Raw genomic sequence first — 56,226 nt, 5'->3', positions numbered from 1 at the left:
ACCTTGTCATGCGTTTCAGCCTCGCCGCCCTCGCGGGCATCCTCGTTTCCGTCGCCGGCCTCCAGTCTGCCCATGCGCAGGCGGCCAAGGGGCCGAGCGGCCTGCCGCTGCCGCGCTTCGTGAGCCTCAAGGCCAAGAGCGTCAACCTGCGCGTCGGCCCCAGCGTCGACTACGCCGTCGCCTGGCGCTATATGAAGTCAGGCGTGCCTGTGGAGATCATCCAGGAATACGATAACTGGCGCCGCATCCGCGATGCCGATGGCACGGAAGGCTGGGTGAACCAGGCGCTGCTGTCGGGCGAGCGCACCGCCGTCACCGCGCCGTGGATGCGCGGCAAGGGCGACGATGTGTTCGTCAACATGCGCCGCGAAGCGCTGCCCAATGCCACGATCGTCGCGAAGATCCAGCCCGGCGTCGTCGTGAAGGTCGGCGAGTGCAACGGCGACTGGTGCCGTGCCGAGGCGGAAGGCGCCGCCGGATGGGTCTCGCAGAACGAGATCTGGGGCGCCTATCCGGGCGAAGCCTTCAAGTAAGGCTGGCCTTGCGGGCTTCTTCCGCCAGCGACAGCAGCGGGCGGGGCCCGATCTGCTGGATGACGAGCCCGGCGGCAAGGCTGCCGAGCCTGCCGCAATCGGCAAGCGAGCGGCCGGCCGTGTAGCCATAGAGGAAACCCGCGGCATAGAGATCGCCCGCGCCCGTCGTGTCGACCACGCTCGGGATATCGATCGCGTCCACCTTGGTGCGCTCGCCCTTCGACAGGATGATGGAGCCGTCCTCGCTCATGGTCACCGCGGCGAGCCGGCAGTCCTCGGCTATGCGCGTCAGCGCCTCTTCGAAATCCTCGGTCTCGTAGAGCGCAAGCGCCTCGGCCTTGTTGGCGAAGACGATGTCGACGGTGCCCGAGCGCATGAGTTCGAGGAACTCGCCGCGATAGCGGTGGACGCAGAAGCTGTCGGACAGCGTCATGGAGACTTCGCGGCCATGGGCATGCGCGATGCGGGCGCATTCGCGGATCGCATCCTTGGCGCGTGGCGGATCCCAGAGATAGCCCTCGAAATAGGTGACCTTCGCCTCGGCGACGACCTGCTCTTCCACATCATCGGGCCCAAGCTCCACGCAGGCGCCGAGATAGGTGTTCATCGAGCGCTCGCCGTCCGGCGTGACGAAGATCATCGAACGCGCGGTCGGCGGCGTCTTGGCGAGCGGCTTCGTTTCGAAGTGCACGCCCTGGGCGCGAATGTCGTGAATGAAGATGTCGCCCAGCTGGTCGTTGGCGACCTTCCCGAAATAGGCGGCCCTGCCGCCGAAGCTGGCAACGCCCGAGGCCGTGTTGCCGGCGCTGCCGCCGGAGGCTTCCAGTGCCGGTCCCATGCGCGAATAGAGCAGTTCGGCCCGCTCGGCGTCGATGAGATTCATCGCGCCCTTGATGATGCCATTGTCCGTGATGAAGTTCTCGTCGCAGCGCGCGATGATGTCGACGATGGCATTGCCGACCGTCAGCACGTCGAATTTGGTCATGCGGGAATCCCGTCTTCGTTGTGAGAGCCGGAATCGGGTCTTACCGGATTTTCCGGAAGTTGAAAGCAAAAAGGCCGCCACACCGTTTCCGGCGGGCGGCCTTTTTCTGAAAGAGACCGGTCAGTCCTTCGCGCGTTCCACGTAGGAACCGTCTTCGGTGGCGATGACGACGCGGGTGCCGGCCGTGATATGCGGCGGCACGAGCGTGCGGACGCCGTTCGACAGAATCGCCGGCTTGTAGGAGGACGACGCCGTCTGGCCCTTCACGACCGGCTCGGTTTCGGTGATCTCGAGCGTGACGTGGCGCGGCAGGTCGATGGCGATGGCAACGCCTTCATGCACCGAAAGCACGACCGTCATGCCTTCCTGGAGATAGGCCTTGAGGTCGCCGATATCTTCGACCGACATGGTCAGCTGGTCGTAGGTTTCCGGGTTCATGAAGTGGTAGCCGTCGCCGTCCTCATAGAGGAAGTTGTGCTCGCGGTCCTCGACGAAGGCGCGCTCGACCTGCTCGGTCGTGCGATAGCGTTCGGAGACCTTCACGCCGTCGGAGATGCGGCGCATGTCGACCTGCGTGACCGGCGTGCCCTTGCCCGGGTGGAAATTCTGCGCCGTCAGCACGACATAGAGCTTGCCGTCGACGTCGAGCACATTGCCCTTACGGACGGAAGAAGCGATGATCTTTACCATAAGTCTTCCTTGTAACTGAATGGACCGCGTCGTAGAGGACCGTCGCACGACGTCTTCCCCGAACGCCGGAAAAAGCGTTTTCGGGGCCGCAACTATCCTATATTCCGGCAAAACACCAGTCTCCGCCGCCGTCTGGTCCGAAGAAACCTGTCATGGAAACGCCATGAACCTGAAGCCATCGCCCTGGTGGACGCCCGATGTCCATGCCGATCGCCGGCCGTTCCTGCTGGCGCGAAACCGTATCCAGGCGGCGTTGCGCGGCTGGTTTGCGACGCGCGACTTCATCGAGGTCGATACGGCGACATTGCAGGTCTCGCCGGGAAACGAGGCGCATCTGCACGCCTTTGCGACAGCCGCGATCGGTCATTCCGGCGAGAAAACGCCGCTTTACCTGCACACCTCCCCGGAATTCGCCTGCAAGAAGCTGCTGGCAGCAGGTGAACGGCGCATTGCCTGCTTTGCCCACGTCTATCGCAACCGGGAGCGGGGACCGTTGCATCACCCGGAATTCACCATGCTGGAATGGTATCGCGCCGGCGAGACCTATGACGTGCTGATGGAGGATTGCGGCGCGCTTCTGAAGCTTGCGGCAGAGGTGGCAGGTGTGCCGCAACTCACCTATCGCGGCGCGACCTGCGACCCCGGTCTCGCGCCCGAGCGGCTGACGGTGGCCGATGCCTTCCGGCGCCATGCCGGTATCGATCTCCTCGCCACCATCGACCCTGATGGCGCGACCGGCCGGCAAAAGCTTGCCGCGGCCATGCGGGCCGCCGGGCTGCGCGTTGCCGAAGACGATACCTGGGCGGACCTGTTCAGCCGTGTGCTGGTGGAGAAGGTGGAACCAGGGCTCGGTTTCGGCCGCGCCACGATCCTTTGCGAGTATCCCGTCGCCGAAGCGGCGCTCGCCCGTCCCGCCCCGCATGACCGGCGCGTGGCCGAGCGGTTCGAACTCTATGCCTGCGGCGTGGAACTGGCCAATGCCTTCGGGGAATTGACGGACGCCGCGGAGCAGCGCCGCCGCTTCGAACTGGAAATGGCGGAAAAGGCCCGCGTCTACGGCGAGACCTACCCGCTCGACGAGGATTTCCTCGCCGCGCTCGCCATCATGCCGGAGGCGAGCGGCATCGCGCTCGGCTTCGACCGTCTCGTCATGCTGGCCACGGGTGCCCAGCGCATCGACCAGGTGATCTGGGCCCCGGTTGCGGAGACGGTACAGTGACGGCGGCACGCAGCCTGACGACGATCGCCGAGCTCGCCGACGCCGGCCTCGTGCCCGAAGCGAAACGAGCCGATGCGGCGGCCGTCGCCGAACGGTATGCGGTCGCGGTCACGCCCGCGCTCGTCGGCCTGATCGATGCCGACGATCCCTCGGATCCGATCGCGCGCCAGTTCGTGCCTGATGCCGCCGAGCTCGTCACTCTGCCGGAGGAACGCGCCGATCCCATCGGCGATCTCGCGCACAGCCCCGTCGAGGGCATCGTGCATCGGTACCCGGATCGCGTTCTGCTCAAGGCGGTGCATGTCTGCCCGGTCTATTGCCGCTTCTGCTTCCGTCGCGAGATGGTCGGGCCGGAAGGCCTCGGCACGCTCTCGGCCAAGGCGCTGGACGCGGCCATCGCCTATATCGCCGAACGGCCGGAGATATGGGAAGTGATCCTGACGGGCGGGGATCCGCTCGTGCTCTCCCCGCGGCGCCTCCAGGCCATCATGGAGCGGTTGGGGGCGATCGCGCATGTGAAAATCGTGCGCTTCCACACCCGCGTGCCGGTCGTCGATCCCGCCCGTATCGATGCCGCGCTCATCGATGCGCTGAAGGCCTCGGGCAAGACGACCTATGTCGCGCTTCACGCCAATCATCCGCGCGAATTCACGGCGGATGCCTGCGCCGCCATCGCCCGCATCGTCGATGCCGGCATGGTCATGATCAGCCAGACGGTGCTGCTGAAAGGCGTCAACGACGATGCCGATGTGCTGGCGGCGCTGATGCGCACCTTCGTCGAGAACCGGGTCAAACCCTATTATCTGCATCACCCGGACCTTGCGCCGGGCACCGCGCATTTCCGCCTGACGCTTGCCGAGGGCAGGGCGCTGGTCGAGAGCCTGCGCGGCCGTGTTTCCGGTCTCTGCCAGCCGGCCTACATCCTCGATATACCCGGCGGGCACGGCAAGGTGCGTGCGGATTCCATGGCGGTGGAGGCGGCGGACGACGGCTGCTTCCGCCTGCGGGATTTCCGCGGCGACGTGCACGCCTATCCGCCGAAGGCGGACTGAGGCGCGCAGGTCGGGGACGCGCAGGCCGGGTCGATCAGCGGGCGATCGCCGTCAGGATGGCGTTGCGCAGATCGTCGAGCCCGCGGCTCTTCTCCGACGATGTCGCCAGCACGTCCGGATAGGCGGCCGGGTGCTTCAGGATCTTCTGCCGGGTCTCCTCGATGAGTCGTGGCACGCCGGCATCCTTGATCTTGTCCGTCTTGGTCAGCACGATCTGGTAGGAGACGGCGGCCTTGTCGAGCAGGGCGAAGACTTCCTCGTCATTCTTCTTGACGCCGTGGCGGCTGTCGATCAGCACATAGACGCGCTTGAGCGTGGAGCGGCCGCGCAGATAGTCGAAGACGAGCTTGGTCCAGGCGTCCACCTGTTCCTTGGGCGCCTGCGCATAGCCGTAGCCGGGCATGTCGACGAGCGCCATCGGCGGCAGGTCGTCGTCCGCACCGGAAAAGCCGTCGGGCACGAAATAGTTGAGTTCCTGCGTGCGGCCGGGCGTGTTCGAGGTGCGCGCGAGCCCCTTGTGGCCGACGAGCGCATTGATCAGCGACGACTTGCCGACATTCGAGCGGCCGGCAAACGCGATCTCCGGCGGCCCCTCCGGCGGCAGGAATTTCATGGCCGGCACGCCGCGGATGAAGATCCACGGACGTCCGAAGAGGGGCTTTTCGCCGGGCGTCGTCGTCTCGGTCATTGCGTCCTGCCTTTGTCTCAGGCCCTCCGCTTCCCGGTTTTGGCAGCGAATGTCAAGCGCGGCGCTGTCGGCTCAACGCGATGCCGAGCGATGGCAGCGGTGCCGTGGCAAAAGAAAACCCGGCGCGAGGCCGGGTTTTTTAATCGTCGGCTGACCTGTCGTCAGGATGGTTTCGGTTTCTTCCCGAACAGGCTCTTGAGATTGTCGAACAGCTCGATCTTCACACCCTGGCGCTTCATGATGATCGCCTGCTGGATGATCGAAAGCGTGTTGTTCCAGGCCCAGTAGATCACGAGGCCGGCCGGGAAGGTCGCCAGCATGAAGGTGAAGACCAGCGGCATCCAGGTGAAGATCATTGCCTGGGTCGGATCCGGCGGCGTCGGGTTCATGCGCATCTGCAGGAACATGGTGATGCCCATGATGATCGGCCACACGCCGATCATCAGCATGTGCGGCACCGCGAACGGCAGCAGGCCGAACAGGTTGAAGATCGAGGTCGGATCGGGCGCGGACAGGTCCTGGATCCAGCCGAAGAACGGTGCGTGCCGCATCTCGATGGTCACGTAGATGACCTTGTAGAGCGCGAAGAACACCGGGATCTGCAAGAGGATCGGCCAGCAGCCGGCCAGCGGGTTGATCTTCTCTTCCTTGTAGAGCTGCATCATGGCCTGTTGCAGCGCCATGCGGTCGTCGCCGTGCTTGGCCTTCAGCTCCTCCATCTTCGGCTGCATCTTCTTCATGTTCGCCATGGAAGCGTACTGCTTGTTGGCGAGCGGGAAGAACAGGCCCTTCACGACGATCGTGGTGATGAGGATCGCGATGCCGAAATTGCCGAAGTAGCGGAAGAAGAAGTCCATCAGCTGGAACATCGGCTTGGTGAAGAACCAGAACCAGCCCCAGTCGATCATCAGGTCGAACTGCGGGATCGCATAGGTCTTCTCGTACTGGTCGATGATCGGCACTTCCTTGGCGCCGCCGAAGAACAGGTTCTTGACTTCGACCGTCTGGCCCGGCGCGACGGTGATGTCGTCCTGGCGATAATCCGCCTGGTAGCGCGAACGGCCGTCGGTGAAGTGCGAGAAGCGCGTCTCATAGGGCGTGGCCTGCGGCGGAACGAGCGCCGTCGCCCAGTACTTGTCGGTGATGCCGAGCCAGCCGCCGGTCGCCTTGCCGGGCGTGACGGTCGTGTTGTCCTCGGTCTTGCTGTACTTCACTTCCTGCAGGCCGAGCTCGCCGAGCACGCCGATGAAGCCTTCGTGCAGCACGTAGACCGACGGGTCGGTCGGCTTGAAGAAGCGCGTCGAGCGGCCGTAGGGCGACAGCGCGATGGGCGCATCCGTGCGGTTCTCGATGCTGTCGGTGATGGTGAACATGTAATGTTCGTCGACCGAGACGGTGCGGGCGAAGGTAACGCCCTTGTCGTTGGTGAAGGTCAGCTTCACCGGGGTCGTCTGCGTCAGCTTGCCGGTGCCGTCCTGCGTCCACACCGTCTGGGGACCCGGAACCGTGCCGGTCGCATCGCTGCCGACATAGCCGATTTCGGCAAAGTAGCCGTGTTCGGTTTCGGCCGGGCTGAGCAGGGTGATGATCGGGCTCGACTTGTCGACCGTCTCGTGGAATTCCTTGAGCTTCAGGTCGTCGAAGCGTGCGCCCGTCAGGTTGATGGAGCCGGCAAGCGCGGGCGTGTCGATCTCGATGCGCGCGGATTTCGCAAGCGCCGTGTCACGCGCCTCGGTGGCCGTGCCCGTCGCGGTCGCACCGGGCAGCGTCCCGCTCGTGCTCACCGCAGGCGTCGTGCCGTCGGCCGTCGTCGTTGTCTGCTGCTGGGTCTGGGCAGCCTGCTGGGCTTCCAGCGCGGCGCGATCCTTTTCCAGCTTCGGGTTCACATACAGGAACTGCCAGGCGACGAGGATCAGCACGGACAGTGCGATCGCCACGAAATAATTGCGGTTCTTTTCCATCACTCTTTCCCGGGAGCAGCTGAGGATTGCTGCCGCTTCTGTTTCTTACCTGTTGCGATCCGGTCTTTCAGGCTCGCTTCGAGGGTTTTGAAGGGCGCGTGCAACACGTCCCGTCTGGCGACAACCACATAGTCGTGTCCGGGCTCCATTGCAAACCCGGCGGATAGCCGCACCGCCTCCTTGAGGCGGCGGCGCATGCGATTGCGCTCGACGGCATTGCCATGCTTCTTCGTAACGGTGAAGCCGACGCGGGGCGCTTCCTCCGGCATCTGCCGGTCGCGTACTTCCAGAAGGAACAGCGGTCCCTTGCGGCGCTCGCCCTCGCGCACAAAAAGAAACTGCGGACGGCTTTTCAGCCGTCCGACAGTGGATTTTCCAACAGTTTTCGTCATATGCCCGTCGCCTCTGTTCGGGCAGGCACGGCTTAAGCCGAGAGACGAGCGCGACCGCGTGCGCGGCGAGCGGAGAGGACCTTGCGGCCGCCCTTCGTTGCCATGCGGGCACGGAAGCCATGACGACGCTTGCGGACAAGCTTGGAGGGTTGGTAGGTACGCTTGGACATTTATTTAATACCGCGGTGTGCGGCCCTTCTTGGGTTTGCGTTTTAGCAAGCAGCGTTTCTGTCCGGCAACGGTTATCCCCTCACGGGAAGCCGAGCTTTCCGAACGTGGGCGGCTTATAAGGGCAAAAACGGTCGAAAGTCAATTGTGGCCCTGCGGGAGAGCGGCGGATCACAATCGTTAATGTCCTTTCCCTCAAGGGTTGTGCAATTCCGGCGCGTTAACGCTTTCGCCGGCGTGAAACGAGCGGCATGAGATGAAATCAGCGGCCATTCTTCTTCGATATTCGCTCCGTGAAGGCGCGTATGCCCAACATCCGGGGGATTTTCATAAAAATCTAATTAACCTTTGAAATTTACATTTTGCCCCGAGGGGGTGAGCTGGATCGTGCCATCTTGCCGTACCGCTTACCTAGTGGAGCATGACGTGAAAATTCGGGGAAAAATCTATCTCATCGTGGGCGTGATGGGGCTCATTTCTGTACTCGTCGGCGGCATCGCCGTTCATGTCGTGTCAGAGTACAGCGCAAAGCTCGAGCGCTACCAGAACGCCTCGGACCGGGCCTTTCTCGGCGAGCATCTGAACCGCCAGGTCACCGCCGTGGTGATGGAAGCCCGTGGCATCTACGCCTCCAAGGACAGCGAGAATGCGAAGAAGTTCGCCGACGGCATCAGCAAGGAGCTCGATGGCATCGACAAGACGCTGAACGACTGGCGCCCGCTGGTGCCGGAATCGCAGAAGGCGGCCTTCGACGCGGTCGTGGCCCGTGCCGCCGAATTCCGCACCTTCCGCTCGGAAACGGCACGCCTTGGTACGCAGGTTTCACCCGTTGCTGCCAACGAGCAGGGCAACAACGAGAGCAACCGCGCAAACCGCAAGGCGTTCCAGCAGGAAATCGACGCCGTCGTCGAAACCGATAACGCCAATCTGAGCGCGATCAAAAGCGACGTCGCCGCATTCGAAACGCTCATGCTCACCCTGGTTCTGGGAACGATCGGCGTCGGCCTGGCCGTGGGTGGCGGCGCAGCCTTCTACATTGCGACCAACGAATTGAGCCGGCCGATCCAGAAGGTCACGGACACGATGAACCGCCTTGCGGGCGGCGACCTCGCGACGGAAGTGCCCTATGCGGGCCGTCAGGACGAGATCGGCGAAATGGCCGCAGCAGTCGCCGTCTTCCGCCAGAACGCGATTACCGTGCGCGATCTCAATGCGCAGGAGCAGGTTCTGCGCGAGAAGAGCGCCGACCTCCAGTCCTCCATCGCCACCGTCGTCCATGCCGCCGCGGCCGGTGACTTTTCCTCGCGCATCGGCAAGGATTACGACAACGACGACCTCAACCGCTTCGCAGGCAGCGTCAACGAACTGGTCGCCAGCGTCGAGGAAGGCATTGCCGAAACCCGCCGCGTCATCGGCGCGCTGGCCGAGGGCGATCTCACGCAGACCATGAGCGGCAGTTTCCGCGGCGCCTTCGCCGAACTGCAGCAAAACGTCAACACGACACTCGCCACGCTCCAGCGCACGATGCGCGAGGTGCGGTCGTCCACCGATGCGATCAACGCCAATTCCGGCGAGTTGCGCACCGCATCCGACGATCTGTCCAAGCGCACCGAGCAGCAGGCCGCAGCCCTTGAGGAAACCTCCGCCGCGCTCGACGAGATCACCGTCGCCGTGAAGAACTCGACGGACCAGGCGGGCGAGGCGAGCCGCATGGTCGCCGAGGCGACCCAGAGCGCCAAGCAGTCCGGCACCATCGTGCGCAACGCCATCGATGCCATGGGGCGTATCGAGCAGGCTTCGTCCGAGATCAGCCAGATCATCTCCGTGATCGACGAGATCGCCTTCCAGACCAACCTGCTGGCGCTCAATGCCGGCGTCGAGGCTGCCCGCGCGGGCGAGGCCGGCAAGGGCTTCGCTGTGGTCGCGCAGGAAGTGCGCGAACTCGCACAGCGTGCCGCCAGCGCCGCGAAGGACATCAAGGGGCTGATCACCAAGTCCTCCGACGAGGTGTCGGTCGGCGTCAAATACGTGCAGGAGACGGGTGCCGCGCTGACCGACATCGAGGGCCGCGTCGTGACCATCAACGATCGCATCCACTCCATCGCCACCGCCGCCCGCGAGCAGGCGACCGGCCTTCAGGAAGTCAGCACCGCCATCAACCAGATGGACCAGGTCACCCAGCACAACGCCGCCATGGTCGAGGAGACCTCGGCTGCGACCCACAAGCTCAAGGCGGAAGCCGATGGCCTCGCCGACCTGGTCGCCCGCTTCCGCACGGGCGACGCGATGCCGCGCATTGCCATTGCCCGCACGGAGACGCGCCCGGTCGAATCACCGGCCCGCCGCATGATGGGCAATGTTGCCCGCGCCTTCGGCGGCGGCGCCGCGGCCACGTCGGCCGCCGCGGTCCAGGAGAACTGGGAAGAGTTCTGATCAACGGCGCGCGCGCCTGAAAATAGAGCGCGGCGGTCGCGAGATCGCCGCGTTTTCCGTTGCCCTGCGCTCCGTTGGAAAAATTGCCGCAATCTCCTATAATTGGCTGGTGGTCGTTATCGAGAACGCACCGCCGAGCGGTGCGTGTTTTGGGCGCATCATGTGGCCGGGCCCGGGAGTTGAGACATGGTGGACAGAGACGGGACGCCGTCCTTGGCCGAGATGCCGGTGCCGAAAGTCGGTTTCCTGTCGGGGCTTTCCGGCAGGCTTCTCCTCGTCACGGCGATTTTCGTGCTGATCGCGGAAATCCTGATCTTCGTGCCGTCGGTCGCCAATATGCGGCTGATGTGGCTGCGTGACCGCCTGAACACTGCGGCGGCCGCCAGCGTCGTCATCGAAGGGTTGCCCGATCAGGAACTGCCGCGCTCCGTGCAGCAGGAGACGCTGATGGCGACGGGTGCCAAGGCGATCGTGCTGAAGAAGGCCGATGCCTCGCGCATGGTCGCTGCGGTCGAGATGCCGCCGACGGTCGATGAGCAATATGACCTCTCGGATGTCTCGACGCCGGCCGCTGTCTACGATGCCTTCGATACGCTGCTTTTCGGCGGCGACCGCGTCATCCGCGTCTACGGCCCGGTTGGCGAGACGACCACGCGCATCGAGCTGCTGCTCGAAGATGGCGCCCTGCGCCGCGCCATGCTGCGCTATGCGCGCAACGTCTTCTTCCTCTCTCTGTTCATTTCGCTCGTCACGGCCGCCCCGATCTTCTTCGCGCTCAACCGCCTGCTGATCCGCCCGGTGCGCGGCATGACGGCCAATATCCGCGAATTCGCCGCCGATCCGTCCAATCCCGCCCGCGTCCTGCGCCCATCGGGCGGGCGCGACGAGATCGCCGTCGCAGGCATCCATCTGGCGGCCATGCAGCAGACCCTGCAGCGCACGCTGAAAGAACAGAAGAACCTCGCGGATCTCGGCCTCGCGGTCTCGAAGATCAACCACGATATGCGCAACATCCTCTCCTCCGCGCAGCTGATGTCCGACCGCCTGTCGGATGTCGACGATCCCGTGGTCAAGCGCGTCGCGCCAAAACTTCTGCGCAGCATCGACCGCGCCGTCGGCTACACGAACGAGGTCATGTCCTATGGCCGCATGCGCGAGCCGGAGCCGCGCCGCCGATTCGTTTCGCTGCGGCCGCTGGTGCAGGAGGTCTCCGAAGTGCTGGCTCTGGACACGCGCGGAGATATCGATTTCGTCGTAGAGGTCGAGCCCGCCCTTCAGGTGGATGCGGATGGTGAGCAGCTCTTCCGCGTCATCCACAATCTCTGCCGCAACGCGGTGGAAGCGCTGTCGCAGGAGATCGCTGCGGAGCGACGGACCGTCATCGTGACGGGCATCCGCACCGGCAGCGTCGTGTCCATCGCCATCGAGGACAACGGGCCCGGCATGCCGCAGAAGGCGCGGGAGAACCTGTTCACGGCCTTCCGCGGCTCCGCCCGCTCCGGCGGGACGGGGCTGGGGCTGGCGATCGCGCGTGAGCTCGTGCTGGCGCATGGCGGCACCATCGCGCTTGTGGAAAAGGTCACGCCGGGCACGCTTTTCCGCATCGAGCTTCCCGATCGCCCCGTCCCGCTGGATGCCTTCCGCCACCGCGCCTGACCGCGTCGGCACAGGGCGCCGCAATGAAAAAAATACATTTTTCTCCGAAAGGCGCTTGCAATAACCCGAAGCACCCTTTAGAGAACCGCCTCGCAGCCGGGCAATACGCCCGCCACTGCCAGCGCACCCGTAGCTCAGCTGGATAGAGCACCAGACTACGAATCTGGGGGTCAGGAGTTCGAATCTCTTCGGGTGCGCCATTCTTCAATCCACATTCTGCAATTCGCTGATAGTCACGCGCCCCTGCCGCGGTCGTGAGCCATTTTTGCCGTGACCGATATGTCACGGGGGCGGTTCCTCGCGCGGCTGTGATCGTGCCCCGGCGCGGCTTCTCTTCAAAAGCGCCTGCCGCTCGGCTAAGCAGGATCGGACGGAGCTTTCAGGCGCCGGCGAAACGGGAAAGTGAAGGAAGCGGGACATGACGAACCGCGAGGTGCCGCGCATGGTGCGAAAGGTGATGTTCGCCGGGCTCATCGTGCTGGCCGGTTGCGCCGGCCGGCCGGAGGGCGTTCTGGTGCCGAGCGGCAAGGTCGTTCCTGGTGTCTCCACCGTCGACCTGCTGGTCGCCACCACGCGCGCGCCGTCCAGCCAACCCGGCGTTCTCTTTTCCGGCGAGCGCGGCTCGGAACTCGCGGTCAGCGACATCGTCGTTTCGATACCGCCTGACGACAAGCGCAAGGTCGGCCAGGTGCAATGGCCCAAGAAGCTGCCTGCCGATCCGATGAAGGATTTCTCCACGGTCAGCGTGAAGCCGATCGATGGTGCGAAGGCCGCCAATGGCTGGCTCGGCCGCAACCTGCCGAAGAGCCGCCGGGTGCTGATCTTCGTGCACGGCTTCAACAATCGCTACGAGGATGCCGTCTATCGCTTCGCGCAGATCGTGCACGATTCCAAGACCGACGCAGCGCCTGTCATCTTCACCTGGCCGTCGCGCGCCAGCATCTTCGATTATTCCTACGACAAGGAAAGCACCAACTATTCGCGCGATGCGCTGGAGGAATTGCTGCGGGCTGCCGTCAATACGCCTCAGGTCGGTGAAATCACCATCATGGCGCATTCCATGGGCACCTGGCTTGCCGTTGAGACCTTGCGGCAGATGGCGATCCGCGACGGTCGCGTGCCGAAGAAGATCCAGCAGGTCATTCTCGCGTCGCCCGATCTCGACGTCGATGTGTTCGGCCAGCAGATGCGGGCCATCGGCAAGGACAAGAAGGATCGCCCGAACTTCACGCTCTTCGTGTCCCGCGATGACCGCGCGCTGACGCTGTCGCGCCGCATCTCCGGCAATATCGACCGGCTCGGCCAGATCAACCCGGCCGAAGAGCCCTACCGCACCATGCTGGAAAAGCAGGGCATTACCGTGCTCGACCTGACGGCACTGAAATCCGGCGACCGCCTTAACCACGGAAAATTCGCCGAAAGCCCGGAAGTGGTTCGCCTCATCGGCAATCGCCTGATCGACGGTCAGTCGGTGACCGATTCCGAAGTCGGTCTCGGCGAGCGCATCGGCGCGGTCGCGCTCGGCACGGCGCAGACCGTCGGCAGCGCCGCGAGCATCGCGGTCTCGACACCCATCGCCGTCTTCGATCCGGTGACGCGCCGCAACTACAACGACCAGTGGCGGCGCCTCGGCAACTCCGTCGAAGACACCACGACGACCGCTGTGGGACAGTGATGCGGCGGCCCGTCCGGGCCGGATCCACCGCTGCCGTAACGGTCGTCAGGCGATGTCCACGTCGCGCCCGGCGATCTCGTAATCCTCGTTGTGCACCTGCAACCCGTCCTGCGTCACCACGACGATGCCGTAGGCGGCCGGCTCGTCCACCGAGAGCGAGGTGTCCGGCGTGTCGAAAGGCATCGGCTGCTGATGCACCGGGCTCTTGAAGATGGAGAAGGGAATGCCGCGATGCGATCCGCCGATCGTGCGGTGCACGTGGCCGGCGAAGATGTGGCGCACATTGCCGTGTTTCAGCACGCGCTCGTAAAAGGCATCCTCATTGCCCAGGCGAATGGCGTCCATGCCGGTAAATCCGGTCTTGTGCGGCGGGTGGTGCATGAAGATGAGTACGGGCCGGCCGCCTGCGCCGGCCAGAGCCCGGTCGAACCAGGCGAGGCGCATTTCGCACAGATAGCCCGCATGGCTCATCGGATAGTCGTAGGGCGGGGCAAACAGGGTGTCGAGCAGCACGGCGCGGCAGTCGTCGAAATCGATCACCTGCTGGATGAAGCCATCTTCGTCCGGCTGCACATGGGAAAAGGTTTCCAAGAATCGCGTGCGATGATCGTGGTTGCCGATGGTGATGGCGGCCGGCGGCGTCAGCAGCGAGAGAAGGTCCCGCAGGCGCTCGTAGGAGGGCGTATCGGCCCGATGCGTCAGGTCGCCCATGAAGATCACCCGGTCGGCATCCGCATGATGACGGTTGACGTGCTCGATGCCCGCAAGCAGCCTGGCATAAGGGTCGAGGCCGATGATCCTGGCGCCCTCGGGCACCATGTGCAGGTCGGTGAAGACGATGAGTTTTGTCATGGAGGGTCCCGTGCTGTGCAGACCCTTTCGTATCGTGCAAACCGGCAGCGTGAAAAGCGGTTGGAACGGGCGGCAATCTGATATATCAGAATAGGAAAGCCGGCCGGCCGGTGAAAGCGGAGAGAACGACATGAAATGGAAGCGCACGATCCAGCTGCTGGACGTTCACTGCGAGGGCGAGATCGGCAAGGTGGCGATCGGCGGCGTGCCGAAGATCCCCGGCAACACGATCGCCGAGCAGCTCCATCACATCAACACGGTCGATGACAGCCTGCGCCGCTTTCTGTGCCTGGAACCGCGCGCGGCGGCGACGGGTTCGGTCAACCTGCTGCTGCCCGCCAAGCGCCCGGAGGCCGATGCGGGGTTCATCATCCTCCAGGCCGATCAGGCGCATGCTTCCTCGGGCTCGAATTCGATCTGCGTCACCACGGCGCTTCTGGAATCCGGTATCGTCGAGATGAAGGAGCCGGAGACGGTCGTCGTGCTCGACACCGCCGCCGGCCTCGTCAAGGCGACGGCTACCTGCCGCGACGGGCGCTGCGAGAAGGTCCGGCTCACCATGGTGCCGTCCTTCGTCGAGGCGCTGGACGTGGAGATCGACACGCCCCATTGGGGCCGCGTGCGCTTCGACATTTCCTATGGCGGCATCTTCTATGCGCTTGTGGATGTCGAACAGATCGGCACCAGGATCGACAAGGCCAATGCACGCACGCTGGTGGATGCCGGCATGGTGCTGAAGGATCTCATCAACCGCGCCATGAAGGTCGTTCATCCCGAGATCCCCGAGATCAGCGGCATCGCCTATGTCATGTTCCGCGATCGCGACCCTGATGGTCTCGTGCGCACCGCCACCACCATGTGGCCGGGCCGCGTGGACCGCTCGCCCTGCGGCACCGGCAATTCCGCCAACCTCGCCACGCTTCATGCCCGCGGCCTTGCCAAGGTCGGCGACACGTTCCGCTCGCGTTCGATCATCGGCACGGAATTCGAGGTCGGACTGGAGGCGGAGGCCGTGGTTGCCGGCCGCCCGGCGATCATTCCCAGCATCACAGGCCGCGGCTGGACGTTCGGCCTGCACCAGATCGCGCTCGATCCGACCGACCCGCTGGCAAACGGTTTCGCCATGACCGACACCTGGGGCCCCCAGGCCGGCGAGATCGTCTGACCGGGGATCGGCCTGCGCGCGGCAGGACGGAGATGTCTCCTCGGAAACAGAGGGCGCGGCCGGATCGGCGCATAACGGGGATGATCCATCAAGGGGAGCAGTTGACGCCGCGCCCGCCATCGGTTCAAGTCCGCGCCACATATATCGAAGCGAAAGACATGTCATGCGACCGCTCCATGCATTGAACCCAGGTCTTTTCGGGCGACGGCTTTTCCTGGCCGGGGGCGCGCTTGCGCTCATGGGGGCCGGCGTTTGCGCGGCGCGGGCCAGCACCGTCATCGGCAAGGCCGTGAAGATCACGGGCGACGTCACGCGCCGGCAGGCCGGCCATCTGGAAGGCCTCAGCGCCGGCGCGAGCCTCATGGACCGCGACTTCGTGACAACGGGCAAGGAGAGCTTCGCGGCCCTGGCGCTCGGCGAGGAGACGAGCCTGCTTTTGGGCAGCGAGACCGAACTGCTGATCGACAGCTTCATCGCGGGGCAGGGCGGAACCATCGAACTTGGCACCGGCCAGATGATGTTCGACCGCGCGGAGGGTCTCGCCAAGATCGACTTCACCATGCGCACGGCCTTCGGCATGATCGGCGTGCGCGGCACCAAGTTCTTCGCCGGCCCGAGCCGCGGTGCCGCCTTCGCCGTCTTCGTGGAACATGGGCTGGTCGAGGTCACGGGCGGTGGCGTGACACGACGGGTCGGCCGCGGCGAGGGCGTGGATTTTGCCGCACCCGGTGCTGCGCCCACGGCGGTGGCGCGATGGAGCGAGGCGCGCATCCGCGAAGCCTATGCGAGTGTGGGCGCCGGATAAGGCGGTAAAAACAGGAATCTGGAGCATTTCCGGTGAACCGGAGTTCACCGGAAATGCTCTAGTCGAGCGTGAACAGCTCCATCGTCCCGAAGCCCCGGATCTCGTGGCTGCCGATGGCCCGGAGTGTCCGGCTGGCTTCGCTGGCCGCGCGTGGACCGACGCAGATATGCGTCCCCAGGAACTTGTTGGCGTCCTGCAGCCGCGCGGCGAGGTTTACCGCGTCGCCATGGGCGGTGTAGTCGAGCTTGCCGCCGGCACCGACTTCCCCGAGCACGGCGTCGCCCGTCTCGATGCCGATCCGGGTCCGGCCGAAGGCCTGTTCGAGGAAGAGCGGCCGGCGGCGCATCTCCTCGGTTAGCGCGCGGATGCCGTCGGCGCAGGCCAGCGCCTTGTCGACATGGCCTTCCAGATCATCCGGCGCGTTGAAGAGCGCATGCACCGCATCGCCCACCACCTTGTCCACCATGCCGCCGTGGCGGGCAACGAGCGCGTTGACCTCGGCGAAATAGATGTCGAGCAATTTGACGAGATCGTGCGGGCCGATCTTCTGCGCCAGCGCGGAGAAGCCCTCGATATCGGTGAAGAGCGCCGTGACCTGCCGCGCCTCGCCCGCCACGCGCCCCATGTCGGGATTGTCGATGTAGCGCGAAACCACGGATTGCGGCAGATATTGCGCGAAGCGCTGCCGCGCCGTCGCCTCCGCCCGCCGCACATGGGCATATTGCATGAGACCGGTGACGAGGGCGGCCGTGGCGACGATGAGCGACACGCCAATCGCATCGGAAAGCAGCGCGGTGCGGGCATAGAGCAGCACCGACGCGCCGAAGACGAGACCGACCAGGGCGAGCCCGGCAACCGCGGCACCGAGCGGCCGCAGACGCGCCGCCGCAAGCGCCGCCGCAGCGCCTGCCAGCAGCGCAAAGCCGGCTTCGACGGGTGGCAGAAGCGGATCGCGCGTGGGAATGGTATCGGTCAGGATGGCATCCGCCAGATCGGCGTGGATTTGAACGGACGGCTCGAGGGGCATGGACGCGCTGGTGCGCAGCCCACCCAGATTGGGCAGGCTGCTGCCGATCAGCACGACCTTGCCGGTGAGCGTCTCCGCCGGGACAGTGCCGGCCACCACATCGGCCGCCGAGAAGGTGCGTGCGGCGATGGTCGCGCCGCCGCTTGCGACGAAGCGCAGGCTGCCGTCCTCGTCGAGCCGCAGGACGCGGCCGTCGTGGCGCAGCCATGTGGGGTCGCCGCCCAGCACGGGCGTGCGGGCGCCCGCCGCAAGCCGCGCCACCTCCACGCCGAGCGCCGGATAGGCCGCGTTGCCCATGATCGCATAGGCCTGCACGCGGCGCACCACCGCATCCTCGTCTCCGACCAGGAAGGCGGCCGCGGCTGCCGTCGAGCGATCCTGCAGGAAGGTGCACGAGCTTTCCGTGCCCTCGATGAACCAGAGATCCGGCACGTTGACAGGCCGGTGCAGCGCAAGCTTCGGCACGGGATGCGGCGCACCGTCAAGCGTTTCGCCGATCAGGAAACCGAGGACGGTCGGCACCTTGCCGATGGCGTCCGCGAGCGCGGCATTGGCCGGCACGTCGGGCGCGCAATCCGTGCTGAAGATGAAGTCGAAGGCGATGGCGGTGGGCTTGGCGGTCGCAAGCCGTTCGACGAGCGTCGCCGTCTCGGCGCGCGTCCAGTCGCGGTTCGGCACGCTCTGGAAAGCCTTGCGGTCGATATCGACGACGACGATGCGGTCGCTCCGCGCGGCCGGAACGGCCTGGGTGAGCGCGTCGAAATAGAACTCGCGCTGCCGCTCCAGCGCCGTCTCGCCCAGGGCGAGAAGCGCCAGTGCGCCGGCAAGGCTGGCAATGAGGCCGGCGGCGAGGGGCCTGTATTTCTTTGCGATCATTGCTTTCGGCAGCCTAGTCGTCGTCCGGCTCGGCGATGCCGTAAAGCCGGCCGACATGGCACTGGATGATCCCGTCCTTGCGCCGGATGGCGCCGGCTTCCTCCAGCGCGAGGATCGAGCGGTTGATCTTCGGCCGGCTCGCGCCGAGGATGCCGGCGATTTCCGTCTGGCTCAGCGCGATCTGGAGATTGGCGCTGTCGGGCAGCTCCTCGCCGTGGATGTTGCGCAGCGTGGCGAGGAAGAAGCGGGCAACCCGCGCATCGAGATCGTAGAGCGCGATGGTTTCGAGCTGCTCCGTCGTTTCGCGCAGCTTGGTGCAGAGATAGTGGATGACCGCCTGTGCGGCCGCCGGGTTGCGGGCGAGCAGGTCGAGGAAATCGCGCTTGGCGATGACGTAGCCCTCCGTCGCCACTGCCGCCGTGGCATCCGCCGACCGCGGCTGGCCGTCGAGGATCGCCATCTCGCCGAGCACGGCGCCGGGTTCGAGCTGGCGCAGCGACAGTTCCTTGCCCTGTGGCGTGATGAGGGAAAGCTTGATGCGGCCGGTGACCAGCACGATGAGATAGGTGCCCTCGTCGCCGCGCTGGAAGATCACCGTTCCCGCCGGCCATTTGCGATAGGTCGCGATCCCAGCGATATCGCCGATCGTCTCCTTGCTGAAACCTTCGAAAATCGGAAAGGAGCGCCAGAATGCGGCGCTCTTGTTGATCTCGTTCATGTCCGCTGTCCCCGGCCGGCCGAAATACGCCAGCCGGCGGAAATCTTCGCCCAGCGGCCGGGCGCATGCAACAGAAAAGAACGTGCCCTGGCGGTTGTCAGCCGCAGATACGCACGCGCTTCGTAACAGTCCTTCCATGGGCGTCCGCCATGCGAAAGCGCTTGGTGACGCAGTTCTGCGGGTCGTGCGCGCGATAGCCTTCGCCGTAGGACGCGCCCGCAGCCGTGAAGGTGAAGGAAACGGCGGCAAGAGCGAGGGCGAGCAGGGTCAGGCGCATGATCTCTCCGGCAGGCAGGCGACAGGCGCCGTTCTCCCACGGTCCCATGCCCCGGGCTGTTCCTGCGGAAACAGGAAGTCGTTCTCAAAAAGTGAACAATCTGTCTTCCGAACGACCGGCTAGCTTGACGAATGAAAGCTGTTATCTCTGTCGTCAACGCAAACAACGAAGCCTCAGGAGCTTTCCATGCCGCAGAACGCCGTCGTCCTCGTCGGACGCATCCTCCTCGCCCTCATGTTCATCACCTCGGGCTTTGGCAAGCTGACCGATCCCGCCGGCACCGCCGGCATGATCACCGGTGCCGGCCTGCCGGCCGCAACCGCGCTCGCCTATATCGCCGGTATCTTCGAACTCGTCGGCGGCCTCTTCATCCTCGTCGGCTTCCAGACGAGGATCGCGGCGTACCTGCTCGCCGCCTTCTGCGTGTTCACCGCGCTGACCTTCCACAGCGGCGCGATCAACATTCCGGACTTCCCGGCAGGCGCAAATGGCCTGCTCACGGTCTTCAACGGCCTGATGATGTGGAAGAACATCACGATTGCCGGCGGTTTCCTCGTGCTTGCCGCCTTCGGCCCCGGCTCGATCTCCGTCGACGCCCGCCGCGCAGCCTGAACCCGACTATCCTTCTGATCCTCCAGAAACCCTTCCCGCTCCCCGGGAAGGGTTTTTCGTTGTCTGAACGCTGGAAAGCCGCCACTCTTGCTGCTATGCGCACGGGGATAGAACCCTGCGGGAGATGCCGATGTTTTCCAATTCCTTTCCGGACCGAGATGTGATGGCGGAGCTGATGGCCCGCATGCTTTGGGAGATCAAGGCGGTGCATTTCCGCCCGGAAGAGCCCTACAAGCTCGCCTCCGGCATGGCCTCCCCGGTCTACATGGATTGCCGCAAGCTCCTGTCCTATCCGCGCATCCGCTCGGCCATCATGGATTTCGCCGCCGCGACCCTCACCCGCAATGTCGGCTTCGAGCGTATCGACGTGATCGCCGGCGGCGAGACGGCCGGCATTCCCTTCGCCGCCCTCCTTGCCGACCGTCTCAGCCTGCCGATGATCTATGTGCGCAAGAAGCCCAAGGGCCATGGCCGCAATGCGCAGATCGAGGGCGTGATGGCGGAAGGCGCGCGCGTGCTCGTCATCGAGGATCTCGTCACGGTCGGCGGCTCGATGTTCACCTTCATCGACGCGATCCGCGCGGCCGGCGGCGTGGTCGATCACGGCATGTCGCTGTTCTACTACGGCATCTTCAAGGAGGCCGAGGCGCGCTATGCCAATGGCGGCGTGAAGCTGCATCACGTCGCGACCTGGCGCGACGTTCTGGCCGTCGCCCGACAGGAAAAGCTCTTCGACGATGCGACGCTCGCCTCCGTCTCCGCCTTCTTCGATGCGCCCTTGGCCTGGTCGGCCGCCCATGGCGGCGTCTCGGAACTGCCGACATCCTAAAAAGCGCTGGCGCTTTCCGCCGTGATTGTTTAAATCGATTGAAATTCGGTTGGAGGACTTTCGATGATCCTGTGTTGTGGTGAAGCGCTGATCGACATGCTGCCGCGGACGACGACGCTCGGCGAGGATGCCTATGCGCCCTATGCCGGCGGCGCGATCTTCAACACGGCCATCGCGCTCGGCCGCCTCGGCGTGCCCACAGGCTTCTTCACGGGCCTGTCGGATGACATGATGGGTGACATCCTGCGCAAGACGCTGCGCGAAAGCGGTGTCGATTACAGCTACTGCGCAACGCTGTCGCGGCCGACCACGGTCGCCTTCGTCAAGCTGGTCGACGGCCACGCGACTTATGCCTTCTACGACGAGGGCACGGCCGGCCGCATGATCACCGAGGCCGAGCTTCCGGCGCTGGGCGATACGTGCGAGGCGCTGCATTTCGGCGCGATCAGCCTCATCCCGGAACCCTGCGGCACCACCTATGAGGCGCTCCTCGAGCGCGAGCACGAGAAGCGCGTCATCTCGCTCGATCCCAACATCCGCCCCGGCTTCATCAAGGACAAGGACGCCCATATGGCCCGCATCCGCCGGATGGCGGCGATGGCCGATATCGTCAAGTTCTCCGATGAGGACCTCGCCTGGTTCGGTCTCGATGGCGACGAGGATGCGCTCGCCCGCTACTGGCTGCACCACGGCGCCAGGCTCGTCGTCGTGACCCGCGGCGCCGACGGGGCGATCGGCTACACGGCTGAGCACAAGGTCACGGTGCCGAGCGAACGCGTCAGCGTCGTCGATACGGTCGGTGCCGGCGACACCTTCGATGCCGGCGTGCTGGCCTCGCTCAAGATGCAGAACCTGCTCACCAAGCAACAGGTGGCGAAACTCGACGAAGAGCAGATCGCAAAGGCGCTGGCGCTCGGCGCCAAGGCCGCGGCGGTCACGGTCTCCCGCGCCGGCGCCAATCCCCCCTGGGCGAACGAGATCGGCCTCGCCTGATCGGCAGCCACCTTCACGCGGCTGTCATCGCAACGTGATCAAAGGGGGCATGCGAGAACAGCACGTCCCCGACCAGCATGCCTCCGTCAGCCCTGATGCACCGGCACCCACCGTGCTCGTCGTCACCGATGCGTGGCGGCCGCAACTGAACGGCGTCGTGCACACGCTGGAGGAACTGGCGCGCTCGATGGCGGAGGAGGGGGTCGAGGTCGTCTTCCTCACGCCGGAAAAATTCGCGACCGTGCCGCTGCCGTCCTATCCGGAAATCCGGCTGGCGCTAGCCTCCGCGCGTCGCGTGCTCGCCGAGATCGAGGCGATCGCGCCCGACTATATCCATATCGCCACCGAGGGCCCGCTCGGCATGGCGGCGCGCCGTGCCTGCCTCAGCCGCCGGCTGCCCTTCACGACGGCCTATCACACACGGTTTCCGGAATTCATCCGCGCCCGCCTGCCCATTCCCGAAAGCTGGAGCTATTGGTGGCTGCGCCGCTTCCACAATGCCGGCGAAGGCATGATGGTGGCGACGAAATCGCTGGGCGCGGAAATGGCCGCGCGCGGTTTCGTGCGCATCAAGCGCTGGTCGCGCGGCGTGGATACCAAGCTGTTCGATCCCGCCAGGCGCCGGGATCTCGGCCTGCCGCGGCCGATCTTCCTCAATGTCGGGCGCGTTGCGGTGGAGAAGAACCTGCCGGCCTTCCTCGGTCTCGACCTGCCAGGCAGCAAGGTCGTCGTCGGCGACGGGCCTGATCTCGCCACGCTGCGCCAGCGTTATCCCGATGTGCATTTCCTCGGCCGCAAGACCGGCGAGGAGTTGGCGAGCATCTATGCCTCCGCCGACGTCTTCGTCTTCCCGAGCCGCACGGATACGTTCGGCAATGTCATGCTCGAGGCGCTTGCCAGCGGCGTTCCCGTCGCCGCCTTCCCGGTAACGGCCCCGCGCGACGTGCTGGGCGATGCCGGCGCCTTGTCGGAGGACCTGCGGGCGGCGGCACTCGCCGCGCTCGATATCCCCAAGGACGTCGCACTCAACAGGGCCGCGACCTATAGCTGGCGTGCCTGCGCGCTGGAATTTCTGGGCAATCTCGCCCGCGTGCCGCGCGGTTCTTTTGCGGCACGCCGCCTCAGCCTTCGTTAGAGCATGTCCAGCCGAAGCGGGATCGCTTCGGCGTCGGACAATGCGGCAAAGATAAAGTTGACTACTTCGCCGCCTTCAGCAGTGCGGCGACGAGGCCGGCCGTGGAGGAGTCGTGTCCGGCCGCGCTTTCCTTGCCCTCGACGACAGGCAGCAGGCCCGTCGCCAGCTCCTTGCCGAGCTCCACGCCCCACTGGTCGAAGGAGTTGATGTTGAAGAGCGCGCCTTCGACGAACACGCGATGCTCGTAGAGCGCGATGAGCCGGCCGAGCGCGAAGGGCGTCAGGCTGTCGTGGACCATGGTGATGGAGGGGCGGTTGCCGGAGAAGACGCGGTGCGGCGCGATCCGGTCGGCCTTCGCCTCGCCCATGCCCTTGGCGGTGAGCTGTGCCTTCGCCTCCGCGAAGCTGCGGCCCTTCATCAGCGCCTCGGACTGCGCAAGGCAATTGGCGATCAGCAGCTGGTGCTGGTGGCGCAGGCTCTTCTCGTGGCCGTTGGCCGCGATCATGAATTCGGCCGGAATGATGGCCGTGCCCTGGTGGATCAGCTGGTAGAAGGCATGCTGGCCGTTCGTGCCGGGTTCCCCCCACACGACCGGGCCGGTCTGGCCTTCGACGGGCGTGGAATCCATCGTCACCGACTTGCCGTTCGATTCCATGTCGAGCTGCTGGAGATAGGCGGGAAAGCGCGACAGCCGCTGGTCATAGGGCAGGATCGCGCGCGAGGGATAGTCCAGCACGTTGCGGTGATAATAGCCGATCAGGCCGAGCAGCATGGGAATGTTTTCGCGGATCGGCGCGGTGCGGAAATGGGTGTCGATGGCATGGCCGCCGGCCAGGAAATCGGCGAAGTTCTCCTTGCCGATGGCAATCATCAGCGGCAGGCCGATGGCCGACCAGATCGAATAGCGGCCGCCGACCCAGTCCCAGAAGCCGAAGACGCGTTCGGCGCTAATACCGAAGGCCGCGACCTTGTCGAGCGCCGTCGAGACCGCGCAGAAATGGCTGCCGACCGCGGCCTCGCCCAGCGCGTCGGCGATGAACCTGCGCGCGGTCGCGGCATTGGTCATCGTCTCGATGGTGGTGAAGGTCTTGGACGCGACGATGAACAGCGTCGTTTCCGCGTCCAGCAGCTTCAGCGTGTCGGCGATATGCGCGCCGTCGATGTTGGAGACGAAGTGCAGGCGCGGCCCGTCGTGATAGGGCGCCAGCGCCAGCGTCGCCATGACGGGGCCAAGATCCGAGCCGCCGATGCCGATATTGACGACGTCGGTGATCTTCTTGCCCGTTGCGCCTTTCAGGGCGCCGGAGCGCACGCCATCGGAAAACGCGCCCATCGCATCGAGCACGGCATTGACGTCGGGCATGACATCCTTGCCCTCGACGAGGACGGGCGTGTTGGCGCGGTTGCGCAAGGCCGTGTGCAGCACGGCGCGCTCTTCGGTGATGTTGATGATCTCGCCCGCAAACATCGCGTCGCGCTTCGTCTCGACGCCGGCCTTGCGGGCAAGCTCTTCCAGGCCGTCCAGCACGGCGTCGTTCACCGCGCATTTGGAATAATCGAAGAGGAAGTCTTCGAGCGTGATGCTGTAGCGGGCGAACCGCTGCGGATTGGCCGCGAAGGCCGCCCTTATGTCTGTGGCATTGGTCTCGCGGACGATGGATTTCAGCTTTTCGACAAGCGCGTTCATCGGCGTGTTCCTTGGGCCTTGGGACGATGCCGGTTAGCTAGTCGCTTTGGAGGGCGCAAATCAAGACCGCAAATGCGCCTTCCGCGAAAAAATTAAATCGGTTTAACCGGGGCTGCGTCAGCCCCGGAGGTCCTTGCGAAGGATCTTTCCGACATTGGATTTGGGAAGTTCGGTGCGGAATTCGATGAATTTCGGCCGCTTGTAGTTCGTCAGGTTGGCGACGCAATGGGCCTTCACGTCGGCTTCCGTCAGGGCGTCGTCCTTCTTGACGACGAAGAGTTTCACGGCCTCGCCGGAATGCTCGTCGGGCACGCCGATCGCCGCGCATTCCAGCACGCCGGCCAGCGACATCGCCACTTCCTCCACCTCGTTGGGGAAGACGTTGAAACCCGAGACGAGGATCATGTCCTTCTTGCGGTCGACGATCTTGGTGTAGCCTTCCGCGGTCATGAAGCCGACATCGCCGGAGCGGAAGAAACCGTCCGGGGTCATCACCTTTGCCGTTTCGTCCGGCCGCTGCCAGTAGCCGGCCATGACCTGCGGCCCGCGGATGCAGATCTCGCCGACCTCGCCGAGCGCCAGCGTCTTGCCCTCGTCGTCGCGGATCTCGATATCGGTGGAGGGCAGGGGAAGGCCGATCGTGCCGGTGAAATCGGGGCTGTCGAAGCGGTTGGCGGTGGCGACCGGCGAGGTCTCCGACAGGCCGTAGCCCTCGGTCACCGCGCAGCCCGTTATCTTCTGCCAGCGCTCGGCGACGGGCCGCTGCACCGCCATGCCCCCGCCGAGCGTCAGCACCAGCTCGGAGAAGTCCAGCTTTTGGAAATCCGGGTTGTTCATCATCGCGTTGAACAGCGTGTTGAGGCCGGGGAAGATGTGGACGCGGTACTTGCCCAGTTCCTTGACGAAGGCCGGGATGTCGCGCGGATTGGCGATCAGCACGTTGTGGCCGCCGAGCGCGATGCCCATCAGACCGTTCACGGTGAGCGCGAAGATATGGTAGAGCGGCAGCGCGCAGACGAAGACGAGCTGCTCGGGCCGCTTCTTGAGGCGGAAGACCGGCTCGATCCACAGCTTGATCTGCTCCATGTTGGAAAGCAGGTTGGCGTGGGTGAGTGTCGCGCCCTTGGAGATGCCCGTCGTGCCGCCGGTATATTGCAGGAAGGCCGTATCGCCGGGCGAAATGTCCGCCGGCTTCAAGGTGGCGTGCGCGCCCTCCGCCATGACCTGCTTGAAGGGAATGTGCCCCGGCAGGGACCACGCCGGCACCAGCTTCTTGATCTTGCGCACCACGAGATTGACGATCAGCCCTTTGAGACCGAGCATGTCGCCCATCGTGGTGACGACGACATGGCGAACGGCGGTGCGCGAGACGACCTGCGCCACGGTGCCGGCGAAATTCTCCAGCACGAACAGTGCCTTGGCGCCTGAATCTTTCAGCTGGTGTTCCAGCTCGCGCGGCGTGTAGAGCGGATTGACATTGACCACGACGAGACCGGCGCGCAGGATGCCGAAGATCACGACCGGGTTCTGAAGGATATTGGGCATCATCACCGCGACGCGGTCGCCCTTGGCCAGCCCCTGCGCCTGCAGCCAGGCCGCGACCTTTTTCGAGGCTGCGTCGAAGTCGCGGAAGGTGAGCGTCTTGCCCATGCTGGTAAAGGCAGGGCGCTCGGCAAAGCGGGCGCAGCAGTTTTCCACCAGCGCGCCGATCGATGAATGGCCAAGCGGCGCGATCGTCTGTGCCATACCCTCTGGATAGGACGCGAGCCAGAAACGGCCGGACGCTTCGGTGGATGGCTTCTGTTCTATGGCCGACATGGGGTTCCTCCTCGTGGGCGCGTGGGGCATCGTCCGTCCTGCGGTCACCGAATGGTCCTCCAACCATCAGGTGCGAACAAGATGATGCTTTTGGCGGGCGCCATCAAGCACCATGGCTATCTTACATTGACGTAAACGTCAACAATCGCCGCTCCTGGCCCGATAGCTTTTTCGTGAGGCCGGGCGGCTGCGGCGTCTCACCGCGCCAGCGACGAAAAAACCACGTATATGTTTAACATTCTTCGGATAGACCTTATCTAGAGGCCCGGCCTGTACCGGCCGCAATGGAGTAGACGAGTTTGCCGCAATCGGAACATCGCAGAAATGAGCCCCGGCTGATCGGTGTGGCGCGCCCGAGTGGAGCGGCGCTCATCTCGCCGACATCGGCGGCGCGCTGGCTGCTTGTCCTCATCGTGCTGGCAGGCATCTACTTCTTCCATGGTTTCGTGGTCCCCGTGCTGGCCGCCCTCGTCATCGCCTTCGCCAGCTGGCCGCTCTATTCGCGCCTGCTCGTCCAGCTCAACGGCAACCGCACGATCGCCGCCTCCATCGCGATCCTTCTCATCCTGGGCTTCATCGTCGGGCCGATCATGTTCGCGTCGACCTATGCCTTCCACGAGATCCGCGAGTGGATCGGCTGGGCGGTCGAGACCAATCGCACGGGTGCGCCCACGCCGGACTGGATCAGCGCGCTGCCGGTCATCGGCGGCTGGCTGGATATGCAGTGGACGCGCTTTCTCGATCATCCCGGCGCGATCGGCGAGCTGACGCAGATCGTCAGCGGCGCCAATATCGGCAATATCTACCGCGTGGCGCTCGCGGCCGGCGGCAAGGCCTTCGGCCTGCTGCTCGCCATGCTGTTCATGCTGATCGCGTTGTTCTTCATCTATCGTGACGGCCGGTCCTTCGCCGCCCAGGTGGATCGTCTCGGCGAGCGCATCCTGCCGATGCGCTGGGAGCGCATCTCGCGCATCGTTCCCGCCACCATCAGCTCCACGGTCACGGGCATGACGCTGATCGCCATCGGCGAGGGCATCGTGCTCGGCGTCGCCTACTGGATCGCGGGCGTGCCCTCGGCCGTCACGCTCGGCGTCCTCACCGGCGTCATGGCGCTCTTCCCCGGCGGCGCGCCGCTCTCCTTCACTTTGGTCTCGATCTACCTTGTGTCCAGCGGCTCGCCCATCGCCGGCCTCGCGCTCTTCATCTGGGGCTCGGTGGAACTCTTCATCGTGGACAAGACGCTGCGCCCGCGTCTCGTCGGCGGTCCGATCAAGCTGCCGTTCCTTCCCACCTTCTTCGGCCTGATCGGCGGTGTGAAGACCATGGGCTTCCTGGGCCTGTTCATCGGTCCCGTCCTGATGGCCCTGCTGGTCGCGATCTGGCGCGAATGGATCCGGGAAATCGAGGCGACGGATCCGCCCGCCACGATTCGCCTGGATGCCCGCCCGCAGACGCCGGACCTGCCCGAGCGCGGGCGCAACGCCAGCTGACGACGGACGCTCGCCGCGTCGTTTACGCAGCATTCCGGCGATAGAGGGCGGCGGCTTCGGCAACCAGTTCCGTGTTGCCGGATGCCCGTTCGCCGTTCATGAGCAGGCGCCCGTCTTCCAGTCCGACACGGGTGGACCAGCGTTTTTGATGCGCCCGGGCAACGAAGTGCCAGACCGTGTCGTCGAAACCGTGAAGCAGGATCGGTCGAACGATATCGGCGCGCGCAAGAACGCGCGCGATGCCGTCGGCAATCGCATCGGCCCCGGCAGGATCCTGCGCCTCGATCTCTATGAGCACGCGAAAGACACGGTGGCGATCCGCAAGCGCGGCCAGCCGTTCGGCATCGGCAACGGTGGCCAGGCCCGCCTCCACGCCGACACCCATCTGATGCAGCAACCCGATGACGGCGGGCGCATCCGGCTCCGACAGATTGACCGAGGCATAGTCGGGCAGCACGCGCCAGCGGGAGATGCAGTCCCGCGTCCGCTCCACGTCGCCCTCGATCCAGGCACCCGTCGAGACGCCGATGAGCGTTCCCGGGCAGGCGCGCCGCATGGCCAGCATCGTGTCATCGATGGCCGCCAGGCTTTCGCGCCCATCGGCGCCACGCGGATGAATGTGCAGTTCCGCCGCGCCCGCCAAGATGCAAGCCGCCCCATCGGCAGCCATGGTATCCGGGGTCGTCGGCAGACGCGGATGGTAATCACGGGGCCGCGCCCCGTTCAAGCAGGCCTGTACGATCATCGCGAACTCCAAGCAACGACGCCAGTCTAGCGGTGCCCGGACAGTTCGCAAGGTCGCACAGAACCATGACACGCCAACCGGACGAGGTGCAGAGAAATTAAAAATGTCAGGGAGGAAATGGTGCCGCTTACGTGACTCGAACACGTGACCCCGTCATTACGAATGACGTGCTCTACCAACTGAGCTAAAGCGGCCTTCATGGTCCCGAAGCGTGCCGGGACCGGAATGGGTGCGCTGATAACCGCTATGCGCGGAGATTTCAAGCGGTGAGTTTCAACTTCCGCATTTTTCCCGCGCTATGGCGTGCGCAGCGGTTCAGCCGGCGGTGATGCGGGCCCTGGCGGCGGCGTATTCCTGCTCCAGGCGCGCGACGAGTTCGGCGGTCGGGGCCACGGATTTGATGGCGCCGATGCCCTGGCCGCAGCCCCAGATGTCCTTCCAGGCCTTGGCGCCCGATGTTGCCGTCTCGAAATCCATTTTCGAGGGGTCGGCCTCCGGCAGGTGGTCCGGATCCATGCCGGCGGCGGCGATGGAGGGTTTCAGGTAGTTGCCGTGAATGCCGGTGAAATAGTTGGAATAGACGATGTCGGCGGCAGCGCTGTCGACGATCATCTGCTTGTAGGCCTCGTTGGCGCGAGCCTCGGTCGTGGCAATGAAGGGCGAGCCGATATAGGCCATGTCGGCGCCCATCGCCTGGGCCGCGAGGATCGCGCCGCCGGTCGCGATGGCGCCGGAAAGCAGCAGGGGCCCGTCGAACCATTCCCGGATTTCCTGGACGAGCGCGAAGGGCGAGAGCGTGCCGGCATGGCCGCCCGCGCCGGCCGCCACGGCGATCAGCCCGTCGGCGCCCTTGCGGATCGCGGAATTGGCGTGGCGGTTGTTGATGACGTCGTGCAGCACGATGCCGCCATAGGAGTGGATCGCGGCGTTGACCTCAGGCACCGCGCCCAGCGAGGAGATGACGACGGGCACCTTGTACTTCACGCACATCGCCAGGTCGTGCTCCAGCCGCTTGTTGGAGCGGTGGACGATCTGGTTGACGGCAAATGGCGCGGCTGGGCGATCAGGGTGTTTCGCATCATGCGCCGCAAGGGCTTCCGTGATCTCGGCCAGCCACTCGTCGAGCTGCGATTCCGGGCGCGCGTTGAGCGCGGGAAAAGCGCCCACCACGCCGGCCTTGCATTGCGCGATGGTCAATGCAGGGTGCGAGATGATGAAGAGCGGTGCCGCGACGACGGGCAGGCGCAGCTTGTCCTTGAGGAGCGCGGGCAGGGCCATGAAGACGTCCTTCTTTGACGTTTACGAAAACGTCAAAAGGATAGCAGCGGGAATGCGACGTGAAAAGAGGCTGAAGTCAGGGCAGCAAAGGGAATGGGCATGGTAACGAATGCGGCCTGTCGCGATTCGCCGCTCCGGCCGGCCTGCCGCACGGCAGGACGCCGATAGTGCCGGTCATATCCCGGACGAACCCCTCCCATCACGCGCCGGTGCCGATTCGCGTTTATGGCGGCAGGAGGGATCGCGGCTCGCCCGCTGGGGGCTCCAGCGCAGCTTATCCCCGGAGAAGGAGGGCGGTTGGGACGCCGAGACTTGCGCAAATTCGCGGCAAACGTTACGCAAAAACCAACAAAAGCCGGAAAGTGAGGCTCTTTCCACAGATGTGTTTGGCCGCGGCGGGGTGCGGTCGCCGAGAAGGATCGGACGTGAGCGGACTGGAAGCGGCAATCAGAAATGCGCTGACGCGCTCGGAACGCGGCAATGCCGAGGTGCGCGCGCGCATCTACCAGTCGGCGCGCAACGCGCTCGAGGCCGGGCTACGCAAGCAGGACATCAACGATCCCGAGGCCGTGGCGGCGCAGCGCCACCGGCTCGAGGCGACGATCCGCCAGATCGAGGCGGAGGAACGCGCGCAGGCCAGCGCCGCTGTAAGCGAGGTTCGTGCCGAGCCGCGGGTCGAGATGCGGCCGGAACCGGAGATGCGCGCCGAGCGCGGCACCCGGCCCGAACCGACGCTGGAGGCCGAACCGCGCATCGAACCGGAGCGCCGGGCGCCCGCGGGCGATATGGGTGCGATTCGACCCGAGCGCATGGAGCGTCTTGGTGAAGGCGGCGCACAGGCGACGGCGGCTGCGGCCACGCCCGCAAGCCAGCCTTCCGATTTCCGTCCGGAGCGCGTCGCCAAGGCGCGCAAGCGCCGCGGGCGGCTGTTTTCCTTCCTCCTCGTGCTCGCGACGTTGGTCGCGGCCTTCGGCGCGCTTGCCTGGTGGGTGACATCGAGCGGGCTGCTGGATGACCTGCAGGATGATTCCAGGCCGCCGGCCCGGGTTTCGGCGGAGGATTTCTCCGGCGAGGACCCGATCAAGAAGGCGCTCGATACGCAGAGCCGGTTTACGTCCGACTGGCGCCCGGTCTTCACGCCGGGCGACGTCGCCAAGCTTTCCGCCGGCGCGGCCGGCCGCTTCGAATCGGTCAGCACCAGCGACGGGCAGGCCGTGCGCGTCACCTCGACAAATCCGGAGCGTGACGGTGCGGTGCAAATCGAGGTATCGCCGGAGGTCCTGGGCGAGATGGGCGGCAAGACCTCGACGATCGCGCTCACCGTGCAGGCCGCCGGCGACAAGCCGGTGCAGGTATCGGTGGAGTGCGATTTCTCCACCATGGGCGGCTGCGGGCGTCATCGCTTCACGGTGTCGGAGCGCACGGACATTCTGTTCCAGGTGGAGTTCGACCGCTCGCTTTCGCCGAGCGAGCCGGGGCATCTGCTGCTCAACAGCGACATTGCCGGCGGCGGCGCGGGCGTGAACCTCTACGCCGTCCGCATCCTGCCGGGCGAATAAGAGGCCCGGCCTAGCCCTGGCGTGACGCGGGATGGCCCCGGGCCCGCCGGGATCTTCATCCCCTTATTTTACGAAGCCGACGCCCGTGCCGACGATCTTGTCGTCGATCTCGCCGATCGCCTTTTTGTCCTTGCCGTCATAGTCGAGCGTCGTGAGGATGTGGCGGATCAGGTTGATGCGCGCGCGCCGCTTGTCGTTGGCGCGGATCACGGTCCACGGCGCGTGGTCCGAATGGGTTTCCTTCAGCATCCGGTCGCGCTTTTCCGTGTAGTCGTCCCACTTGTTGAGCGCGGCTATGTCCATCGGCGAGAGCTTCCACACCTTGAGCGGATCGTGCCGCCGGTCGTGGAACCGCTTCAGCTGCATTTCGCGGCCGATATTGAGCCAGAACTTGAAGAGATGGATGTCGTCCGAAACGATCATCTTCTCGAAGCGCGGCGTTTCCTTGAGGAAGCGTTCGTATTGCTCGGGCGTGCAGAAGCCCATGACGGGCTCCACGCCCGCGCGGTTGTACCAGGAGCGGTCGAACAGCACGAACTCGCCCGAGGTGGGGAAGGTGGCGACATAGCGCTGGAAGTACCACTGGCCGCGCTCGGTCTCGGTGGGCTTGGTGAGCGCGACGATGCGCGCGGAGCGCGGGTTCATGTAGGACATGGTCGCATGGATCGCGCCGCCCTTGCCGGCCGCGTCCCGGCCCTCGAACACGGCCATGATGCGCTTGCCGGTCTTCTGCTGCCAGAACTGCACCTTGACCAGTTCGATCTGGAGAAGCTTCAGCGTCTTCTCGTATTCCTTGTTGTCGAGCTTCTTGTCGTAGGGATAGTCGTCGGAGCCGAAGGCCTTCTCCTCGATCCAGTCGGGCAGCACGGGATCGTCGATGTCGAAGACCCGCTTCTTGCCCTTGATATCCAGTTCGACAGACCGGTTTTCGGCCACTTCCGCCATCGTTCGCTCCTCCAGGCACAGACCGCGGCGCACGCCGCTTCACCGAAAGGTGGCCATAAGCGCATTGCGAATTCAAGCGCACCGTGAAAAACATGTCATGAAATCGCGCTATCCATCGAGAATCGGCGGGGCGCGGAGGCTGAGATGCTTGCAAGGGAATGGGTGGCGGTGACGGATCAGCGGACGATCCTCGGCTGGCTGGCAACGCAACTGTGGGGCGAACGCGTTCTCATCGCCTCGGCCATCTTTGTCGGCTTCGTGATGTGGCTCGCCGGCCTGCACCCGGGCTGGGTCTCGTTCACCGTGCTCCTGCTCGTCATTGCCGGCCTCGTGCGCACCGACCGGCGTGCCGCCGAAGGCAATGCGCGCACCATGGCGGTGCCGGCTGCCGCGGTGCCCGAAAACGATGAGGCGGCGGCCCGGCAGGATGACCTGTCCGCCATCGCCGCCGTCCTGGGCGCGCTGGACGCGCCGGCTTTGCTGATTTCCGCCCGCGAGACCGTCAAGTTGCAGAACCGGGCCGCAGAGGCGGTCTTCGGGGCGATCCCGCTCGGAAGCGACCTTGCGGGGCGCATCCGCGCACCCGGCATCCTCGACATGGTCCGCGAAGCCCTCGCGACAGGCCAGCCGCGCGAGACGGAGCATGCCGAGCGCCTGCCGTCCGAGACGGTCTATGTGGTGCGTATCGCGCCCCTGGCCGAAAAATCCGGCGAACCGCTCTGGCTTTTGACCTTCCGCGATGTCTCGCAGGCGCGCCGCATCGATCGCATGCGCTCCGACTTCGTCGCCAATGCCAGCCATGAACTGCGCACGCCGCTCGCCTCGCTGCGCGGCTTCATCGAAACGCTGCAAGGCCCGGCGAAAAACGATACCAGGGCGCACGAGCGCTTTCTCGGCATCATGCACGAGCAGGCCACGCGCATGAGCCGGCTCGTCGATGACCTCCTGTCGCTTTCCCGCCTGGAGCTGCGCTCGAATGTTGCGCCCGATCAGACCGTCGACCTCGTGCCGCTGATCGCCCATGTGCGCGACAGCCTGCAGCCGCTCGCCTCGGAGCTCGGCGTCGACATCGTGCTCGACCTGCCCGCCCATCCCGTTTCCGTCACCGGCGAGCGGGACGAACTCGTCGAGGTGTTCGAGAACCTCATCGAGAACGGCTGCAAATATGGCCAGGATGGCAAGCGCGTCGATGTGGCGCTCACCGGCGGCACGGGCGGGGCGCCCGTCGAGGTCTCCGTCAGGGATTACGGTCCCGGCATCCCTCCTGAACACGTGCCGCGCATCACCGAGCGGTTCTACCGGGTCAATGTCGAGGCCAGCCGGTCCAAGAAGGGCACGGGCCTGGGGCTGGCGATCGCCAAGCATATCCTCACCCGCCACAAGGCACGCCTCGTGGTGCGGTCCGAAGTGGGCAAGGGAACCGTTTTCACGGTGAAGTTCTGACACACAATGTCACGGCATCCTGTGGCTGTCTGAAATAAGCGATTATTTTCAGAGGCTTGGCCTGTCACAAATGTTTCGCGAAACTGACATAAAACGGATGGCGATCGGGGCGTAGAGAGAAGCCGCCGGTCAGCGGCAGAGAGCGCCAGACGAGCGCTTCCCACATATGTCCTCTTCGGGAGAACCCAGATGAAATCTCTTAAGCTCACCCTCGCGGCGCTCGTAGCCTCCGCCGCATTCGCAGGCGTTGCCGTTGCGCGCGACCAGGTCCAGATCGCCGGCTCCTCCACCGTTCTTCCCTATGCCAAGATCGTTGCCGAGACGTTCGCCGAGACCTATCCCGACTTCAAGACCCCGATCGTCGAATCCGGCGGCTCCTCGGGCGGTCTGAAGGAATTCTGCAAGGGCGTCGGCCCGAACACCATCGACGTCGCCAATTCTTCGCGCCCGATCAAGGAAAGCGAAATCGAGGCCTGCAAGGCGGCTGGCGTCACGGAAATCCAGGAAGTGAAGATCGGCTACGACGGCATCGTCTTCGCGACGGACTCGGGCAATGCCGACCTGAAGCTCGTGCCGAAGGACCTTTATCTCGGCCTCGCCGCTGAAGTCGTCGTCGATGGCAAGCTCGTCGCCAACCCCTACAAGAAGTGGTCGGAAGTCAACAAGGACCTGCCGGACGCCGAAATCGCCGCCTATATCCCGGGCGAAAAGCACGGCACGCGCGAGGTCTTCGAAGAGAAGATCCTCGCTGCCGGCTGCAAGGAAGCCGGTGCGCTCGACGTCATCAAGGCTGCCGTTTCCGATGAGAAGGAACAGCATGCCAAGTGCGTCGCCGTTCGCAAGGATGGCCTGGCTGTCGACATCGACGGCGACTACACCGAAACGCTGGCCCGTATCGCGGCCAACAAGTCCGGCATCGGCGTGTTCGGCCTCTCCTTCTATGAAAACAATGCCGACAAGCTGAAGGTCGCTACCGTCAACGGTATCGTTCCCTCGACCGAGACGATCGCTTCCGGCGAATACCCGGTTTCGCGCCCGCTGTTCTTCTACGTCAAGAAGGCGCATCTCGGCGTCATCCCGGGCCTGAAGGAATATGTCGAGTTCTTCACGAGCGACGACATGATCGGCCCGGACTCTCCGCTGGCTGAATACGGCCTCGTCGCCGCTCCGGAAGCCGAGCGCGAAGAAATCCGCAAGGCCTTCGCCGACGGCAAGATCATGTAATGACCTTGGGTCGCCGCGGCAGCTTGCGCCGCGGCGACCTCTGGCTTCCGGGCGGGGACGCCCACGTCATGTTCTTCGGCCGGGAATGGGGCGCCCAGTCGAACGGTCGGAGCGGGCGATTTGGCACGCTCAGGGCGGATGATCTCGCCAGGAGACTTTCCTAAAATGAGTATTTCACTTCTCTTGCTCATCATCGCCGTGATCGGCGTGGCGGGCTATCTTTTCGGAAGCTGGCGCGCCAACGCGCTTGCCGGCGGCAAGCTTTCGAGCCTGCATTCCCGTCCGGGCTACTACGGGTCCTTCGTCGCCATCTGGTCGGTCCTGCCGGCTCTCGTCGTGATGCTGGTCTGGATCATCGCAAGCCCGATCTACATCAGCTCGACGGTTCGCGGCGGCTTTCCCGAAGAGGTGAAGGCCACCTCCCAGGCCGAGCAGAACCTCGCCTACAACATGATCGGCGCCATCTCGCGCGGCCTGAACACGCTGTCGGCCGAAGAGCGCGAGGCGATGTTCGCCGACAGCGCGACCGCCCGCACCGTGCTGGCGGCCAAGGGTGTTCCGCTCGCCGCCGATCCGGCGCCCTACATGCTCACGTCGGCCGACGATCTCAACCGCATGACGAAGGCGAGCGGCACCTTCCTGTCGATCCTCGTCATCGTCGCGGCCCTTGCCGGCGCCTTCGTCTCCTACCGCGCGATCGCACCGAAGTTCCGCGCCCGCAACCGCGTCGAAGGCGTGATGCTGGTCAGCCTCATCGCGGCCTCCTCTATCGCCATCCTGACGACGGTCGGCATCGTGGCCTCCATGGCGACGGAAGCCATCCATTTCTTCAACATGGTTCCGGCCTGGGAGTTCTTCTTCGGCACGACCTGGGATCCGCGTTTCGCCGCGGCGGGCGCCACGGCTTCCTCCGGCCAGTTCGGCCTGATCCCGCTGCTTGCCGGCACGCTCTATATCGGCTTCGTCGCCATGCTGGTCGCCGTGCCGGTCGGCCTCTTCGCCGCCATCTACATGTCGGAATATGCCTCGCGGACCGTGCGCTCCGTTGCCAAGCCGCTTCTCGAAGTGCTCGCCGGCATCCCGACCATCGTCTACGGCTTCTTCGCCCTCATCACCGTCGGCCCGTTCCTGCGCGATATCTCCGCCCAGCTGAACGGCCTGGTCACCGGCAATTATGCAAGCTTCATCCAGGCGCAGAGCGTTCTGACGGCCGGTATCGTCATGGGCATCATGCTGATCCCCTACGTCTCGTCGCTGTCGGACGACATCATCACCGCCGTACCGCGCGCCCTGCGTGACGGTTCGCTCGGTCTGGGGGCGACTCGCTCGGAAACCATCAAGCGGGTCATCATGCCGGCAGCGCTGCCGGGCATCGTCGGCGCTCTCCTGATGACCGCCTCGCGCGCCATCGGCGAAACCATGATCGTGGTGCTCGCGGCCGGTGTCGCCGCCCGCATGCAGCTCAATCCCTTCGAGCCGATGACGACGGTGACGGTCAAGATCGTCAACCAGCTGACGGGCGACCTCGAATTCACCTCGCCGCAGACGCTGGTAGCCTTCGCGCTCGGCATCACGCTCTTCGTGATCACGCTCTGCCTCAACATCTACGCCCTCTACATCGTGCGCAAATACCGGGAGCAGTACGAATGAGCCAGGTCTCCACAAGCCCCGCCCTCGGCATCGCCACCAAGCCCGAACGCCGCGATATCGGCCTGCGTCGCCGTTACGCCGCCGAACGCCGCTTCCGCCTCTACGGCATGGCGGCAATCGCCTTCGGCCTGCTGTTCCTCTTCCTCCTGCTGTTTTCGGTCGTCTCCAAGGGCTACACCGCATTCCAGCAGACGATGATCACCATCCCGATCGAGTTCTCGGAGCAGATCATCGACAAGAACAACGAGCGCGCCACCAATCCGCAGAAGCTCGTGACCGCGAACTACCCTGTCGTCGCGCGCAACGCGCTCGCCAAGGTGCTCGGCGTCAGCGAGGACGACCGTGCCGGCCTGAAGGCCGTCAACGGCATGATTTCCGACAGCGTGCGCGTGCAGCTGCGCAATCTCGTGACCGCCGATCCGTCGATCATCGGCACGACGCAGACCGTGACCGTCCTGGCGCACGGCGATCTCGACTCCGCCTTCAAGGGCCAGATCGATCTCACCGTGCCCGAAACGAACCGCAAGGTCTCCGACAAGCAGGTCGGCTGGATGAACCAGCTTGCCGAGAGCGGCGCCCTTTCCAAGCACTTCAACACCGGCCTCTTCACCAACGGCGCATCGAGCCGTCCGGAGGCCGCAGGCGTGGGCGTGGCACTCATCGGCTCGCTCTACATGATGCTCATCGTGCTCGTCCTGTCGCTGCCGATCGGCGTTGCCGCCTCGATCTATCTCGAAGAGTTTGCCCCGAAGAACCGCTTCACGGATCTCATCGAGGTCAACATCAACAACCTCGCCGCCGTGCCCTCCATCGTTTACGGTCTGCTCGGTCTCGCCGTCTTCATCAACTTTGCCGGCTTCCCGCGCTCGGCGGCCCTGGTGGGCGGTCTCGTGCTGACCCTCATGACGCTGCCGACGATCATCATCGCGACGCGTGCTGCGCTGAAGGCGGTGCCGCCCTCGATCCGTGCGGCAGCACTCGGGCTCGGTGCCTCCAGGATGCAGACCGTGTTCCATCACGTCCTGCCGCTCGCCATGCCGGGCATCCTGACCGGCACGATCATCGGGCTTGCCCATGCGCTCGGCGAAACCGCGCCGCTGCTCCTCATCGGCATGGTCGCCTTCGTCGCCGACGTTCCGGCAACGCCGATGGACCCGGCGACGGCGCTTCCGGTGCAGATCTACATGTGGGCGAACGAGGCCGAGCGCGCCTTCGTGGAGCGCACGTCGGGAGCCATCATCGTGCTCCTCATCTTCCTCATCCTGATGAATGTCGGTGCGATTCTCCTGCGCCGCCGTTTCGAACGACGCTGGTAGAAGGACCGGTCATATGAACATGATGTCAGAAGCAGCAGTCGAGAAAGCCCTGGACAGACAAATGAACGACATTTCCTACAAGATGATCGGCAAGGACGTTTCGGTTTATTACGGCGAGAAGCGCGCCCTCTATGACGTGAACCTGAACGTCCGCGAAAACACCGTCACGGCGCTCATCGGCCCGTCCGGTTGCGGCAAGTCGACCTTCCTGCGCACGCTCAACCGCATGAACGACACGATCGACGGCTGCCGCGTCACCGGCCGCATCACGCTCGACAGCGACGATATCTACGATCCGAACATCGATGTCGTTGAATTGCGCGCCCGCGTCGGCATGGTCTTCCAGAAGCCGAACCCGTTCCCGAAGTCGATCTACGAGAACGTCGCCTACGGCCCGCGCATCCACGGCCTCGCCAAGGCGAAGGCCGACATGGACGCGATCGTCGAACAGAGCCTGCAGAAGGCCGGCCTGTGGAACGAGGTGAAGGATCGCCTGCATGAGGGCGGCACGGGCCTCTCCGGCGGCCAGCAGCAGCGCCTGTGCATCGCACGCGCCGTTGCCGTCAGCCCGGAAGTGATCCTGATGGACGAGCCCTGTTCGGCGCTTGACCCGATCGCCACCGCAAAGGTCGAGGAACTGATCCACGAGCTGCGCGCCAATTTCACGATCGTCATCGTGACGCATTCCATGCAGCAGGCGGCCCGCGTGTCACAGCGCACCGCCATGTTCCACCTCGGCAACCTCGTCGAGGAGAACGATACCGACAAGATGTTCACCAACCCGGATGACCAGCGCACGCAGGACTACATCATGGGCCGCTTCGGCTGACGTTTTGGTCGCCTTAGCCCCAAGCAATTCCAGCAAAAGTGTGAAGCGGTTTTGCGTTCGGAATTGCGTCGAAAAAACACGTCTCGTGTATTAAGGACAGAACGATGTCATCGACCCATATCGTCTCGATCTACGATGAAGAATTGAAATACCTCTCCCGCCGCATTTCCGAGATGGGCGGCACGGCCGAGCAGATGGTGGCGGATTCCGTCCGCGCCCTCGTTTCCGCCGATGCGGCTCTGGCCCAGAAGGTCATTTCCGAGGACGTCATCCTCGACAATGCCGAGCGCCAGATCAACGAGAAGGCGATCGTCACCATCGCCAAGCGCCAGCCGATGGCGGCCGATCTGCGCGAAATCATGGGCACGATCCGCATCGCCGCCGAGTTGGAGCGCGTCGGCGACCTCGGCAAGAACACCGCCAAGCGGGTGATCGCCGTGCAGAGCTCGGGCATGCCGCGCAAGCTCGCGCGCGGTCTCGAGCATCTTGCCGAACTGGCGCTGATGCAGCTCAAGGAAGTGCTCGATGTCTTCGCCACCCGCTCGGTGGACAAGGCCAAGGCGATCCGCGAGCGCGACGACGAGATCGATGCGATCTACACCTCGCTGTTCCGCGAACTCCTGACCTACATGATGGAAGACCCGCGCAACATCACGCCCTGCACCCATCTCCTGTTCTGCGCCAAGAACATCGAGCGCATCGGCGACCATGCGACCAACATCGCCGAAACCATCTACTACATGGCGACGGGCTCCCAGCCCGAGGGCGAGCGCCCGAAGGACGACACCTCGACATCCGTCGTCACGGCCGATGTCTCCGAAGCTTCCGAGTAAACTGGATAGGGTTCGCTACATGGTGCCCAGAATTGCCGTCGTGGAAGATGAGGAGGCGCTGAGCGTCCTCCTGCGTTACAATCTCGAGGCGGAGGGTTTCGAGGTGGATACGATCCTGTCCGGCGACGAGGCGGAGATGCGCTTGCAGGAGCGCATGCCCGATCTTCTCATCCTCGACTGGATGCTCCCGGGCGTTTCCGGCATCGAGCTGTGCCGGCGCCTGCGCCAGCGTCCGGAAACCGAGCGGCTGCCGATCATCATGCTGACGGCGCGCGGCGAGGAGAGCGAACGCGTGCGCGGCCTCGCCACCGGTGCGGATGACTACGTGGTCAAGCCCTTCTCCACGCCGGAACTTGTCGCCCGCGTGCGGGCCATGCTGCGCCGTGCCAAACCGGAAGTGGTCTCCACGGTGCTGCGCTGCGGCGATATCGAGCTCGACCGCGAGACGCACCGCGTTCACCGCCGCACGCGCGAGGTGCGCCTCGGCCCGACGGAGTTCCGCCTCCTGGAGTTCCTGATGACCTCGCCCGGCCGCGTCTTCTCGCGTTCGCAGCTTCTCGACGGTGTCTGGGGGCATGACATCTATGTCGACGAGCGTACCGTCGATGTGCATGTCGGACGCCTGCGCAAGGCGCTCAACTTCGCCAACATGCAGGATGTCATCCGCACGGTGCGCGGCGCCGGCTACTCGCTGGAAACCTGAACGACGCATTCCTCCCAAGGACGCAAACGGGCCCTTCGGGGCCCGTTTGCGTTCCGGCAGGCCGCGCAAATGAAAACGGAGCCTTTCGGCCCCGTTTCTAGTCTTCTGTCGCCGGTGTCACCGTGCCCGGCGGCGCTCGGCCGAAGGCTGGTAGGCGAGACGCTGGTGATAGGTGCAATAGGGCGAATTGTCAGGGGACTCGCAGCCGCAGAAATGGAAGTCGTCGTTCAGCGGGTCGCCGATCGGCCACTTGCAGGTGCGCTCGGTGAGCTGCGTCAGCTCCAGCTTGCGCGACATCGGCACCACGACGTTCTTGCCGCTGATCACGACGGGCAGGTTCTCGGCCTGTGCATCGAAATCGGTGTCGATCTCATCCTTGGCAAGGGCGTTGCCCACCGGCCGGCTGACCGGACGGGGCGCGTTGGCCGGACGCGCGGTAAAGTTCGAGGGACGCGGGGTGGCCTGCGCCGGGCGCTTCGGGCGGGCCGAAGCGGGCGTGCCGCCGGCCTTGGCGCGGCCGGGCAGGTTGAGCCGGTGCACCTTGCCGATCACGGCGTTGCGGCTGACGCCGCCGAGCTGCGCCGCGATCTGGCTGGCACTGAGGCCTTCGCTCCAGAGCTTCTTGAGTTTCTCGACCCGCTCGTCTGTCCAGTTCATGCTCTCGTCTCCGTTCGGCGCTCGCTGTGCGGGAATCCCTCATCGCGCCACGAACGAATCCGTAGCCTGAGCGCCCTAACTCTGGTGGTGACTAGTTCCGCCGCATGCAGTCTAGTAATTGACCCTTAACCTAGAGTTCGGGGGACTCTGTGACAAGAGTCGGGGGAATCGGGGCGAATCGATTTCAGAGTTTTCCCCAACTTGCTGGTAGGGTGTGACTCGATAGCGACACTGTCCATGCATGCTGTGAATCCTCACCTTGCGGGAGGTTCAGTGCGATTTGGAGCTATGCATTTTATTGACATCACGGCCTGAAATGCCGATAGTGCAGCATGCCGCCGAAAGGCGGCTTTTGATTTTTCTGGCAACCGGAAAGTCAAGCCCCCGAATTTCTTTTCCGCATCCCTTTTGGAGGATACGCGCCATGGCCGATGCCGCGCCGCTCTATGAAACCTATATGCGTGCGCCGCTCCGGTTCACGCACGGGGAGGGCGTCTGGCTGATCGACGAGAACGGCGAGCGATATCTCGATTTCGCCGCCGGCGTGGCCGTCAGTTCGCTCGGCCACGGCCATCCCCATCTCGTTTCCGCGCTGAAGGAGCAGGCCGACAAGGTCTGGCACCTCTCCAATCTCTATGAGGTTGCGGGCCAGGAAAGCCTCGGCCGCCGGCTGACGGACGCGACCTTCGCCGAAAAGGTGTTCTTCACCAATTCGGGTGCGGAAGCGCTGGAATGCGCGATCAAGACCGCGCGCCGCTATCATTTCGCCAAGGGGCATCCGGGCAAGTTCCACATCATCACCTTCGAAGGCGCGTTTCATGGCCGCACGATCGCGACCATCGCCGCCGGCGGACAGGAAAAGTACATCGAGGGCTTCGGACCCAAGGCCCCGGGCTTCCTCAAGGTTCCCTTCGGCGACATCGCCGCCGTCAAGGACGCGATCACCGAGGAAACCGCGGCGATCCTGATCGAGCCCGTTCAGGGCGAGGGCGGCCTCAGGCCGGTGCCGAAGGAATTCATGCAGGAGCTGCGCCAGCTCTGCGACGAATACGGCCTGCTGCTCATCCTCGACGAGGTTCAGACGGGCGTCGGCCGCACGGGCCGCCTCTTCGCCTATGAGCATTCGGGCGTCGCACCCGACATCATGGCGATCGCCAAGGGTATCGGCGGCGGCTTCCCGCTCGGCGCCTGCCTTGCAACGGCCGAGGCGGCATCGGGCATGGTGGCCGGCACGCACGGCTCGACCTATGGCGGCAATCCGCTCGCCATGGCCGTCGGCAACGCCGTGCTCGACGTGGTGCTCGCCGATGGCTTCCTGGAGCATGTGCGCGATGTCGCCCTGGTCTTCCGCCAGGGCCTCGCGGCGCTGCAGGACCGCTTCCCCGACATCATCGAGGACGTGCGCGGCGAGGGCCTGATGCTCGGCATCAAGGCACGCATTCCGGTCGCCGATCTCCTGAAGGCGGTTCGCGCCGAAAAGCTGCTTGCCGTGCCGGCGGGCGACAATGTGCTGCGCCTTCTGCCGCCGCTGATCACCACGGCGGAAGATGCACGCGAAGGGCTCGCCCGCATCGAGCGGGCCGCCGAAAAGCTGAGCGCCGCCAAGGCCGCCTGAGCGCATAAGGGACTGGGACAGGACACATCATGGCCAAGCATTTTCTCGATCTTTCCGCCGTTTCGGAAAGCGATCTCCGCGTCATCATGGACGATGCGCATGCGCGAAAGGCCGCCAACAAGGCCGGCACCGAAGCCAAGCCGCTGGCCGGCAAGATGCTGGCGATGATCTTCGAGAAACCGTCCACCCGCACCCGCGTTTCGTTCGATGTCGGCATGCGCCAGCTCGGCGGCGAGACGCTGTTCCTGTCGGGCACGGAAATGCAGCTCGGCCGCGCCGAGACCATCGGCGACACGGCCAAGGTCCTGTCGCGCTATGTCGATGCCATCATGATCCGCACGACCGACCATGCGCGCCTGCTGGAGCTGGCGGAGCACGCCACGGTTCCGGTCATCAACGCGCTGACGGATCTCACCCATCCCTGCCAGATCATGGCCGACATCATGACCTTCGAGGAGCATCGCGGCTCCACCAAAGGCAAGACCTTCACCTGGACGGGCGATGGCAACAACGTGCTGCATTCCTTCGTCGAGGGCTCGGCCCGTTTCGGCTACACCATGAAGATGGCCGTGCCGATGGGCTCCGAGCCTGATGACAAGATCCTCAACTGGGCGCGTGACAACGGCGGCAATATCCTGCTCGGGCACGATGCCGAGGCGATGGTCGACGGCGCCGATCTCGTCGTCACCGATACCTGGGTCTCGATGAACCAGGAGCACCGCGCCCGCGGCCACAACATCTTCCAGCCCTATCAGGTCAACCCGCAGCTCATGGCGCGCGCCAGCAAGGACGCGCTCTTCATGCACTGCCTGCCCGCCCATCGCGGCGAGGAAGTCACCAACGAGGTCATCGACGGCCCGCAGTCCGTGGTCTTCGATGAGGCCGAAAACCGCCTGCACGCACAGAAGTCCATCCTCGCCTGGTGCTTCGGAGCCGTCTGAGGCCGTCTTGAAAAACGGCGCCGCCGGCACGATCTAGGGCCTATCGCAGAGGCGCCGCAAGGCGCTTTCACTGGCGCATGCCCGCCCGGTGTGGAATGATCCCGGCCGGCATATGCGCAATCAGGATAGAGTGCTGCCCCAAGCGGCCGGGCCTTGTGCCCGCCGGCATTGCGGCGCGTGAAGGAGTAGAATGATGATGGCGGAAACCGCCCTGAAACTCGGTGAGCCCGGCTATGCCGGCGATGACCACGTCCTGCCTTTCCAGGTCGAGGGCCTGGATGTGCGCGGCCGCGCCGTGCAGCTCGGTCCCATGCTGGATACCATTCTCGGCCGGCATGATTATCCCGCACCGGTGGCCCGCCTTCTGGCGGAAGCCATCGCGCTGACCGTGCTTCTCGGAACCTCGCTGAAATTCGAGGGCAAGCTGATCGTGCAGACCAAGGGCGATGGCCCCGTCGACCTGCTCGTCGCGGATTTCTCCGCGCCGCAGGATGTGCGCGCCTATGCCCGCTTCGATCAGGAAGCGCTCGATGCCGCCATCGCAGCCGGCGCGACGGAGCCGCATGAGCTGCTCGGCAAGGGCATCCTCGCCTTCACCATCGATCAGGGCGCGCATATGCAGCGCTACCAAGGCATCGTTCCGCTCGACGGCCATACGCTGGAAGAAATCGCCGGCGTCTATTTCCGCCAGTCGGAGCAGATCCCGACCAAGGTGCGCCTCGGCGTCGCCGAACTGTACGACCGCGATGCCGACGGCAAGGCGCGTCACCGCTGGCGTGCCGGCGGCATGGTCGCGCAGTTCCTGCCGCAATCGCCCGAGCGCATGCGCCAGGCCGACCTTCCCGGCGGCGACGGCGACGAGGCCGGCCACAAGATCGACGACGATGATCATTGGGCCGAGGCCAAGGCCATGGTCGAGACCATCGACGCGGATGAGCTGACGGATCCGAATGTCGGCACCGAACGGCTGCTGTTTCGCCTGTTCCACGAGCGCGGCGTGCGGGTCTACCCGCCGCAGCAGGTCTTCGACCGCTGCTCGTGCTCGCGCGAGAAGCTGAAGGGCGTGCTGGCAGCGCTCAGCGCCGAGGAGATCGCCCATACGGCGGACGAAAAGGGCGAGATCGCCGTCACCTGCGAGTTCTGCTCGACGACCTACCGCTTCGAAGCCGCGGAAGTCCTGCCGCAGTAAACGCTTGCGGCAACTCCCTCATCCGGCCTGTCGGCCACCTTCTCCCCCAGGGGAGAAGGGACCCAGCCGGACTGTTTTCCTGAGATCACTTTCGTGGACGCAAGGCGGGACTTTGCATCCCTCCCTTCTCCCCTCGGGGAAAAGGTGGCGGCAGCCGGATGAGGGGGGCCACCCCAACCCTCAATTCAGCGTGCGCGCCTGTCCCGGTGTATCCAGCGAAAAGGCGGGAATGGCGACGTCGAAGGCCTCGCCGTTTTCCGCTTCCATGCGGTAGCGGCCGAACATGATGCCGGACGGCGTTTCCAGCGGGCAGCCCGATGAATATTCGTAGGTGTCGCCGGGCCTGAGCACCGGCTGCTCGCCGATCACGCCCGGTCCATTCACCTCGTCCACCTGCCCGTTCTGGTCGGTGATGTGCCAGTAGCGCGTCACCAGACGCACGGCGATGTCGGAGTGGTTGGAAATGACGACCCGGTATCCCCAGACATAGCGGCTGTCGTCGGGATCGGACTGATCGGCCAGATAATATGGCTCTACGGTCACTTCGATGTCGCGGGTCAGCGCACGATACATGGGCAAGCCTTGAACTGAACGACCCCTGCTATTCTACACGAATAAGGTTTCGTCAAGGATAAGCGCAAAAGGCGCCGGCCTTGTGGCCGGCGCCTTTTTCAACTGTCGTCCGTCCTGGCGAAATCAGGCGGTGACCTTGGAGAGCGCGCGGGCGAAATCCTCGATCAGGTCGTCGCTGTCCTCGATGCCGGCCGACAGGCGCACGGTGCCGGCGGAAATGCCGAGCTCGGCGCGCGCCTCGTCTGTCAGGTTCTTGTGCGTCGTCGTCGCCGGATGCGTGATCAGGCTCTTGGCGTCGCCGAGATTGTTGGAGATCTTCACGACCTCGAGCGCATCCTGCAGCGCGAACGCCGCGTCCTTGCCGCCCTTCATCTCGAAGCAGACCAAGGTGGAGCCGCCCGTCATCTGCTTGGCGATGATATCGGCCTGCGGATGGTCCTTGCGGCCGGGATAGATCACGCGGGCGACCTGCTTCTGGTCGGCGAGGAAATCGGCGATGCGGCTCGCATTCTCCGTCTGCTGTTTCACGCGCAGCGGCAGCGTCTCGATGCCCTTCAGCAACGTCCAGGCATTGAACGGCGACATGGCCGGGCCGGTATGGCGGAAGTAGTCGTGCAGGTTCTCGTCGATCCACTGCTTGTCCGACAGGACGACGCCGCCCAGGCAGCGGCCCTGGCCGTCGATATGCTTGGTGGCGGAGTAGACGACGACATGCGCGCCGAGTTCCAGCGGCTTCTGGAAGAGCGGCGTGGCGAACACGTTGTCGACCACCACCTTCGCGCCGATCTGGTTGGCGAGCTTCGCCACACCGGCGATGTCGATCACTTCCAGCGTCGGATTGGTCGGGCTTTCCAGGAAGAACACCTTGGTGTTCTTGCGGATCGCGCCTTCCCAGTTGGCGAGGTCGCGGCCGTCGATCAGCGTGCACTCGATGCCGTATTTCGGCGCAAGCGTCTCCACCACCCAGCGGCAGGACCCGAACAGCGCGCGTGCGGCGACGATATGATCGCCCGCCTTGAGCTGGCAGAGGATCGCGGCGGACACGGCGGCCATGCCGGAGGCGGTGGCGCGGGCGTCTTCGGCGCCTTCCAGCATGCACATGCGCTTTTCGAACATGTCGTTGGTCGGGCTGCCGTAGCGGGCATAGATGAACCCGTCCGTCTCGCCCTTGAAGCGGGCTTCGGCCGCAGCGGACGTGTCATAGACGAAGCCCTGCGTCAGGAAGATGGCTTCGGCGGTTTCGCCGTGCTGGGAGCGGGTGGTTCCGCCGTGAACGAGTTGGGTGGCCGGACGCCAGGACTTGCTCATGTGATCGTCGCCTTCAAACAAAAAAACCGGCCGCAAAAGCAAGCCGGTTTCGAACCCGGCCTTTTTAGCTACTTGTTTTACGTGGCTGCAAGCCGGCCGGCCAAATCACCACGGGATAATCCGCTAATACTGCTTGGCTGCGCTTGCGTCAATTGCCGGCATTTGGTTTTGTGCGGTCCTTCTGACGGGACGGTACGACTATGGCTTCTGTGGTGCGCAGCACGGGCATTCTGGCGGATAACGCCATCCGCGGCTTGTTCGAAAGCGGGCGGCTGAAAAGCGAAGCCGCGCTGGATGACGACCAGATCCAGCCGGCGAGCCTCGATCTGCGGCTCGGCGCCAAGGCGTTCCGCGTGCGGGCAAGTTTCCTGCCCGGCCCGTCCCATCTCGTCGCCGACAAGCTCGACCGCCTGCAACTGCACGTCATCGATCTCAGCGAGGGCGCGGTGCTGGAAACCGGCTGCGTCTACATCGTGCCGCTGATGGAAAGCCTCGATCTGCCGGCCGAACTCGCCGCATCCGCAAACCCCAAGAGCTCCACCGGCCGCCTCGATATCTTCACCCGCGTCATCACCGACCGGGCGCAGGAATTCGACAAGATCCCGGCCGGCTATGCCGGACCGCTCTATCTGGAAATCTCCCCGCGCACCTTCCCCATCGTGGTGCGCCGCGGCTCGCGCCTGTCGCAGATCCGCTTCCGCAAGGGCAATGCGCTCCTCAGCGAAAACGAGCTTACGGCGCTGCATGTCAGCGACACGCTCGTCGCCAGCGAAACGCCCAATGTCTCCGGCGGCGGCATCGCCCTGTCGATCGATCTCAAGGGCACGGGGCCGGACGGCCTCATCGGCTATCGCGGCAAGCATCACACCTCCGTCGTCGATGTCGATCGCAAGAACCAGCACGACATCTTCGATTTCTGGGAGCCCCTGTTCAGCCGCGGCCGCAACGAGCTGATCCTCGACCCGGACGAGTTCTACATCCTCGTCTCGCGCGAGGCCGTGCATGTGCCGCCGCTCTATGCGGCCGAGATGACGCCGTTCGATCCGCTCGTCGGCGAGTTCCGCGTGCATTACGCCGGCTTCTTCGATCCCGGTTTCGGCCACGCGCCGGCCGGCGGTTCCGGCAGCCGCGCGGTGCTGGAAGTACGCAGCCACGAGGTGCCCTTCATCCTCGAACACGGCCAGATCGTCGGCCGCCTGATCTACGAGCACATGCTCGAAGCCCCCGCAGGCCTCTACGGCTCCGGCCTCGGCTCCAACTACCAGGCCCAGGGCCTCAAGCTCTCCAAGCACTTCCGCGCCGGGTGACGCCTGGCAGCAGCTTGACACATCCCGAGAACTGTTGAATGAGTGCGGCCTCGGCGCTGCCCTGCGGGTATGATGTAATGGTAGCCTGTCAGCTTCCCAAGCTGAACGCGCGGGTTCGATTCCCGCTACCCGCTCCAAAAAATTCAATTACTTACGGCGGCGGCGTGTCACTTCATGTCACTTGCTTGTTTTCAAGCGCGATTCGGCTCGCGCCTGTGTAATCTTCCGACTTGCCTCAAGACCGCCGCTCCGTTTTTGAACGGTTTTACAAACTCTGTTCCGCCTCCGACACCATTTGGTTTGTGACCGCCGTCTTCGCGTCTGTCTGCGCCGGGCGATGCGCGGTCTTGTTCCAGAAGAACGGATTGCTGCGCAGTTCGCGCACGGCGCGCCATGCGGCGCGGGAGGCGAGCAGCCAGTAGACGGGCGTCAGCATCCATTTGCGGCCGACGGCCGCCCGCTCGGGCAGTGTCATGCCCGCCCGTCCGAGCGCGATGAAGATGGCGTAGCTGCCGAAGATGTTCGCCATGTCCATGACGAACAGTGTCAGCTGCATCGGCCCCACGGTATAGGCCTGCCCCGATAGCAGCTGCCCGGTGATCACGGCGACATAGGCGACGACCAGCGGGTGGGCGAGCGAGGACAGGATGAGCCCGCCGATCAGCACCTGGAAGACGATGCTGGCGCCCAGCCCCATTTCCCTTATGAGCATGGAGGGGCGCCGCATCACCACCAGCCAGGTTTGCAGCCAGCCCTTGAACCACCGGCTGCGCTGGCCGAGCCAGGCACGGACCTCGGTCGGCGCCTCCTCGTAGGTCGGGCGGGTGAGCGTGCCGCAACGAAAGCCTTTCCGGTAAAGGCGCAGGCCGAGATCGGCGTCCTCCGTGACGTTGAAGGGATCCCAGCCGCCGACGGCCTGCAGGATGCGTGTGCGAAAATGGTTCGACGTGCCGCCGAGCGGCATCGGCATGCGCGCGGCGGCAAGGCGCGGCAACAGCACCCGGAAAAGGCCCGCATATTCCAGCGCAAAGAGTGCGCTTATCCAGCTCTCCCGGGCATTGGTGATGACGAGCGGCGCCTGGAGGCAGACGATCTCCGGTGGGCCGGCCTCGAAGGTGCGCCAGGCTTCCTCCAGCTGCATCGGGTCGATGCGGTCTTCCGCGTCGTAGATCACGAGATACTCGCCGCGCGCCGCGCCCAGCGCATAGGTCAGCGCTTTCGGCTTGGTGCGCGGCCGCCCGGGCGGCACCGCCACCACCTCGTATTGCGGGCCAAGACGCGTGGCAGCCAGCGCATCGAGCGTCGCCTGGTCGTCCGCCTCGCAGATCAGCTTGATGTCGAGGCGGCTCGCCGGCCATTCAAGCCTGTCCAGCGTGTCGATGAGCTGCGGGACGACCGCCGCCTCCCGATAGAGGGCGATGAAGATCGAATAGACGGGCCGGCGGCCGGCGGGGGGTGCCGGGCGCAGACGTTTCTGCTGCCGTTTCGTGGCGACGAGCGCCACGAGGCGGATGAAGAACGTGGCGAAGAAGAAGAAGCTGAGGACGATATGCAGCACAAGGAGCGTCGCCGTCGGCTCCGCGACGGTGAGCGCAAGTGTCAGCGTGAGCGCCGCGCCGGTATAAAAGCCTTGCCGCCCCCATAGCGTGATGCGTGCGCTCGCCTCGGGCGCGCTGCCGAAGAGCCGGTCGACGCTTTCGCGCAGCCGTCGCTTCCGGCCGGCCCGCCAGAGGGCGGACCGCAGGGCCGATGGTGTCGTTGCCACAAGCGTCGTGCGCAGGTCCGGCGACTGCGCCAGCCGCTCGGCCAGATCGCCGAGCCGCGCCGCGTTCGGCACGATCGCGGTGACGGGCGGCCGCACGGGATGGCGCAGACGAACGACTGTGGGATCGAGAAGCTGGCTGTCGGCGCCCGCGATATCCTCCACCTGGGCGGGATCGAGCTCGGGCAGGAAGGGGAGATCGAGGATCTCGGCAAGCGCCTCGTAATAGGTGCTTTCGAGGACCGCGCCGCTGGCCAGAAGCTCGGCCTCCAGCGTGGTGCCGTTGCGGTTCGCCCGCACCAGCATGTGCGATATGAGCACCTTGGAAATTCCGAGCCGGCGGAAGAGATGCGCTTCCGTCAGGAACTTCGGCGGGACGGGTGGATGCGCCGGCCGCGCCACATGACGTGCCGGCAGGACGCCGATTGCGGTAGCGAAAGCGATGTCGTCGGGATATTCTGCCAGTCGCATGCAGCCCGCAGCCGCTGTCACGGCTGCCCCCGTCTTAAACCCCAAGTTGATTGTAATGTGGTCGCGCAAAATTTCATCCCCTAAAATTTGCGGGTTCCTGGCGCTTTGCCTGTCGATGATGGCGGCCGTGCCGCTGCCGGCCGTGGCGCAGGACCGCAGCACCGTCGATCTTCCGATCCTGTTCGACACGCGCGAGCGCATCGCCCGGCCGGATCTCTCCGGCATCGTGCGGCTGCGCTTCCTGACGACGGTGGATTTTCCGCCCTTCAACTTCATCGACCAGACGGGCAAGCTCGCCGGCTTTCATGTCGATCTGGTGCGCGAGATCTGCCGCGAATTGCAGCTCACCGACAAATGCCAGATCCAGGCCGTGACCTTTCCGGAACTCGAAACTGCGCTGAGCGACGGCAACGGCGAGGCGATCGTGGCCGGCGTCGCCGTGACGGCAGACCTGCGCAAGCGCTTTGCCTTCTCGCGGCCGTTCATGCGCCTTCCCGCCCGGTTTGCCGTGGCAAAGGCGCGGTTGCCTTCCGGTGAGACGGCGGCCGCGCTCGACGGCAAGGCGGTGGGGGTCGTTGCGGCAAGCGCCCATGAGGCCATGTTGAAGGCCTTCTTCCCGCGTGTGACGGCGCAGGCCTTTCCCGACCGCGCGGCGCTGCTCGCGGCCTTGAAGGACGGCAAGGTCGACGCGGTCTTCGGCGACGGCATGCAGCTCGCCTTCTGGACGAGCGGCTCGGAATCGGCCGGTTGCTGCCGCCTGTTCGATGGCCCCTATCTGTCCGAGACGTTTCTCGGCGAGGGGCTGACGATCATGGTCCGCAAGGAGGACGAAGCCCTGGCCGGGGCCATGGATCACGCGCTTCTCGCCCTGTCGCGCAGCGGGCGCCTGCAGGAAATCTACCTGCGTTATTTCCCCATCAACCTCTATGGCGGGTGAGGGCGGGCGTTACTGGCTCGCCCAGATGATGCGGGCGATCCAGTCGACCTCTTCCATGTCGAAACTGCGGTTCGGATGCTCCGGGTTGAGCGACAGGAGCTCGATGGCACGCGGGCTCTGGCGGTGGAGCATCTTGGCCATGACCTCGCCCTCGCGCGTCTTGACGACCACCCGGTCGCCCCGGCGCACCTGCGCGCCCGGCTCGACGATCAGGATATCGCCGTCGCGGTAGAGTGGCAGCATGCTGTCGCCCTGCACCTCGAGCGCGTAGACGCCGGGCTTCCGGTCGGGAGAGGCGGGAAACTCCACCACATCCCAGCCCTGGCCGGCGGGAAAGCCGCCATCGTCGAAGAAGCCGCCGGCGCCGGCCTGTGCGAAGCCGAGCAGCGGTATCGTGCCGGCCTGCGGCGGAAAGGCGCCCTGCGGCAGGCCGCTGTCCCGGCCCGTGTCGCCCAGCGCGAAGAATTCGTCGATGGTCGCGGAAGTGGCGTCGAGCACCTTGGCGATGGATTCCGTCGAGGGCCAGCGCTGGCGGCCGTCGGCACCCTGCCGCTTCGACTTGTTGAAGGACGTCGGATCGAGCCCGGCGCGGCGGGCAAGCCCGGACGGGGAAAGACGGTTGCGCTCGGCGAGGGCGTCGATCGCCGCCCATATCCGGTCATGGGAAAACATACTGCGAAAACCCTGCCAAGGCGTTGGACCAGCCAAAGCCTGTCCGATGAGGCGGACTATAGCGAAGGACGTTTTTCGAGTAAAGAAAAAAGGATTATATTCCTTTTTCGCGTTTGGCGCGGTTCTCCGCCGCGATCCGCCGGGCCACGACGCTCTCGCGCCAGACGGTGAACATGCCGGCGCCCACCACGATGGCAGAGCCCAGCACCATGTTCACATTCAGCGTCTCGCCGAAGACGGTAACGCCGATGATCGCCGCCATCACCACCTGGAGATAGGTGAGGGGCTGCACGGCGGCGGCATTGAGCAGGTCGTAGGCGCGGATGAGGAAATAGTGGCTGGAAATGCCCGTCATGCACAACAGCCCCATCCAGAGCCAGTCGACGGGAATGAGATTGGTCCAGAAGAACGGGCCGATCAGCGAAAGCACCGCCGCGCCGGCAAGACCGGTGTAGAGAAAGCTCGTCAGCGAGGAATCGTCGCGGCTGGCAAGACGCGTGGTGATGGCGTAGAGCGCAAACATCAGCGCGGCCGCCAGCGGCACGAGCACGCTGGAATCGAACGCGCCGTCCGTCGGGTTGATGATGATCAGCACGCCCAAGAGGCCCACCGAGATCGACGTCCAGCGCCGCCAGCCCACCCGCTCGCCGAGCAGCGGCATGGACAGGAGCGCGACGAAGATGGGGCCGGAGGCGAGGATCGCCTGGGTATGCGCGAGGCCGACGGCATTGAAGGCCGTGATGACGACGACGATCTGGAGCGCGAGCAGCGTGCCGCGCAGGATCTGGAGAAAGGGACGTTTCGACCGGATGGCGACCCCCAGCCCGCCCGAACTGCGCGCGGCCATGATCAAGGCGAAGGCCGCGAACGCCCAGAACCGCAGCATGGCGATGAAGATGGGCGAATAGAGGCCGCCGAGATGTTTTGAAATGGCATCCTGAAGGCTGAAGATCAGGATGGCCAGGAGGGTAAAGACGTAGCCGGTTCGTTTGGAGTCCATGCCCTTGCGCATATACCCGCAGCGCGGCGCTTGCACGCCCAAACTGCGCTAAACCGACATTTCGTGCCGGCTCCGGCGGCAAGGAAATTTTTCCTGCGCCTCTGGCTGTCGGCCTTGCCAGCACTATATTGCGCATCACACACACGCTGCCGCAGTCTTTCAAAAGAATCCGGGCGTTACGCTGATCCGCTGTTTTCAATCCGGCGGGGGAACGATAATGTCCAGCGCATATGAAGCGGCGAAACCGGGGGGTGGAATGCCGATATCGAACGCCGCATTCGTGCGCTCGACCATAATCCTGTTCATCGCCGGCGTTTTCGCACTGCTCGGCATTGTCGGTACATCGTTGTGGCTCGTCGGCAAGGTGCAGTCCTATTTCACCGGTTTCGTCGAACAGCGCGAGGCGCGCCGGGCGTCGGCCGATCTTCTTTCGATCCTCAAGGATGCGGAAACCGGGCAGCGTGGTTTCATCATCACGGGCGATCCGGCATTCCGCGCGCCCTATGACGATGCGTTGCGCGGGGTCGCGGAGCAGAAGCAGGCCTTTGCCGACAGACTGGGCGGGCTGCCCGAATATGCCGGGGACGCGGAACGCGTCCAGCAGCTGGTGGTCGAAAAGCTCGACGAACTGGCCGGCACCGTCGACCTCATGTTGCAGGGTCGCCAGGCGGAAGCGATCGCACAGGTCAAGACCGACCGCGGCCGCATGCTGATGGACGAAATCCGCGATCGTCTCGGCAACATCATGGACGATGCGGACGAGCAGCTGCGCAAGGGCGTGGTGGATACGCTGTGGTCGGCGGGCGCCCTTCAATGGACGACGGTGATCGGCGCCATCGCCATCATCACCGTGCTGGGCGGCGCCATCATCATCATCGTGCAGTATACCCGCGACAACCTCGCGGCGCGGCGCGAGGTGGAACTGCTGAACGCCACGCTGGAAAAGCGCGTGGACGAGCGGACCGAGGAGCTGATACGCGCCAACCAGGAAGTGCAACGCTTCGCCTATATCGTCACGCACGACCTGCGTGCGCCGCTGGTCAACATCATGGGCTTTACCAGCGAGCTGCAGGCATCGCTCGCGGCCATCCAGAGCTACGTGCTCGCCGACGGCAAGACGCCGAGCGAGGCGGATATTCTCGAGGCGCGCCGTGCGGCGGGCGAAGACCTGCCGGAAGCGATCGGCTTCATCCGGTCCTCCACCAAGAAAATGGACGGGCTGATCAACGCCATCCTGAAGATTTCGCGCGACGGCCGCCGCGAGCTCAAGATCGAACGCGTCAATCTCAAGAACCTGGTCGAGGCCGGTGCTGCCGCGGTCAACCATCAGGTGAGCGAAGCCGACGGCGTCATCACCATCGCCGACAACCTGCCGACGGTCGTGTCCGACCGGCTTTCGCTGGAGCAGGTGTTCGGCAATCTGTTCGACAACGCCATCAAGTACCGCTTGACCGAGCGGCCGCTGCGTATTTCAATCACTGCGCGCAATGCGGGTCGGGCAGGCTTCGTCATCGAATTCGCCGATAACGGCAGGGGTATCGCCCCGGAAGACCATGAGCGGGTCTTCGAGCTTTTCCGTCGCTCCGGCACACAGGACAAGCCGGGTGAGGGAATCGGGCTCGCCCATGTTCGTTCACTGATGCGAAATCTCGGTGGTGATATCGTCGTGAAATCCGAAATCGGGCAGGGGACGACGTTCGTTCTGCGTCTGCCGCCCGACCTCAGCAAAGTTGTCAGGAGTATGCAGGCATGAACGGATTGGGCAAGGAAGTCACCATCGTGATGATCGAGGACGACGAGGGGCACGCGCGCCTCATCGAGAAGAACATCCGCCGGGCCGGTGTGCACAACGAGGTCGTGCCCTTCACCAGCGGCACCGACGCGCTCGATTTCGTGCTCGGCAAGGACCGTTCCGGCATGGCGAGCGCCGGACGCTTCCTGCTGATCCTGCTCGATCTCAACCTGCCCGACATGTCCGGCATCGATATCCTTCAGAAGATCAAGACGAATACCCACACCAAGCGCCTGCCGGTCGTCATTCTCACGACGACGGACGACGAGCGGGAAATCCAGCGCTGTTACGATCTGGGCGCGAACGTCTACATCACCAAGCCCGTCGAGTATGAAAGCTTCGCGCATGCGATCCGTCAGCTCGGCCTGTTCTTCTCCGTGATCCAGATACCCGAGTCGCAGTGAATGAGAGAAGGTCCGTTCCGTCTCCTCTACATCGATGACGATCCGATCCTGGCGCGCCTCGCCGAGCGCGCGCTTGGCCGTGTCGGCTATGTCGTTGTCCATGCGGAGGATGTGGAGCTGGGCCGCGAGCTGTTCGCCGAAGGCGGCTTCGACGCCGTGGTGCTCGATCATTTCCTGGCATCGGGCACCGGCCTTTCCTTTCTCAAGGAGCTCGCCAGCGCGCCGGGCGCGGTGCCGGTCGTCTATGTGACGGGGTCCAACGATGCGCAGGTCGCCGTCGAGGCGCTGAAGGCCGGCGCTGCGGACTATGTCATCAAATCCGTCGGCGACGATTTCATGCCGCTGCTGGCCAATGCGCTTGGCCAAGCGCTGGAGAACGCCCACCTCAAGCGCCTCAAACTGGAAGCCGAGCAGGAGATCCGCGCGGCCAAGGAGCGTGCGGAAGTGCTGCTGGCGGAGGTGAACCACCGCGTCGGCAACTCGCTGGCGCTGGCCGCCGCGCTCATCCGCCTGCAGATGTCGAGCGCCGTGGACGACGCGGTCAAGGAGGCGCTTTCCGAAACGCAGGCGCGCATTACCGCGATCGCCGGCATCCATCGCCGTCTCTACACCTCCGAGGATGTGCGCAATGTCGATATGGGCGCCTATCTCTCGACCCTTCTGACCGAGCTTGGGGCTTCCATGCAGGGCCATGAGCGCGATGTGCGGCTGAACCGCACGCTGGAGCCGCTGCATGTGCCGACCGATCGCGCGGTGTCGCTCGGCGTGATCGTGACGGAGCTCGTCACGAATGCCTTCAAATATGCCTATGGCGAAACGGGCGGCGAAGTGCGCGTCGGCTTCACCCGGCTCGATGGCGAAAATGCGCTTTTGTTCGTGGAAGACGACGGTATCGGCTGGCGCGGCGAAGGTCCCGTGCGCGGCACGGGCCTCGGCTCCAAGATCATCGGTGCCATGGCCACCAGCCTCGGGGCCCGGCTCGACTATGCGGCGCGGGAAATCGGAACGCGCGCCGAACTGCTGGTGCGTATCGTCGAACCGTCGCGCTGACAAAATCCCGCCTCCTGGAAAACGGCACAGGCCGAGCGCCACGCGGCGGTTTCGCCCGTGGTTTCAAAGAGCATTCGGACGGGGCGCCGGAAGCTGCCTCGACTGAGAATGAATAGGTGACACCTTCCGGCGCCCCGTTCGGCGGTTTTTGCCCGCGACTCCGGTCTCTCTGCAAGGATCGAAAAGGCGGTGTCCTTCGCCGGTTTCCGGAATGGCCAGTGCCGTTTGACAACCGTCGCGCACGCCTTGGCGCTCCGTGGAAGGTGTCTCCACCTCCCGGCCTTTCT

General features: G+C 64.8%; 50 protein-coding genes, 3 tRNA genes and 1 riboswitch. Of the genes, 31 read left to right on the top strand and 22 right to left on the bottom strand.

The window, feature by feature from the left end; all coding sequences use genetic code 11:
• The first annotated feature begins 8 nt into the window (after positions 1-8).
• A complete protein-coding gene (locus B5M41_RS14225) occupies positions 9-533 on the top strand; it encodes an SH3 domain-containing protein (protein WP_370340622.1) in 525 nt (174 codons plus the stop codon).
• Here the strand turns inward: B5M41_RS14225 and B5M41_RS14220 are convergent.
• Entirely contained in the window at positions 526-1,518 is a 993-nt protein-coding gene (locus B5M41_RS14220; RefSeq protein WP_134647872.1) for an adenosine kinase, read from the bottom strand. The two genes, B5M41_RS14225 and B5M41_RS14220, sit on opposite strands and share 8 nt — an antisense overlap.
• A gap of 120 nt (positions 1,519-1,638) precedes the next feature.
• The gene (gene efp / locus B5M41_RS14215; protein ID WP_134647870.1) at positions 1,639-2,208 is read right to left on the bottom strand and encodes an elongation factor P; all 570 of its coding nucleotides are present in this window, start codon (positions 2,206-2,208) and stop codon (positions 1,639-1,641) included.
• A 163-nt stretch (positions 2,209-2,371) separates the two neighbouring features.
• Here efp and epmA point away from each other — a divergent pair, with 163 nt between their 5' ends.
• Together epmA and B5M41_RS14205 are read left to right on the top strand one after the other, a co-directional pair.
• Complete coding sequence (gene epmA / locus B5M41_RS14210) at positions 2,372-3,427, top strand: EF-P lysine aminoacylase EpmA (protein WP_134647868.1); 1,056 nt, start codon at positions 2,372-2,374, stop codon at positions 3,425-3,427.
• Positions 3,424-4,479, top strand: a complete 1,056-nt coding sequence (locus tag B5M41_RS14205) for a lysine-2,3-aminomutase-like protein (RefSeq protein WP_134647866.1) — start codon at positions 3,424-3,426, stop codon at positions 4,477-4,479. The genes epmA and B5M41_RS14205 overlap by 4 nt, the downstream gene beginning before the upstream one ends.
• Before the next feature lie 34 nt (positions 4,480-4,513).
• Here B5M41_RS14205 and yihA read toward each other — a convergent pair whose 3' ends face one another.
• The 4 genes from yihA to rpmH all read right to left on the bottom strand — a co-directional run bounded on the left by yihA (position 4,514) and on the right by rpmH (position 7,690).
• The gene (gene yihA / locus B5M41_RS14200) at positions 4,514-5,167 is read right to left on the bottom strand and encodes a ribosome biogenesis GTP-binding protein YihA/YsxC (protein ID WP_134647864.1); all 654 of its coding nucleotides are present in this window, start codon (positions 5,165-5,167) and stop codon (positions 4,514-4,516) included.
• A 161-nt stretch (positions 5,168-5,328) separates the two neighbouring features.
• A complete protein-coding gene (gene yidC / locus B5M41_RS14195; RefSeq protein WP_167718913.1) occupies positions 5,329-7,128 on the bottom strand; it encodes a membrane protein insertase YidC in 1,800 nt (599 codons plus the stop codon).
• On the bottom strand, positions 7,128-7,520 hold the full coding sequence (gene rnpA, locus B5M41_RS14190) for a ribonuclease P protein component (RefSeq protein ID WP_134647860.1): 393 nt from the start codon (positions 7,518-7,520) through the stop codon (positions 7,128-7,130). The genes yidC and rnpA overlap by 1 nt, the downstream gene beginning before the upstream one ends.
• Before the next feature lie 32 nt (positions 7,521-7,552).
• Positions 7,553-7,690 carry a 50S ribosomal protein L34 gene (rpmH, locus tag B5M41_RS14185; RefSeq protein ID WP_037405882.1) on the bottom strand — a complete coding sequence of 46 codons (138 nt, stop codon included), beginning with the start codon at positions 7,688-7,690 and terminating at the stop codon, positions 7,553-7,555.
• 424 nt (positions 7,691-8,114) lie between these two features.
• Here rpmH and B5M41_RS14180 point away from each other — a divergent pair, with 424 nt between their 5' ends.
• The 4 genes from B5M41_RS14180 to B5M41_RS14165 all read left to right on the top strand — a co-directional run bounded on the left by B5M41_RS14180 (position 8,115) and on the right by B5M41_RS14165 (position 13,452).
• On the top strand, positions 8,115-10,121 hold the full coding sequence (locus B5M41_RS14180; protein ID WP_134647858.1) for a methyl-accepting chemotaxis protein: 2,007 nt from the start codon (positions 8,115-8,117) through the stop codon (positions 10,119-10,121).
• 186 nt (positions 10,122-10,307) lie between these two features.
• Positions 10,308-11,777 carry a sensor histidine kinase gene (locus tag B5M41_RS14175; RefSeq protein ID WP_134647856.1) on the top strand — a complete coding sequence of 490 codons (1,470 nt, stop codon included), beginning with the start codon at positions 10,308-10,310 and terminating at the stop codon, positions 11,775-11,777.
• A 123-nt stretch (positions 11,778-11,900) separates the two neighbouring features.
• Positions 11,901-11,977: transfer RNA gene (locus tag B5M41_RS14170), tRNA-Arg, on the top strand.
• 218 nt (positions 11,978-12,195) lie between these two features.
• Positions 12,196-13,452: an alpha/beta hydrolase gene (locus B5M41_RS14165; protein ID WP_134647854.1), complete on the top strand. Its 1,257-nt coding sequence runs from the start codon at positions 12,196-12,198 to the stop codon at positions 13,450-13,452.
• Between the two features lie 45 nt (positions 13,453-13,497).
• Here the strand turns inward: B5M41_RS14165 and spdA are convergent, their stop codons facing one another.
• Complete coding sequence (gene spdA / locus B5M41_RS14160) at positions 13,498-14,304, bottom strand: 2', 3'cyclic nucleotide phosphodiesterase SpdA (protein WP_134647852.1); 807 nt, start codon at positions 14,302-14,304, stop codon at positions 13,498-13,500.
• 130 nt (positions 14,305-14,434) lie between these two features.
• Here spdA and B5M41_RS14155 point away from each other — a divergent pair, with 130 nt between their 5' ends.
• Positions 14,435-15,469 (top strand): proline racemase family protein, encoded by a 1,035-nt coding sequence (locus tag B5M41_RS14155; RefSeq protein WP_134647851.1) that lies wholly within the window; start codon positions 14,435-14,437, stop codon positions 15,467-15,469.
• Between the two features lie 163 nt (positions 15,470-15,632).
• Positions 15,633-16,274, top strand: a complete 642-nt coding sequence (locus B5M41_RS14150; RefSeq protein ID WP_134647849.1) for a FecR family protein — start codon at positions 15,633-15,635, stop codon at positions 16,272-16,274.
• 58 nt (positions 16,275-16,332) lie between these two features.
• On the opposite strand, the gene B5M41_RS14145 is transcribed toward B5M41_RS14150, so the two are convergent.
• From B5M41_RS14145 to B5M41_RS14135, 3 genes are all read right to left on the bottom strand, one after another.
• Positions 16,333-18,174 carry a CHASE2 domain-containing protein gene (locus tag B5M41_RS14145; protein ID WP_413713172.1) on the bottom strand — a complete coding sequence of 614 codons (1,842 nt, stop codon included), beginning with the start codon at positions 18,172-18,174 and terminating at the stop codon, positions 16,333-16,335.
• Between the two features lie 16 nt (positions 18,175-18,190).
• The gene (locus B5M41_RS14140; protein WP_134647845.1) at positions 18,191-18,895 is read right to left on the bottom strand and encodes a Crp/Fnr family transcriptional regulator; all 705 of its coding nucleotides are present in this window, start codon (positions 18,893-18,895) and stop codon (positions 18,191-18,193) included.
• Positions 18,896-18,992: 97 nt separating this feature from the next.
• Complete coding sequence (locus B5M41_RS14135) at positions 18,993-19,172, bottom strand: hypothetical protein (protein ID WP_134647843.1); 180 nt, start codon at positions 19,170-19,172, stop codon at positions 18,993-18,995.
• A 186-nt stretch (positions 19,173-19,358) separates the two neighbouring features.
• On the opposite strand from B5M41_RS14135, the gene B5M41_RS14130 reads away from it, so the two are divergent.
• From B5M41_RS14130 to B5M41_RS14115, 4 genes are all read left to right on the top strand, one after another.
• Positions 19,359-19,784 (top strand): DoxX family protein, encoded by a 426-nt coding sequence (locus B5M41_RS14130; protein WP_134647841.1) that lies wholly within the window; start codon positions 19,359-19,361, stop codon positions 19,782-19,784.
• A gap of 130 nt (positions 19,785-19,914) precedes the next feature.
• Positions 19,915-20,613: an orotate phosphoribosyltransferase gene (locus B5M41_RS14125; protein ID WP_134647839.1), complete on the top strand. Its 699-nt coding sequence runs from the start codon at positions 19,915-19,917 to the stop codon at positions 20,611-20,613.
• 63 nt (positions 20,614-20,676) lie between these two features.
• Entirely contained in the window at positions 20,677-21,606 is a 930-nt protein-coding gene (locus B5M41_RS14120; protein ID WP_134647837.1) for a carbohydrate kinase family protein, read from the top strand.
• Positions 21,607-21,655: 49 nt separating this feature from the next.
• Positions 21,656-22,741: a glycosyltransferase family 4 protein gene (locus B5M41_RS14115; protein WP_134647835.1), complete on the top strand. Its 1,086-nt coding sequence runs from the start codon at positions 21,656-21,658 to the stop codon at positions 22,739-22,741.
• A gap of 61 nt (positions 22,742-22,802) precedes the next feature.
• Here the strand turns inward: B5M41_RS14115 and pgi are convergent, their stop codons facing one another.
• Together pgi and B5M41_RS14105 are read right to left on the bottom strand one after the other, a co-directional pair.
• Complete coding sequence (gene pgi / locus B5M41_RS14110; RefSeq protein ID WP_134647833.1) at positions 22,803-24,428, bottom strand: glucose-6-phosphate isomerase; 1,626 nt, start codon at positions 24,426-24,428, stop codon at positions 22,803-22,805.
• 117 nt (positions 24,429-24,545) lie between these two features.
• A complete protein-coding gene (locus tag B5M41_RS14105) occupies positions 24,546-26,246 on the bottom strand; it encodes a long-chain-fatty-acid--CoA ligase (protein ID WP_134647831.1) in 1,701 nt (566 codons plus the stop codon).
• 344 nt (positions 26,247-26,590) lie between these two features.
• Here B5M41_RS14105 and B5M41_RS14100 point away from each other — a divergent pair, with 344 nt between their 5' ends.
• Positions 26,591-27,736: an AI-2E family transporter gene (locus B5M41_RS14100; protein WP_413713169.1), complete on the top strand. Its 1,146-nt coding sequence runs from the start codon at positions 26,591-26,593 to the stop codon at positions 27,734-27,736.
• Between the two features lie 22 nt (positions 27,737-27,758).
• Here the strand turns inward: B5M41_RS14100 and B5M41_RS14095 are convergent, their stop codons facing one another.
• The 3 genes from B5M41_RS14095 to B5M41_RS14085 form a co-directional block, all read right to left on the bottom strand.
• Positions 27,759-28,481, bottom strand: coding sequence for a 3-keto-5-aminohexanoate cleavage protein (locus B5M41_RS14095; RefSeq protein ID WP_134647827.1), 723 nt, complete (start codon positions 28,479-28,481; stop codon positions 27,759-27,761).
• A 118-nt stretch (positions 28,482-28,599) separates the two neighbouring features.
• Positions 28,600-28,675: transfer RNA gene (locus tag B5M41_RS14090), tRNA-Thr, on the bottom strand.
• 121 nt (positions 28,676-28,796) lie between these two features.
• Positions 28,797-29,759, bottom strand: coding sequence for an NAD(P)H-dependent flavin oxidoreductase (locus tag B5M41_RS14085; RefSeq protein WP_134647825.1), 963 nt, complete (start codon positions 29,757-29,759; stop codon positions 28,797-28,799).
• 425 nt (positions 29,760-30,184) lie between these two features.
• On the opposite strand from B5M41_RS14085, the gene B5M41_RS14080 reads away from it, so the two are divergent.
• Positions 30,185-31,318, top strand: coding sequence for a biotin transporter BioY (locus B5M41_RS14080; protein WP_134647823.1), 1,134 nt, complete (start codon positions 30,185-30,187; stop codon positions 31,316-31,318).
• Between the two features lie 63 nt (positions 31,319-31,381).
• Here the strand turns inward: B5M41_RS14080 and ppk2 are convergent, their stop codons facing one another.
• On the bottom strand, positions 31,382-32,263 hold the full coding sequence (ppk2, locus tag B5M41_RS14075) for a polyphosphate kinase 2 (protein ID WP_134647821.1): 882 nt from the start codon (positions 32,261-32,263) through the stop codon (positions 31,382-31,384).
• A 144-nt stretch (positions 32,264-32,407) separates the two neighbouring features.
• On the opposite strand from ppk2, the gene phoR reads away from it, so the two are divergent.
• From phoR to phoB, 7 genes are all read left to right on the top strand, one after another.
• Positions 32,408-33,706 carry a phosphate regulon sensor histidine kinase PhoR gene (gene phoR, locus B5M41_RS14070; RefSeq protein ID WP_167718910.1) on the top strand — a complete coding sequence of 433 codons (1,299 nt, stop codon included), beginning with the start codon at positions 32,408-32,410 and terminating at the stop codon, positions 33,704-33,706.
• A gap of 189 nt (positions 33,707-33,895) precedes the next feature.
• Positions 33,896-34,930: a PstS family phosphate ABC transporter substrate-binding protein gene (locus B5M41_RS14065; protein WP_134647819.1), complete on the top strand. Its 1,035-nt coding sequence runs from the start codon at positions 33,896-33,898 to the stop codon at positions 34,928-34,930.
• 165 nt (positions 34,931-35,095) lie between these two features.
• A complete protein-coding gene (gene pstC, locus B5M41_RS14060; protein ID WP_134647817.1) occupies positions 35,096-36,580 on the top strand; it encodes a phosphate ABC transporter permease subunit PstC in 1,485 nt (494 codons plus the stop codon).
• Positions 36,577-37,896: a phosphate ABC transporter permease PstA gene (gene pstA / locus B5M41_RS14055; RefSeq protein ID WP_134647815.1), complete on the top strand. Its 1,320-nt coding sequence runs from the start codon at positions 36,577-36,579 to the stop codon at positions 37,894-37,896. The genes pstC and pstA overlap by 4 nt, the downstream gene beginning before the upstream one ends.
• Before the next feature lie 13 nt (positions 37,897-37,909).
• Positions 37,910-38,725 (top strand): phosphate ABC transporter ATP-binding protein PstB, encoded by an 816-nt coding sequence (gene pstB, locus B5M41_RS14050; protein WP_134647813.1) that lies wholly within the window; start codon positions 37,910-37,912, stop codon positions 38,723-38,725.
• Between the two features lie 104 nt (positions 38,726-38,829).
• Positions 38,830-39,558: a phosphate signaling complex protein PhoU gene (gene phoU / locus B5M41_RS14045; RefSeq protein WP_134647811.1), complete on the top strand. Its 729-nt coding sequence runs from the start codon at positions 38,830-38,832 to the stop codon at positions 39,556-39,558.
• A gap of 19 nt (positions 39,559-39,577) precedes the next feature.
• Complete coding sequence (phoB, locus tag B5M41_RS14040; protein WP_134647809.1) at positions 39,578-40,261, top strand: phosphate regulon transcriptional regulator PhoB; 684 nt, start codon at positions 39,578-39,580, stop codon at positions 40,259-40,261.
• Between the two features lie 117 nt (positions 40,262-40,378).
• On the opposite strand, the gene B5M41_RS14035 is transcribed toward phoB, so the two are convergent.
• The gene (locus tag B5M41_RS14035; protein ID WP_134647807.1) at positions 40,379-40,918 is read right to left on the bottom strand and encodes a GcrA family cell cycle regulator; all 540 of its coding nucleotides are present in this window, start codon (positions 40,916-40,918) and stop codon (positions 40,379-40,381) included.
• A gap of 424 nt (positions 40,919-41,342) precedes the next feature.
• On the opposite strand from B5M41_RS14035, the gene B5M41_RS14030 reads away from it, so the two are divergent.
• From B5M41_RS14030 to B5M41_RS14020, 3 genes are all read left to right on the top strand, one after another.
• Positions 41,343-42,533 carry an aspartate aminotransferase family protein gene (locus B5M41_RS14030; RefSeq protein WP_134647805.1) on the top strand — a complete coding sequence of 397 codons (1,191 nt, stop codon included), beginning with the start codon at positions 41,343-41,345 and terminating at the stop codon, positions 42,531-42,533.
• A gap of 29 nt (positions 42,534-42,562) precedes the next feature.
• Positions 42,563-43,474: an ornithine carbamoyltransferase gene (gene argF / locus B5M41_RS14025; RefSeq protein WP_134647803.1), complete on the top strand. Its 912-nt coding sequence runs from the start codon at positions 42,563-42,565 to the stop codon at positions 43,472-43,474.
• Between the two features lie 196 nt (positions 43,475-43,670).
• Positions 43,671-44,663 carry an Hsp33 family molecular chaperone gene (locus tag B5M41_RS14020; RefSeq protein ID WP_134647801.1) on the top strand — a complete coding sequence of 331 codons (993 nt, stop codon included), beginning with the start codon at positions 43,671-43,673 and terminating at the stop codon, positions 44,661-44,663.
• 180 nt (positions 44,664-44,843) lie between these two features.
• Here B5M41_RS14020 and apaG read toward each other — a convergent pair whose 3' ends face one another.
• Together apaG and B5M41_RS14010 are read right to left on the bottom strand one after the other, a co-directional pair.
• Entirely contained in the window at positions 44,844-45,236 is a 393-nt protein-coding gene (apaG, locus tag B5M41_RS14015; RefSeq protein ID WP_134647799.1) for a Co2+/Mg2+ efflux protein ApaG, read from the bottom strand.
• A 123-nt stretch (positions 45,237-45,359) separates the two neighbouring features.
• On the bottom strand, positions 45,360-46,544 hold the full coding sequence (locus tag B5M41_RS14010; RefSeq protein ID WP_134647797.1) for an O-succinylhomoserine sulfhydrylase: 1,185 nt from the start codon (positions 46,542-46,544) through the stop codon (positions 45,360-45,362).
• A 43-nt stretch (positions 46,545-46,587) separates the two neighbouring features.
• A riboswitch (SAM riboswitch) is annotated at positions 46,588-46,666 on the bottom strand.
• 78 nt (positions 46,667-46,744) lie between these two features.
• On the opposite strand from B5M41_RS14010, the gene B5M41_RS14005 reads away from it, so the two are divergent.
• Together B5M41_RS14005 and B5M41_RS14000 are read left to right on the top strand one after the other, a co-directional pair.
• A complete protein-coding gene (locus B5M41_RS14005; protein ID WP_160870134.1) occupies positions 46,745-47,851 on the top strand; it encodes a 2'-deoxycytidine 5'-triphosphate deaminase in 1,107 nt (368 codons plus the stop codon).
• A gap of 63 nt (positions 47,852-47,914) precedes the next feature.
• Positions 47,915-47,988 (top strand) — tRNA-Gly (locus B5M41_RS14000).
• Between the two features lie 128 nt (positions 47,989-48,116).
• Here the strand turns inward: B5M41_RS14000 and B5M41_RS13995 are convergent.
• Entirely contained in the window at positions 48,117-50,105 is a 1,989-nt protein-coding gene (locus B5M41_RS13995) for a glycosyltransferase family 2 protein (RefSeq protein ID WP_230640088.1), read from the bottom strand.
• A 94-nt stretch (positions 50,106-50,199) separates the two neighbouring features.
• Here B5M41_RS13995 and B5M41_RS13990 point away from each other — a divergent pair, with 94 nt between their 5' ends.
• The gene (locus B5M41_RS13990; RefSeq protein ID WP_329959093.1) at positions 50,200-51,021 is read left to right on the top strand and encodes a transporter substrate-binding domain-containing protein; all 822 of its coding nucleotides are present in this window, start codon (positions 50,200-50,202) and stop codon (positions 51,019-51,021) included.
• A 9-nt stretch (positions 51,022-51,030) separates the two neighbouring features.
• Here B5M41_RS13990 and B5M41_RS13985 read toward each other — a convergent pair whose 3' ends face one another.
• Positions 51,031-51,693 carry a S24 family peptidase gene (locus tag B5M41_RS13985; protein ID WP_134647793.1) on the bottom strand — a complete coding sequence of 221 codons (663 nt, stop codon included), beginning with the start codon at positions 51,691-51,693 and terminating at the stop codon, positions 51,031-51,033.
• A 94-nt stretch (positions 51,694-51,787) separates the two neighbouring features.
• Positions 51,788-52,693, bottom strand: coding sequence for a DMT family transporter (locus B5M41_RS13980; RefSeq protein WP_134647791.1), 906 nt, complete (start codon positions 52,691-52,693; stop codon positions 51,788-51,790).
• 256 nt (positions 52,694-52,949) lie between these two features.
• Between B5M41_RS13980 and B5M41_RS13975 the strand changes: the two genes are divergently transcribed.
• The 3 genes from B5M41_RS13975 to B5M41_RS13965 are packed head-to-tail and all read left to right on the top strand — an operon-like array spanning position 52,950 to position 55,939.
• Positions 52,950-54,446: a sensor histidine kinase gene (locus B5M41_RS13975; RefSeq protein WP_134647789.1), complete on the top strand. Its 1,497-nt coding sequence runs from the start codon at positions 52,950-52,952 to the stop codon at positions 54,444-54,446.
• Entirely contained in the window at positions 54,443-54,889 is a 447-nt protein-coding gene (locus tag B5M41_RS13970; protein WP_134647787.1) for a response regulator, read from the top strand. The genes B5M41_RS13975 and B5M41_RS13970 overlap by 4 nt, the downstream gene beginning before the upstream one ends.
• The gene (locus tag B5M41_RS13965; RefSeq protein ID WP_134647785.1) at positions 54,890-55,939 is read left to right on the top strand and encodes a sensor histidine kinase; all 1,050 of its coding nucleotides are present in this window, start codon (positions 54,890-54,892) and stop codon (positions 55,937-55,939) included.
• The last annotated feature ends 287 nt before the right edge of the window (positions 55,940-56,226 follow it).

Origin of the sequence: Shinella sumterensis, from assembly GCF_004514425.2 — a bacterium.
Taxonomy (GTDB): Bacteria; Pseudomonadota; Alphaproteobacteria; order Rhizobiales; family Rhizobiaceae; genus Shinella; species Shinella sumterensis.
The sequence above is the reverse complement of the archived record's forward strand: the minus strand, read 5'-3'. Positions and strand labels throughout refer to the sequence as shown.

What these genes read in the sequence shown, in the direction of transcription:
- B5M41_RS14225 (WP_370340622.1), top strand. Translation starts at nt 9, where the DNA reads ATGCGTTTCAGCCTCGCCGCCCTCGCGGGCATCCTCGTTTCCGTCGCC.
- B5M41_RS14220 (WP_134647872.1), bottom strand. Translation starts at nt 1,518, where the DNA reads ATGACCAAATTCGACGTGCTGACGGTCGGCAATGCCATCGTCGACATC.
- efp (WP_134647870.1), bottom strand. Translation starts at nt 2,208, where the DNA reads ATGGTAAAGATCATCGCTTCTTCCGTCCGTAAGGGCAATGTGCTCGAC.
- epmA (WP_134647868.1), top strand. Translation starts at nt 2,372, where the DNA reads ATGAACCTGAAGCCATCGCCCTGGTGGACGCCCGATGTCCATGCCGAT.
- yihA (WP_134647864.1), bottom strand. Translation starts at nt 5,167, where the DNA reads ATGACCGAGACGACGACGCCCGGCGAAAAGCCCCTCTTCGGACGTCCG.
- yidC (WP_167718913.1), bottom strand. Translation starts at nt 7,128, where the DNA reads ATGGAAAAGAACCGCAATTATTTCGTGGCGATCGCACTGTCCGTGCTG.
- rnpA (WP_134647860.1), bottom strand. Translation starts at nt 7,520, where the DNA reads ATGACGAAAACTGTTGGAAAATCCACTGTCGGACGGCTGAAAAGCCGT.
- rpmH (WP_037405882.1), bottom strand. Translation starts at nt 7,690, where the DNA reads ATGTCCAAGCGTACCTACCAACCCTCCAAGCTTGTCCGCAAGCGTCGT.
- B5M41_RS14175 (WP_134647856.1), top strand. Translation starts at nt 10,308, where the DNA reads ATGGTGGACAGAGACGGGACGCCGTCCTTGGCCGAGATGCCGGTGCCG.
- B5M41_RS14165 (WP_134647854.1), top strand. Translation starts at nt 12,196, where the DNA reads ATGACGAACCGCGAGGTGCCGCGCATGGTGCGAAAGGTGATGTTCGCC.
- spdA (WP_134647852.1), bottom strand. Translation starts at nt 14,304, where the DNA reads ATGACAAAACTCATCGTCTTCACCGACCTGCACATGGTGCCCGAGGGC.
- B5M41_RS14155 (WP_134647851.1), top strand. Translation starts at nt 14,435, where the DNA reads ATGAAATGGAAGCGCACGATCCAGCTGCTGGACGTTCACTGCGAGGGC.
- B5M41_RS14150 (WP_134647849.1), top strand. Translation starts at nt 15,633, where the DNA reads ATGCGACCGCTCCATGCATTGAACCCAGGTCTTTTCGGGCGACGGCTT.
- B5M41_RS14140 (WP_134647845.1), bottom strand. Translation starts at nt 18,895, where the DNA reads ATGAACGAGATCAACAAGAGCGCCGCATTCTGGCGCTCCTTTCCGATT.
- B5M41_RS14135 (WP_134647843.1), bottom strand. Translation starts at nt 19,172, where the DNA reads ATGCGCCTGACCCTGCTCGCCCTCGCTCTTGCCGCCGTTTCCTTCACC.
- B5M41_RS14130 (WP_134647841.1), top strand. Translation starts at nt 19,359, where the DNA reads ATGCCGCAGAACGCCGTCGTCCTCGTCGGACGCATCCTCCTCGCCCTC.
- B5M41_RS14125 (WP_134647839.1), top strand. Translation starts at nt 19,915, where the DNA reads ATGTTTTCCAATTCCTTTCCGGACCGAGATGTGATGGCGGAGCTGATG.
- B5M41_RS14120 (WP_134647837.1), top strand. Translation starts at nt 20,677, where the DNA reads ATGATCCTGTGTTGTGGTGAAGCGCTGATCGACATGCTGCCGCGGACG.
- B5M41_RS14115 (WP_134647835.1), top strand. Translation starts at nt 21,656, where the DNA reads ATGCGAGAACAGCACGTCCCCGACCAGCATGCCTCCGTCAGCCCTGAT.
- pgi (WP_134647833.1), bottom strand. Translation starts at nt 24,428, where the DNA reads ATGAACGCGCTTGTCGAAAAGCTGAAATCCATCGTCCGCGAGACCAAT.
- B5M41_RS14105 (WP_134647831.1), bottom strand. Translation starts at nt 26,246, where the DNA reads ATGTCGGCCATAGAACAGAAGCCATCCACCGAAGCGTCCGGCCGTTTC.
- B5M41_RS14095 (WP_134647827.1), bottom strand. Translation starts at nt 28,481, where the DNA reads ATGATCGTACAGGCCTGCTTGAACGGGGCGCGGCCCCGTGATTACCAT.
- B5M41_RS14085 (WP_134647825.1), bottom strand. Translation starts at nt 29,759, where the DNA reads ATGGCCCTGCCCGCGCTCCTCAAGGACAAGCTGCGCCTGCCCGTCGTC.
- ppk2 (WP_134647821.1), bottom strand. Translation starts at nt 32,263, where the DNA reads ATGGCGGAAGTGGCCGAAAACCGGTCTGTCGAACTGGATATCAAGGGC.
- phoR (WP_167718910.1), top strand. Translation starts at nt 32,408, where the DNA reads ATGCTTGCAAGGGAATGGGTGGCGGTGACGGATCAGCGGACGATCCTC.
- B5M41_RS14065 (WP_134647819.1), top strand. Translation starts at nt 33,896, where the DNA reads ATGAAATCTCTTAAGCTCACCCTCGCGGCGCTCGTAGCCTCCGCCGCA.
- pstC (WP_134647817.1), top strand. Translation starts at nt 35,096, where the DNA reads ATGAGTATTTCACTTCTCTTGCTCATCATCGCCGTGATCGGCGTGGCG.
- pstA (WP_134647815.1), top strand. Translation starts at nt 36,577, where the DNA reads ATGAGCCAGGTCTCCACAAGCCCCGCCCTCGGCATCGCCACCAAGCCC.
- pstB (WP_134647813.1), top strand. Translation starts at nt 37,910, where the DNA reads ATGAACATGATGTCAGAAGCAGCAGTCGAGAAAGCCCTGGACAGACAA.
- phoU (WP_134647811.1), top strand. Translation starts at nt 38,830, where the DNA reads ATGTCATCGACCCATATCGTCTCGATCTACGATGAAGAATTGAAATAC.
- phoB (WP_134647809.1), top strand. Translation starts at nt 39,578, where the DNA reads ATGGTGCCCAGAATTGCCGTCGTGGAAGATGAGGAGGCGCTGAGCGTC.
- B5M41_RS14035 (WP_134647807.1), bottom strand. Translation starts at nt 40,918, where the DNA reads ATGAACTGGACAGACGAGCGGGTCGAGAAACTCAAGAAGCTCTGGAGC.
- B5M41_RS14030 (WP_134647805.1), top strand. Translation starts at nt 41,343, where the DNA reads ATGGCCGATGCCGCGCCGCTCTATGAAACCTATATGCGTGCGCCGCTC.
- argF (WP_134647803.1), top strand. Translation starts at nt 42,563, where the DNA reads ATGGCCAAGCATTTTCTCGATCTTTCCGCCGTTTCGGAAAGCGATCTC.
- B5M41_RS14020 (WP_134647801.1), top strand. Translation starts at nt 43,671, where the DNA reads ATGGCGGAAACCGCCCTGAAACTCGGTGAGCCCGGCTATGCCGGCGAT.
- apaG (WP_134647799.1), bottom strand. Translation starts at nt 45,236, where the DNA reads ATGTATCGTGCGCTGACCCGCGACATCGAAGTGACCGTAGAGCCATAT.
- B5M41_RS14010 (WP_134647797.1), bottom strand. Translation starts at nt 46,544, where the DNA reads ATGAGCAAGTCCTGGCGTCCGGCCACCCAACTCGTTCACGGCGGAACC.
- B5M41_RS14005 (WP_160870134.1), top strand. Translation starts at nt 46,745, where the DNA reads ATGGCTTCTGTGGTGCGCAGCACGGGCATTCTGGCGGATAACGCCATC.
- B5M41_RS13990 (WP_329959093.1), top strand. Translation starts at nt 50,200, where the DNA reads ATGATGGCGGCCGTGCCGCTGCCGGCCGTGGCGCAGGACCGCAGCACC.
- B5M41_RS13985 (WP_134647793.1), bottom strand. Translation starts at nt 51,693, where the DNA reads ATGTTTTCCCATGACCGGATATGGGCGGCGATCGACGCCCTCGCCGAG.
- B5M41_RS13980 (WP_134647791.1), bottom strand. Translation starts at nt 52,693, where the DNA reads ATGGACTCCAAACGAACCGGCTACGTCTTTACCCTCCTGGCCATCCTG.
- B5M41_RS13975 (WP_134647789.1), top strand. Translation starts at nt 52,950, where the DNA reads ATGCCGATATCGAACGCCGCATTCGTGCGCTCGACCATAATCCTGTTC.
- B5M41_RS13970 (WP_134647787.1), top strand. Translation starts at nt 54,443, where the DNA reads ATGAACGGATTGGGCAAGGAAGTCACCATCGTGATGATCGAGGACGAC.
- B5M41_RS13965 (WP_134647785.1), top strand. Translation starts at nt 54,890, where the DNA reads ATGAGAGAAGGTCCGTTCCGTCTCCTCTACATCGATGACGATCCGATC.